Genomic DNA, 56953 nt, shown 5'->3' with positions numbered 1-56953 from the left:
AATGATCGCAAGAGATTGCATTAGCTCTAACGAGGTAGTATTCGAGTACAGCGGTTTTGAAGAACTCATATTAGAAGACTAAAAGTTTTTATGGTGCTAACTTGATTTCAGGTAAAGCGAGCTTTAGCGGATCTGCTTCTTGATCAAAAGGGTTTGCAGCCGCCACAGAAATTCTCGGGTCAGCTTTGCAAAGGCCATGGCGCCACTAGAGCTAGACCTAGTTAGTACCACAGGCTTAGAGGTTTTGAAAGCTCTAGCAACATCAACGTTGTTGGGAATTTCTGTCTCAAATACCCCTTCCGACTCGAACTCATCACCGACTCGCTGAACAACTTCTCTGTAGTATTGCCCTCCGGCACCGCCAGACATAGTGAAGACAATACCCAACAGACGAATCTTGGCAGAAGGGTTGTCTTGGCTCAACTTATCAATTCGCTTTTTGAGTAAACGAATGCCAACCACAGATAGGTGCTCTGGCTTGGCTGGAATCAGATAAAAATTACTGGCGATAATGCTGCTATGAGTCAAAAGATTGTAGGTTGGTGCACAATCAATAAACACGAAATCGTAATCCTGAATCACAGGGGATAAGATATCTCGAATCAGCGTTGCTGCAAAATCGTTCCAAAGCTGCTCAAAGGTTTTGAGACTTGACTTTTCCTCAGAAGAATTGCGTGATGCCTCTAAGGCACGACTGTGCAGCATCTGTGAGACTTCAAATTCATCGTAGAGATGAAAGTCCCCTGGCAGTAAATCCAGCCCCTGCGTTTCACAGACATTACTGACAATCAAGTTTCTGACTGGAACAGTGAAGTCGCTTTCAATTGAAGCAGTTGTCGCTGTACCCCGCTCGATCGACAGCTTTAAGAGGAACCTCAGGGTCTTGTTAACCTCCCTAACCTGAACAAACTCAGAGGGAGGTAACAGACTCAGGGTAGCGTTGACTTGCGGGTCTAAATCAACGATTAGAACCCGCTTATTATGAGCCCTTGCCAGATGTGCTGCTAGGTTAACAGTTAGGGTGGTTTTTCCTACACCATCCTTCATATTGATCGTTGAAATGACCTGTCCCATTATCTAACCTGCATGTCTGACCTGCAGCTTCAGCCTGCCCCAACTGTTTTGTAGTAAAGCACTGTTCTTAGGCTTTTCTTAGGTCAATGATAATTTTGCGTGCCCGTCAAGCATTAGCAGAGAACGCACTTGGATGACCATCTACACTTATGCATTTACTGCATATCGTAGCCGAACAAATTTGGTTTGACCTCGCCCAAATTTAAATCCGCTAAGCCATACTCCGCCCAACGCCGGTCAACCATTGCGGCAACATCTGGATCGGGCTCCAGAGCATCTCCCCATTCATGCTCCGTTTCAGGAGGAATTTTTGTTGTAGCATCAATGCCCATACGCCCACCTAAACCAATTTTTTGACTGGCAAAATCAAGCGTATCAAATGGGGTATCCGGCAGAATAAACACGTCACGACTAGGATCCACTTTGGAGGTAATTGCCCAAACGACTTGCCGAGGATCGCGGATGTTAATGCTCTTATCTACTACGATCACAAACTTGGTGTAAGTAAATTGGGGCAACGCGCTCCAAAAGGCCAGAGCTGCTCGCCGAGCCTGGCCTGGGTAGGCTTTGTCGATGGAAATAATTGCAGCCTTATAACTCAGAGCCTCCATTGGCAAGAAGAAATCAACAATTTCACTCACTTGCTGCCTCAAAATCGGTGTGTAGATTCGATTCAGGGCAATGGCCATCATGGCCTCCTCTTTAGGAGGTCGACCACTAAAGGTTGTGAGATAGATCGGATCTCGACGATGTGTGATGCAGTGAAAGCGGATTAAAGGCGAGTCTTCCACACCACCGTAGTAGCCCATATGATCCCCAAAAGGACCATCGGGCAGAATTTCTCCGGGCGTAATTGTGCCTTCCAAAACAAATTCCGAGTCAGCAGGTACCTCTAAGTCGACAGTTTTACACTTGGCTAAATTCACCCCAGAGCCACCATAAAGCCCGGCAAATAACCACTCTGAGAGATCAACAGGAATAGGCGTCGCTGCTGCCATGATTATGAGTGGATCAACCCCTAAGGCAATCGCAACTTCTAACTTCTGACCGCGCTCAGCTGCCTTGCGCAAATGCCGTGCCCCACCTCGTACGGAAAGCCAGTGAACGGTCATGGTGTTGGACGATTGCAGTTGCAGACGGTAAACGCCTACGTTGGCTGTACCCGTCTCACAGTCTTTGGTAATCACTAGCCCTAGGGTAACGATCCGGCCTGCATCGCCTGCGTAAGGGCGAATCATCGGAATTTGAGTCAGGTCTACCGCCTCATCTCGAATCACCACCTGCTGGCAGGGTGGCAGCAGATCTCGCCCTGGCTTGGCCCGAATCACATCAAATAGAATTTTGCCAAAATCAATTGCCTGGGAAATCTTCTTAGGCGGCTTCGGACTTTGCAGCTTGCCTAATTTGACACCTAAAGCCTCCAATTCTTGCTGCTTCTCCATATTCATGGCCCAGCAGACCCTTTCCACGGTGCCCAATAAGTTGACAGCAACGGGGTAGTCTGAACCCTTTACATTCTCAAACAGCAGCGCTGGACCACCAGCCTGAAGCATGCGGTCGCTGATCTCCGCGATTTCTAGCTCTGGATTGACCAGGGCCTTAATCCGCCGTAACTGTCCTCGCTGCTCAAGCTGTTTGAGGAATCCTCGCAGATCTCTGGCCATGTGATGAAGAAGTATGAAGCATCTTTCCTATTATGAGACGAGACGTCAATCTCTGTTGCCGCTTGAAGCTTCTAGACCGATGCAATTGCCGAGCCTTAAGCCGTCGTCTGACACTTTCTGCTAAATCACCTGGTTGAACCCTTAACTGGTTTTAGCTAGGGAAGTAGATCGGGGCGAAAATGTAGTTACATTGGCAACCAACTCAAGAGATTGGCTTTCTCCTGCTTCAAAGTGTGCTGTTGATTAGGTCGAAGAAGAGCGAGCTAATAGTTCTAGCTCCTGCAACCTTCAGCAAAGCTTATTTCAGTCCTTCGCCTTTTCACCAAAAACTCCCTGGAGGGCCCAGGGAGTTTGGTTGCTTAAGTCCTTCTCCAATTTGAAGAAGGATTCAATTTGACGGAGAGACAGGGATTCGAACCCTGGTTGAGTTGCCCCAAACAGCATTTCCAGTGCTGCGCCTTCAACCACTCGGCCATCTCTCCGGATGGGGAGGCTCGGAACCATCTTGACCCAGAAGTCAAATTGGTCTCTGCCCAAAGCTCCAGCCTTTGTAGCCTTACGACTCTTCAGACATGGAATATCATCATACCAGCACCCGCGCCTTTCGCAACAGAAATAGAGCTAAAGCCGGTCCAAGCCAGAAATCAAGGCTCAGTCCGTTTTCTCTGAATAGGGTCAGGGTCAGCAGAGGCAACAAACTCAACCACTTCTCCCCGGCTACCAAGGGGCTTAGGCGCTTGGTTATTGACGCTAGCAACAACACCAGCACCATTACCAACCCGCAAAACGATTCGCTCCTGGGCAGACCAATCCATCACCTTACCTGCAGGCAAGGTCCCTTCAAACTCTTTCTTGCCATCCGCTACGACCCGTACCCAGGACTTGTCCTTTAGGGTGACACTTAGCTTGACGGGTGCAGAAGTGGCGCCAGTGGCCGCTACCTTAACCTCAGCGTTAGAGGCTAGCTGAGAAGCAACTGGGCTAGGCGGCAAGGCCGTCTGCTTGGTTGCCTGTTTTGAGGACGAAGCTTTAGAACTGAGGGGATCAGACTTAGCTAACTGCTGGAGCGCAGGTTGGGCCAAAGCCAGTAAACCAAGACTGCATAGCCCCAGAGCCAGCCAGGATAGCGGCGGACGCAGCAGTGATTTGACAGGAACAGTTGGTAAATGTAGGCGGAAGGGAGCTACTTGAGAGTCCGGTGCCGGTAGCCTGCTGATGGGTGAAGGCAACTGCTTCTTGCTCTGGGGCGAAGTGACCGTTGCCAGCGAAAGGGATGCGGGGAAAGTAGAAGCAATCTCATTGCCATTCAACGCAACTGCATCCGCAAACCGACGGATGAAGCCTCGAATATAGACCGCCTCTGGCAACAAATCGAGGCGCCCATCCTCAATCGAGCGTAGGTGACGAGGATTAATCAGAGTTTTGCCAGAAATATCTTCAACTGATAATCCCTGGTGTTCACGCTGCTGCCTCAGAAGCGAGCCCAGTTCGGCTAGAATCTCTGCCTGCTGCTGCTGCAGGTCCAGCTCCAAAGGGAACTCGCTGGGCCTGCCCTTTGTAGGGTCTGCCATCGCTTTGTCCTCGCAACTTAGGTCGGCACTACTCACGATCTGCCAGCAGGATATCAGACTTCAAGAGGCGAGACACTATAACCCAGCTAAATTACAGGAACATTTGACATAAATACTTCATTTGGAGGATGCAATAAATATGAGCCAGCTAGCTGTTCAAAGCTTAGGAGTGTATTGCCTAATCTGTCACCACTAGTTTTATTTTTGTAAAGACCGCTTTTAGTAGGAACGCTAGAACAAGGTTTTTACTGTTGTTTACGTCATTAGGTAGAGGAATTTTTAGGTGGGCAATCTATCGGCTGATGGATGGTCAACTTGGAAGCAGCAAGGGACGCTAGACGAAGAGATTTGAGTAAAAGCTAGAGGTTAACAAATCATGCGGACGTCCTCTCGATTTTTTGGTGCCATTGCCCAAGCTGGTTCAGTTTGGCTTCAGCCCGCCAAACTACTACGGACTGCTGTGACTTTGCTGTGCATTGCGGTTCTAACTTTGGGTAGCACCCTGCCAGCAACGGCCTCTGTGAATCTAGCCGCTTTTGGTGCAGGGAAAGAGCGTTCTAGCACAGGGCTGTCTTCTGAGCAGATCAAGGGACTTGGCAATAGCACTCAACCGAGAGACCAGAAAGCACTCAACGAGAATCTACGTGTGTCTCCTGCTTCCGGTCAGTACAGTGGTCTTGAAACTGTCAACGAACAGACCGGTAACAACACTGTTCAACAGCAGAGTGATACCGACATTGTAAAAGCAATTAAGTCTAAGGTGGGTGATGACGTCGTTGTACAGGCAGCGAGCGGTCAAGTTATCCTATCTGGCTCTGTTAAAGATGCAGAAACCGGACGCAAAATTGTAGAACAAGTGCGTGAAGTCCCCGGTGTTCGGCAGATCACTTTTGAATTTGGCTTGACTGATCGTCCCAACGACTACTCGCCAGAAAACGGTTACTAAGTTAATTTAGCAGCCAAGCTGTTTGGTTAAGCGGCTGGGTGTTAAGCGACTAGTGATTGCCAGGCTCCCTAAATCGAGCCAATGAGCAGACTAGTTAATTGAGTAGAGGCAGGCTCTGTGCACAGGGCCTGCTTATTGTTGTAGGTCCATTGCCAGAGACACGAAGGTGCCTCTGGCTAGAGAATTGTGAGTTCTAAGATCCAAAGTAAGATCTCAAATAGTCTCTCTAGCCTCAGCCCCATGTCCGTGACCCCAAAGCCTCAAAGCCTGGATCGCCACTCGATCCTAGAAGTTCTTCGCCCAGTACAGGATCCAGAGCTGCGCAAGAGCTTGGTGGATCTCAATATGATTCGCAATGTAGAGATCAATGGCAGTGATGTCAGCTTTACGCTAGTGCTAACTACGCCTGCCTGCCCCTTGCGCGAATTCATCGTTGATGAGTGCAAAACCGCGATCCGAACCCTCCCTGGAGTAGGCGAGATTCGCGTTGAGGTCACAGCTGAGACTCCTCAACAAAAAGCTTTACCTGATCGAAGTGGTATTGCCGGAGTCAAAAATATTTTGGCGGTTTCCAGTGGTAAGGGCGGAGTTGGCAAGAGCACCGTAGCTGTGAATATTGCGGTTTCGCTAGCCGAGTCAGGAGCCAAAGTAGGTTTGATTGACGCCGATATTTACGGACCTAATGTGCCCAATATGTTGGGCTTAGGGCGCAACTCAATCACTGTCGAGAAAGGCCCGGATGGCCAGGATATTGTTCAGCCTGCTTTTAACCACGGGGTCAAAGTGGTTTCGATGGCTTTTCTGATTGACCAAGACCAGCCGGTAATCTGGCGGGGTCCCATGCTTAATGGCGTGATTCGTCAGTTTCTCTATCAGGTGAATTGGGGCGAGCTTGATTACTTAATCGTTGATATGCCTCCTGGCACAGGAGATGCCCAGCTTACTCTGGCGCAGGCAGTACCAATGGCCGGGGTCGTGATTGTTACTACACCGCAAACGGTAGCGCTACTAGATGCCCGTAAGGGGCTACGCATGTTCCAACAGCTCAATGTCCCCATCCTGGGCATTGTCGAAAACATGAGTTATTTCATTCCCCCCGACCAACCCGAAAAGACGTATGACATCTTTGGCTCTGGTGGCGGCCAACGCACAGCTCAGGAATTAGGCGTCCCTTTGCTGGGCTGTATCCCCCTAGAAATAGAGCTGCGCGAGGGAGGAGATATTGGTCTACCCATTACTTTGTCTAAGCCAGAGTCTATGTCTGCCCAAGCGCTCAAACAAGTTGCTCAAGCCGTGGCTGGCAAAGTCTCAGTCGCAGCTCTGGCTGGACTCTAAACGCCTCCGTTTTCTGTCCTCGCCCTCAGCTGTAGACAATGTAGACTTCGTAGACTTCATGCTCGAATGACTGCGAACCTTGTCGCAGTCCTTAATTTTATCTAAAGCAACCTCTGTCGGCTTTCTGGCCCAGAGCCGGCACATACAGGCAGTTTGAGGGATTGAGCCTGCCTAGAAGTTCTGTTACATTAATCGTTAAGCTTTTAATAAAAAACTTAACACTAATGTCAAATTTTGTAACCGAAGCGTTAGTTGCGCCTGAGCGGCCCTGCTTGCATAGCATTCGAGCTGAGAACGAACGGCTCAGGCAGCAATTGTCCGCCCAGCGACGGGTCTTAACTGCTTTGAGCCAGCGTGCGCAGCGTTCATTGCAAATTTTCGAGACTCAGCTCCACCAACTTGAGAACCAGCCGGTCGAGGCTTGGGTATCACCCTTAGCTACCTTCACAGGCGAGGTTCAGGGGTTAAGCAGCTTGGTGAGCGATACTCTGTTACTGCAGAAATTGGAGGCTGGCCAGATCCCTCTAGACCTACGACCCTTACCAACCCTGCCCCTGATAGAACTGGTAACCTCTGGTTTCGGTGAGCGGTTAGTGCGGGAGTTCGCGTCGCCCTTGCCACCCTTACTGGCAGACTCTGAGCAAACCGAGGCCGTGCTCATGGAGTTGTTAGGACGAGCTCGTCGCCACTCTGAGCCTAATAGTCCTTTAATTGTGGGTGCCGCCGCCGTAGCTCCTAAAGGCGTGCGCCTGTGGGTTGCAGCCCAGCGCTTCGTCGCTGCTGATAGTGCTGAAGATTTTGCCCCTGAGATCGCTCTGTGCTGTAAGCGAGTTGAGATTCAGGGTGGCGGTCTGACTTGCGAGCGTCGGAGTGATGGCTTCAGTGCGGTTGTTTTACAGCTACCTGCAGCCGCAGCCTGAAGCTTGAGTTGTTGTCACTCTCTAGCCAATTAATTGAGACTGCTGGTCTCGACTAGGTGTTGCCCCCCAAGATCAGCAGAGCTAGGAAGGAGCCACTGTTCCAGCAACTGTGCAGCAGCATGGGAGCCATTAAGTTACGTGAGCGCAGGTAGATAAAGCCTAAGACACAGCCCAGGACAGTCAATGGCAGCACGTCAGACAAGTTGAGGTGGGCAATCGCAAAAAGAATACTACTGAAGAGCAGCGCCCAGCCTACTGGCAGATATCGGGTCAGAGAAGGTAGCAGGAAACCTCGGAACAGTAACTCCTCAAACACTGGGGCTGCTATTGCTACTACTGACAGCAAAATCGCCTTAGCAACTGTGTCCTGACTGTCCAGAATCACCGTCAACAGAGGGTTGCCGCCGCCCCGTCCTTGGAGCAGCTTTGCATTCAAGAGGGACACAATGATGACCAGAGGTAAGGCACTCAAATAGCCCCCGATCCCCCAGAGAAAGCCACTGCCATTGAAGTGAAAGCGGAACCAGTCTTGCGGCAAAGGGGCAAATCGCCGCAAGACTGTCACCAAAATTGTGACCCCAGCTAGCACCATGGCTCCGTAGCTCAGCAGCACGTAAATGGCTTGACCGCGAAAGTCTAGAGGATTGGCGAGTAAACCCATTTGTTGCCAGGCGAGCAGGACCAGAGGAACTACTAACTGCCCTAGACCCAAAAAAGCCGCAAACCACAAAACCATGACTTCCCAGACGGTCTCGCCCTGCCAGGGGACAGACCAGGCCATTTGAGCGTCACTGGGTAGAAGGATCGAGCGCTTTGGTGCAACCAAACGTTGGACAAGTAGCCCCACTATCAACCCCAAGCCCAATAGACTGCCCAGAGCAGGCAGTCCACCCACTATCGCCAGGCGCAGCAGAGACTGAGTCGCAGCTACTTGCTGCTTGGTTTGCAACTGGGTAAGGGCGTCCCTTCGCTGTTGCAGTTCGTACAACCGAGCCAAAGCCTGATTAGCGTACCAGCCACTAAGGGTCTGCTGAATGAGCACTTCGCCATCCGGTAGCAACTGCGCTGGCTCACCCCATAAACCCGTCAAAACCTGAGCGGTTATCGCTTGGGCTGAGTCAGGTTGTAGCTTGACTAGCTCAGCCCAGGTTTTTAACGCATCTGTCACTCGTCCGGCGCTAACCTGCAACAGCCCGATTTGAAGGTCTAAAGCAGCTGGACGTTCCGGTGGAGCACTGGTTGGATCATCAGTAGATGTGTTCGCCAGGGTCGTCTTGAGCTCTTGATACTGTTCGAGAGCATTAGCAACAGGATCTTCCCCTAGCAGTCGGGCCACCACCAGCTGAAAGTCCGTTTCCTTGGAGTCGGGCTGCCAACTGGCCGCTTGCAGGATCAAGTCGGTCTGATAAAGATCCAGGCGGGATTGGGGCTGAACCTGCTGCACACTCGTCCATAGAGATCGGCCCACGAGGAGCAAAACCACTGCGGTCAGCAAGCTGAGGAGAAGTCGCTTGAGAGTCATGCTAGTTCCAGGCCAGTTCTAGAAAGACAGAATGCAAAAAATCAGCAATTTCAGACATCCGGCGAGAAAGTGGCCAGACGACGCTGACGAGCCAGACAAACCGAACACATTGACCAGTGCTTGAGTTCACCCACTGGAGTGGGACAAGCACAGCTCGGACACAAAGGCAAATGGCGGCTACGCCCCTGCATAGCAGCAGCCCAAGTCTGAAAAGCAGTCATTGGATTGTTTAGCTCAGGGCTTGGCTCATTGTGTGCTTCGATGCTAGGAGCTTGACCCACTTGCACAGAACCATCAACCCCACTGGTCACCCGACTGGGATGAGCTTCCCACAACTGGCGTTGGACTTGGGCGCTAGCGCTGGGGCGCTCACTAGAACGGGTCAGCGGCGGCTTGCGACCGGCAACTGGCTTAGCGGGTTGAACCCGAGTATGCCAGCGGGCAGCTGAGAAGTGCAAATCGGCTAAGGGCTCGGGAAGCAGTGGGTTGAGCTTGGCTAAAATCCGGGGTCGCTCAAAGGCAAGCGTTTGAGCCCACACTGAGCTGGCAACCGCTACCTGAAGCACTTGCCGTTGTACACTGACTGGTCGTGTTGACGCGGCCACCACCGGGCCCACAATCTCTGCCCAATGGTGAAGAATGCGTGAAAATTGTTGACCGCCCAGCCAATCCTCACGGTTCTGGAGGTTGCTCAGTACCTGGCCTGATGCTTCCCACGCCATGCCAGTCCCCTAGAATTTTAGGCTTGTTGCTCAGCTAGTCTCGCACAGTCTGCGGTCTTCAGCCGCTTCGAAATTCTTCTATCCTGAAGGGAATGCGATCTCAATCCTGGCTATGAATGACCTGCTACAAGAATTTTGGCGAGCCTGCGATGAGGTGGCTGACCGTGTGGTGGCGGCGCTAGATGAGGCTGCCTTCAGCCTGGAGATTGCCCTTGATGAAGCGATGGTGGACCTGCTAGAGCTAGCAGAACCATTAGTGGCATCCTGTGAGGTCGTGGGCGAGTCTGTCACCCAGAGTGTTCAGCCAATAGCCGATGGGCATTCGGCCTGTGTCGGTTGCCGCCATTATCATGGCCAGGTCTATGGCGAAACCATGCTAGTTTGCGCCATGTACCCCTACGGCCCGGAAGCACCTAGCTGCAAGGACTGGGCCTCGACCTGGGAGCATCTCGGTAATCACTTCCGCAGCAGCCAATAATCGCTAGATTGTTTCGTTAGAGCATTTCCAGAAATACAGCAGTGCTGCCTTAGAGAAAGTCGTGGCCGCCGTTGTCGTAGAAGTTCAGGCGACCGTAGCCCAAAAATTGACCATAGCTATTCTCTCCAGCGGGAAAAGCCGTCACGCCAAACAGGTAAACGCCACCAAAATCGGGATTGCGATCCGGTCTTAGGGTAATCGTGACTGTGTTGCCAGGAGGCACGGGGGGATCAAACACTACAGTGACGGCATTGGAAGCAGGCTCCTCAGTGACACTGGCAATGTTGAACGGCTGTCGACCCCGAAAGCCAGTCCCTGCAAAGGCACGGCTCTCATCCAAGTCAAAGGCAACTTCATCAACGTTCTCGCGCTGAGCGATGGTGACTCGCTGTAGCGGTTCCCCAGCATCTTCTGGCACTGCGAGGGTAAAGCGATAAGTGGCCCCCCAAACACGCGCGGCGTTAAAGGTGGTTGCTGCCCCCAGTAGACGGGGAGGGCGGTCAAAGTAAACTTGCCCACTGCTCAGACGAACCGCCAGGGCAGAAGTGGGCAACAAGGTGCCCAGCAATAGAGCACAGGCAGATAAGAAACGGGTATTCATAAATCAACGCCAGGAAACAAAGCACTCTTTTTCTATTCTGTCTAATCGCTGACTGATTGCGTGCTGACTAATTACTTGCCAGTCAGTTATTGGCCGACCAGTTATTGGCTGACTAGTTAACGGGCGGAGCGCTTATTCTGGTGTCAAAGCGGCATGGCAAAGGCAACCAGTATGAGCCACCCAGGGTCTAAATCCCACACTTCGCGAGAGTGGGTTATGGTCTGTGGCTTGGGAAGTCTGGGTAGCCAATGCACCCGCGCCCTCAAGGGCTATGAAATTCTGGTCAGCGCGGTTGATTTGACGGCTCCAGCAACCCCTAACGCTCTGAATTTAGACCTATTGGTCTGTGGCGATTGCCGTCAGGTCAACGTGTTAAGCCAAGCTCGGATCAAAGACTGCCGCGCCATCTTGCTAGTGAGTGACAACGAGCGAGTAAATGTAGAAGCGGCGCTGGCAGCCCGACGCCTAAATCCTGAGGTTCGTTTAGTCGTTCGGGCTTCGCAGCAGAATCTCAGCAAGCTGCTGGGCGACTACCTGGGCAACTTTGTTGCCTTTGAGCCCAGCCGTCTAGCAGCCCCCGCCTTCGCACTGGCCGCACTGAATGCCGATGTGCTGGGCTACTTCGAACTGAAAAGCCAACGGCAGGCGAAGGATGCTCTATCCAGCACTTCAAAAGAGGAGAGGGGCCAACTGCTCCAGGTCATCCAGCGCACAATTACTGCGGATGACTCCTGGTTGGGGCAGAAACTCGATCAAGTCAACACTGGTAGTTATCAGGTGCTGCAGCACCTCTCACCTCAAGCAGCTAAAGGCCCAGGTGCGTTAGCTCAGGCTCAGACAGCTCCACCCCTATTTCATTTATGGCAACCGGAGCAGCGCCTGCAAGTAGGGGATCGGTTGGTACTGCTGACGAGCAAGAACCCAACTGACCAGACTCATCTGCGCTCACTGCTCCAGCAGGACAAGCAGTCACCCTCGATTCAAACTTGGCCAACCTTCGCTGCTGCCTATCGCCAATTGCAGCAAGGATGGAGCAAGTTAGGGCGTACCAGCCGCGTTACCCTGTTCGCTCTGACGTTTTTGCTGGGCTTGATCCTGACTGCTATTTTTGTTTTTCCCCGCAATCCCCAGAATCCAGCCTGGACAGAGACTTTATTTGCGGCTCTAGTCATGGTGATTGGTGGTACTTATGCAGACCTGCCGCCACCCTTCAGTAGCATGGCTCTTGGTTTGCGCCTGTTTAGTGTATTGCTGACCGTTACCGGCACTGTACTGGTGGGGCTGCTCTATGCACAGCTAACCAACTGGTTGCTGACAGCCCGACTAAGGCTGGTGCGGCGACCACCGCTGCCACGCCACGGCCATATTGTGCTGGTGGGATTAGGGCGACTGGGACGGCAGATTGCGGCTTTGCTAGTCGAGCAGCAGCAACCCCTGGTGGGGCTAGAGGTCAAAATGCCCGAAGACCAACTTCTGCCACAATTACCAGTTGTCTATGACAGTGGCACCACTGCTGCAGGGCTACAGCAGGTGGCGATCGAACGAGCCCACAGCTTGCTAGCTGCAACTAGCGACGATTTGATCAATCTGGAGATCTCTCTGCTGGCCCGTTCTCTCAATCCAGGCTGTCGTTTGGTCATTCGCACCTCCGATGCCCGTTTCAGTGAAGACGTTGCTGGTCTACTGCCGTTTGCCCGCATTCTTTGTGTTCCTGTGCTGGCAGCTAAAGCCTTTGCTGCCGCGAGCCTAGGTGAAAATGTACTGGCACTATTTCAACTGGAAGAGCGAACCGTTCTGGTTACCGAATACGAGGTAACAGTTGGCGATAACCTGCATGATCGACTCTTGGCTGAGGTAGCTTACGGTTACTCAGTCGTGCCCGTACTGCACCAGAGCCCAGGTGGCAGCGCGACGCTTTGCCCACGCTATGACAAGGGGCTGCGCTTGCAGGCGGGTGACCGCCTAGTCGTTTTAGCAACCTCTAGTAGCTTGCAAAGTATTGAGCAGGGAACCATGCTGCCGCGCCAATGGCATCTCACCTTGGAGCAGATGCGGCCTAATGTTGACGCTTTGGATGTCGTGCAGGTTCTGACTCGGCATCTCGATTGCAATCTCAACCACGCTCAAGCACTGCTGACTCGCCTACCGCGGGTCCTGCCTCAACCGCTTTATGCTCTTCAAGCTTACCGACTCCATACAGCCCTAGAGCGTTGTGGGGTGCGCACTAGTATCCGTGACTGGAAGCTTTGAATCCTAACCTCTAGAACCTCTAGTGAATGTAAGCCTGAAAGCGTTGGGGTAACTCCAGATCCATTGGCAGTTCAGCATCGTAGCCAAACTTACTGATTAATGTATCGAGGTCGGTCAAGGGCAGATTCTGGCTTCGATGCGTGGGGGAGCGACACTGGAGCCAAAGACTGTAGCCCCGAGGGGTATGAACCAGAACTGCCAGCTCTTCTCGCTCTAACACTTCCCGACAGGCGCGCACGGCAGCGCTCATTTGGTTACTTGGAAAACAGCCAGCATAGCGGTAGAGCTGGCTTCGGTAACATAAGCCTAGTTGCTCAGCCTTGCCTGTATGAATGCGGCAAGGCTCTACAGCAGAACGTTCCAGAATCAACACAGAGAACACCTACGACAGGTTGACCCAACAAAGGGGGTTGTTATTTTGGGTTTACGCTTCTGAACTCGCCTCTGAAGAAGCAGTCCTTGAAGCTTTAAGCCGGTCTAGACACCCTTGCCTAAACAGGTTGACCCCTTCCACTAACCAGTGCTGGTCACCCAAACGGCATTAATCGAGCGCAGACCCACTTACATGGGTCCTGAAAGTAAATGGGCTCTGAAAGTGCGTCGAGGCCAGTACCCAAGAGGGCTAGCAGCGACTGACACTATCACTAATCCAGCTCATACTCTCGCCAGCAAGAGCTAAATTTACCTCCCCTTAGAGGGATTTAAAGACCATTGCCGTGAGCACGAGGGCTAGTTTGGTCCACTTTCACCCGACTAACTTCTGGACTGCCCGAGGTAGGAGATTGGAAGGTTGAGGTTTGCCCAGCTGGCCGTTGGACCTCAGGCAATTGGGGTTGAGCCATTGCAAGGGCCTGTAGGTTGCGCTCCATGACCAAGCGGGGTTGTTCCCCGATAGCAGAGGCCAGCTCTTGATTGGCAGCGTCTAGAAAGACGAAATGAGGAATGCCATCAACCTGATAACGGCTAACTTCAGGTAACCACTTGGAGTTGTCAACATTGAGCATCACAAAATTGATCTGCTCTGCGTAGCGCTGTCGCAAATCCGCCATCATTGGGGCCATTGCCTGACAACTGGTACACCAATCTGCGTAGAACTCCACCAGGGTGGGCAGTGGATTGGTTTGTGCGACCTCAATGGGTACACCGGTTTCCGCCATCGTGTTGAGTGAGGTGCGACTGCCCTGCAACCGGACTCCCCAGAACAGGCTGGCACTTAGCACCACAACAGCTAGAGCAACCAGAAAGTTTCGTAGCCAACGGCCAGTCGTTGCTGAGTCTGTCGAGACAGTTGGGTCAGAGGAAGGGCCGGACATAGGGGGCAATTAGCAGGCACTCTGCTCCAGAGACGTCAGTTTCTAAGTGTAGCGAGGCCCTTGTTAAATTTTTCTGACTTTCTAAATAGAACCTTGGTCTGACGCATATGATTCGGATGCTTATCGTAGCCTTCGCTACAAAACCCTCAAGGCTTTATCTACAGGAGGACTCAGCCATCTGTAGTAGGGTTTTTAGCTTTGAGGGTGATAAGCTAAGCAGGTAAGCATAGCCCAGATAAAACAATGAGAAAGCTCATAGCGAACAAAATTTCACCTCAAGCCCAAGCGCAAGCCCAGGCTAGTCACCGTGTCAGCATGATGGCCTCTCTAGAGCGCCGGATGGAAGTTGCCCGCAGCAAAGGCGATACTCAACTGCTGAACCTGCTGGAAGCTGAGAAGCGTCAGCTCAGCTAAATTGGCCGGTCCAATTCCTGTACTTGTGCGTCAGCAATTGCCAATCAAAAATTTATTGAACACTCCCATTACGCTTGCATAAAAAGCCCCAGAATCTCTCTGGGGCTTTTTATGCAAGTTGGGCTTTTAAGTACTAAACCAGTCCAGGAAGGTATCTAGGTCTGTAAAGCTAGCGGCATAGGCTAAGGTAGGGTTCTCATAGCCCTTGAGCCGAACTTCGTGCTGTTTGAAAGGGGCGGCGCTGCCAGCGATCCCAGGCTTCAAACGCCCATAAGCAGTCTCACCCAAGGCAATATCAAGACCGATTTGTTTAGTGGCTGTTTCCAGGCGAAAGGCTGCATTGACCGTGTCGCCGAGCGCGGTGTAATCAGGTCGATCTCCGCTGCCCGTATTGCCAACCATGGCATAGCCGGTATTCACCCCCGCGCCTACGCGTAGAGCAAAGGGCAGAGGGTACTGATGGTTGAGTTCTAGAGTCATGTGGTGGAGCGCCGAGAGCGCCCGAAACACCGGTAGCAACTCATCAGTGCCAACGTCATGGCTACCGTGGATCCAGACCGCCATCACTGCATCGCCGATGTACTTGTCGACCCAACTTCCGTATTCACGGATGATCTCGCCAGCATGGCGGAACCAGGTGCCAATGACCTCCGAGAGCAGTTGCTCATCAAGCTGTCGTGTAAGGCCGGTGTAATCGCGGATGTCGACAACCAGCACAGAAATCAGGCGACGGACGTGCAGTGTCGCTGTCGCTGTGAAATCGTCGGAGTTATCTAGCCCGATCGAAGAGTCTGGGCCATGACTGATATCAGGACAGTAGAACTCCAGCTCTGTCTGTCCGAAGGTCAGCCGGTCGCCGCTGTTTAGGGTGACGGGAATACTAACCCGCCGTCCGTTCACAAACGAGCCATTACGACTGCCCAAATCAATCAGGTAGTACTCGCCGCTTTCCATGCTCTGGAGCATGGCATGGTTACGTGAGATCCAGCGGTCAGACAGGACAAGTGTATTGTCTTCACTGCGACCAATCGTCCAGCAGTTGCTGCCCACTAGGGGAACCTGCCGTTCGCCGGACTCATTACGCAGCAGCAGGTGAGGAGTGGGTTGCGAAATCACCACAGGGTCGAAAAACGAAAGTCAGCCTTCTCTACCTATGATGCATCCTGTCCGAGCGAGGTTGTCTCCGTACAAGCATCTCTAATTCCAAGTTGGACTCAGAAATGGGATGCATGTCTGGCTCTTTCGCCCTGGATCTGTAATGCTATGCGACCTGGTACTGAGACCGATTTAAGCCCAGCAGGCAGCCAGCCAAAACAAACCATCTACTAAAATCGTACTCAAAACTGCACCGCCAAAGGCAGCCCAATGCAACGAGCGTTGTCTTAAAGCAATGACACCAATGCTCAGCAACAGCGTGGCCAAGACCGCAGCCCAAGCTACACCCCAGGGTGTTTGTACCTGCACTAGAGCGCTCCTAAAGATTCCAGCGGCTAGCTCTGGCTCAGAGCGCATCAGTTGCCGCCAATGGGGAATGACCTGCACTAGGTAAAAATAGGCGTCGGTAACAACCGTGCCGACCAATGAGCCTAAGTAGAAGTAATTGCCGACTCGTAGTAGAGGATGGCGAAGTTTCCACAGCGCAAAGGGAACGCCTAGCGCCTCTAGCGGCAGGTGCAGTAGGGGTTCCGAGCGTAACCAGCCCCAGTAAAGTCCTCCCGTCAACCAGGTCAAGGCAAAGCCCAGTAACAAGCTTCCCCAGAGCTGACGGCGGGGTGTCTGACCCTCACCCATTAACTGAATGCTGAGCGCAACCCAAAGTCCACCCACCAGCAGCCCAACCCAGGGCCAAGCCCGTACCAAAGGCGCTTGTACAAAGACCGGTACAGAGACCAGAAAGGCTGCGGCACTGGCCATCGTCCAGACGGGCATGACCTCAGAGGTAGCCGCCTTGAGCAGGGCTCCAGATGTCCCCCAACCTGAATCAGTTGGAAGAGTGGTTGGTCTTCCTGAAGAAGCCAGTTTGGCGGCAGCGATGTCGGAAAGCGAGGTTGCAGAAGCCACGAATGGTGAGACCCGGATTAGAAAACGACAAAAAACTAAGAATTGTAAAAATTATTATTTCTATTAGTTTACAATAACACAGCTTTAGCTATCCCCCCCCAGGGCATATTATTTGACTTTATCATGCCAGTCTTGTGCCAATTAAGTGCCAAAAACTGATCCTGCCGGAGGAGGAGGCAGGCTGGAGTAAGTTGGTAAAGCAAAATTATGGAAAATCTGGATGGTCGCGCTAACCAGTTGCGGATTCTTGCCCTCACTGCTCGTCACTGCATCAGGCTCAGAGTCCATTAATTTTTGGCAAGCGTTGGTCATGGGGTTCGTGCAGGGGCTGACAGAGTTCTTGCCCATCAGCAGCTCGGCCCATCTACGGGTTATTCCAGCAATTCTTGGTTGGCCAGACTTTGGCGCTAGCTTTACGGCGGTCATTCAGCTTGGCAGTTTAGTCGCTGTTTTGATTTACTTCCGCGAGGATCTACGGCGAGTGCTGACCGGCACTGTGGCAGCTCTCCAGAAACAAGAGTTTGAGTCTGAGGAGTTCAAGATTTTTCTGGGCGTGACCATCGGTACCCTGCCCATCCTGTTTGCAGGAGCCGTGATCAAGAAGCTGTTCGGGGAGCCTACCCGCAACCTGATTGTGATTGCCTTAACCTCAATTGGCCTAGCCTTGCTTCTGGGGTTGGCTGAGCGCTATGGCAGGCGTAACCGCACGCTCAAAGACATTCGAGTGCTGGATGGCATTCTGGTGGGCATTGGCCAAGCCGTCGCACTAATCCCAGGCGTTTCACGCTCAGGTTCGACGATTACTACTGCTCTGTTTTTAGGATTAGAGCGGCAGGTTGCTGCTCGCTTCTCATTTTTGCTCGGCATCCCAGCGCTATTTCTGGCTGGCGTTGTCGAGGCTGTAACCGAAGTTAAAGGCTTTTCCAGCCTGCCACCCTTGCTGGTCGGTACCGTTAGTGCTTTTGTTTTCTCCTATCTGTCGATTGATTGGCTACTGAAGTTTTTGCAACGTAGCAGCACGCTGGTATTCATCATTTATCGAATTCTGTTTGGTCTATTTCTGCTGACCTGTATTCAGTTTGGCTGGCTGAGTCCCCTTTAAATAGGACACTTAGCAGGACACTGCACAAGCAGTAGGACAGTGACGCTGCACGAGTTCGAGCGCGTGTTTGGGCTGCACGTAACGATAGCGGCGATCAACTGGAGCCACTGCCACAACAGGACCGCAGCCGCAGTTTCCCATGCAGCCAGTGGGCACGACGTCGACACAAGCTCGCAAATCTAAGTCTTGCAGTATCCGTTGCAATGCATCGTAAACAGCCGGACTGCCATCGCGACGGCAGGTGCGGTTGTGGCAAACATAGAAGGTCGCTTGCAAGCCAGTTGGAGCAGGGGCCTGGGAATTGGAAGCAGAGGGCATAGAAAACGGTGGCATGGGCTACTGCCATCTTATGCATAGGCACCATTTCTCGGCTTGAGGTTCAATGGGGGCTGGTCCCCTGTGTCGGTGCAACTGCTCGTTATGAGACTGATCATTCTGTCGCGCAGTCGCTCGCTCTACAGCACTCGACGCCTAACCGAAGCCGCACGGAGCCGGGGCTACCAGGTCCAAATCATTGATCCATTAGCTTGTTCATTACTGGTTAACGCGCAGGGGGCCAAAGTACTCCACCGTCAGCAGGTACTGCGTCGGCCAAACGCCCTATTAGCTCGCATTGGTGCCTCAATCACTAGCTATGGGCTAACAGTAGTGCGCCAGTTTGAAAGCCAGGGCGTCATTTGTACCAATGGCTCCCTGGGAATTGCGACCGCACGGGACAAGTTTCGGGCGTTGCAATTGCTGAGCCTACATCACTTGCCTCTGCCCACGACGGCCTTCATTCGCGATACCTTAGATCTCAAGGCAGCAATTGAAACGGTGGGCGGTTTGCCGGTGGTTCTCAAGGTGGTGGAGGGCACCCAAGGCGTCGGCGTGATGCTAGCGGACTCGATGCCTATGGCTGCCTCAATTGTCGACACCTTTCTGCGCCAGGGGCAAAATGTGCTGGTTCAGCAGTACGTAGCGGAGTCTAAAGGGCGAGACGTTCGGGCCTTTGTGGTAGGTAATCAGGTGGTGGCCGCCATGTTGCGCCAGGCCAGTGGCAGTGAGTTTCGCTCAAACCTACATCGGGGTGCTCAAGCTCAACCGATCAAATTAGAGAAAAATTACGCAGACGTTGCCCTCAAAGCGGCCCACATTCTATCCCTAGAGGTAGCGGGTGTGGATTTGCTGCTGAGCCACGAGGGACCCAAGGTGCTGGAGGTTAACGCCTCACCAGGACTGGAGGGCATTGAGAAAGCAAGCGGCGTCGATGTTGCGGGTGCCGTTGCGGACTTCGTTGCTGCGCAGCATCCCTTCAATAACTAACCCCTAAAACTCACCTCACTGTAGGCCAGTGCTGACGACACACTGAAGCCACGTTGACAACATCAGAGTGATAAGTAGGCTCTCTAGGATGCTGGCAACTCTGACTTCTGGGACCCGCTATGCTCACACTAACAACAAGACTGCTTCGAGGGCTCTGGTCTGCCGCTGCACTGGCCATCATACTAGCAAGCTGTAGTCAATCGGGAAACCACTGCTTCTAGTGGCATGACAGCCCTTGCGGGGGGTGGTCCTAAGGTGAGGCACGCTAGTAAAGCGCGAACATCAGGCCAACTTCAACTGGCCAGTCCGCCGATTCAGGACTTTTGAAATCGGTAAGGGGAGTCTGCAAGCTGTTGGAGATCCGCTATCGTTAAGGGCACTTCTGCCCTACTACCGCTATGGTTTCTAATCCTTCGATGCTTCCTGCCTTATCTCCTGGCACTTTGCGACGGGTTCACCATGTAGCCTTTAACGTACGCGACCTGAAGGCTTCCCGACACTTCTATGGCCAAATTTTGGGGTTACATGAGTTGCAAGGGGCAGAAGTGCCGATAACCCTAAAAGATTTAGTGGCTGCGGGCAAGGTTGCTAATTTTGTAACGCCTGACGGCACCGTGATTGATTTGTTCTACGAGCCTGATCTAACTCCTCCCGATCCGGACCCGCGTCGCGCCTTTAGCCGCGCTAATCATCTCGCTTTTGATATTGATCCAGCTGAGTTTAACCAGGCTGTTGAGGTTCTCAGGGCTAACGAAGTTCCCCTGGATCATGGTCCAGTTAGCCGTCCTACGGGCCGCGGCATCTACTGCTACGACCCGGATGGCTTCATCATTGAGATTCGGTGTGATCCACAAGCAGCAGACTAATGAGCTAACCCTTGACTAACCCCAGGCTTCTAGCCTGTGTCTGAGACTGTTCTCTGAGGCTGCAAGATCTAGACCTGCGACTAGCTTCTAGAAGCTAGTGCTACTAGAGTTTCCAGGGGAGTTTCCAGGGCTGCTAGGACTGGTAACAAAATCATTGACAACACTGCTGCCACTCGTGGAAGGGCTGCCTGCTCCACTTCTAGCAGGAAATGCTGTATTGGTAGCTCTGCCTGCGTTGGTTCCCCTGGCTGGCTCAATGATCACAATATTGCCGTCTGTTCCCGGCCGCGGAGCGGTAACTTGCCGACGCTGCCCCGGTGCGGTGATCAAGGTACCAGTAGCACCAGAAGCAGCCCCAGGAGGCAAAGTAGCGGGAGTAATCGGTCTAGGAAAGACGCCCGTGTTGCCAGGGATGGCAGTGCCTGGGTTTGCTCCTGTTCCAGCGGCGCCTGTGTTGTTGGTCCCTGCGCCCGTATTTCCCGTGCTAGTAGTGCCAGTAGTACCCGTGCCTACATTGGTGGTGCCTGTATTACCGGTATTGACCCCAGAGGAACCCGTGTTACCTGAATTAACGCCTGTGGGACCGTTATTACCTGTATTAAGACCTGTGTTGATGTCGGTCGTGCCGCTACCCGTCGTGCCCGTACCCGCCGTGCCCGTAGTTTGGCTGCTAGAAGTCCCCGTATTAGGCGTAGCTGTACTACCACTGTTACCAGCGCCACTAGGAACTGTAATCACGGCGCCACCACTGGGGGGGACAACAATTTGCGTTGCACTGGGCTGAGTTGTATTGGGTGATGTGGTAGAGCCTGTGCCGGTGCTGCCGGTCTGAGCAGACGCAGGTAGAGTCAGGGCTAGAACTCCTACACTCAAGCTCAAAGCACTAACTCCAGCTATTCTGGGCAAGTGAAGATGTTTCATAACTAAGCCTGACTTCCGTGGTAAATTCCTGCAGAGTTAGGTGTTCGCTCATCCAATTCAGGATTTGAGAACTGGTCGGTCTCCTTTAAGGATCACTACGTCGTCATCAAATAAGAATCAACCTAAAGAAGTATACACAAAGGGCTAATGGCTGTCATGACTTGAAGCTAGCCGCTTGATAAACCCCTTCGACTGCGAGCAGCTTTCTCTAAGCAGACTTTTGTCAACGGTCATTAGTACCACTAGTAAGGGTCGTCAGACCTGATTCACCCTTCTGCACTTCGCTGCTAGGTCTCTTGAAATTAACAACGAAGTTTGAAGAGAAAGGTTGTTCATCTCCCGGATACTAAAACTGTAATGGTCAATAACGAAATCTGTAGTCCGTCCAGCGTTAAAGCTTCCCGTCACTCTCTCGACAGAGTGGAAGATAACTCCTGCGGTGGAAACCCCAGAGGTTTTATCAGGTTTATTGTTGAGTTGTTCGTTGGTTGATTTAGGAAACTTTTTAAGTCATGAGTATTCTATCCTGGATTGTAGTTGGTCTAATTGCTGGTGCCATTGCCAAGGCCATTTATCCCGGTCATCAGGGCGGCGGTATCCTGGCAACAATGCTGTTGGGCATCGTGGGTGCATTAGTTGGTGGCTTTGTGGGTAGTGCCCTCTTAGGAGTTGCCTTCACTGGCTTCTCAATCCAAGGTTTGTTGATTGCAATTGCGGGTGCTTGTATCGTTCTCTTCCTCTATGGTTTGGCTACCCGAACTGCCTAAGCTAGCTGAGAGTTAGTTTAGTTGTGAACTAGAGTGAGTGGGGCTGGGTAGTGGATCGCTACCCAGCCCCCTTGTTTAGGTTTCAAATCTGAATTGATTTGAAAATTTTGAAGACCAAGTTTCAAAAATTCAATTTTGTCAGCGGTGTAATTGCTCCTAGCTCCTCAGGATTAAGCTGGGGCGCGAAGCCAATCATAGGAAAGTCAACATAGACAGAGGGATATAAATATGGCTGCTAAGGATCATGTGCTTGACCGAATCACTGAAAAAGAGCAGGGTTCCTCAGAAGATCCGCTTGCCTCAAGTTTTCGGTTTTTTACAGCCTTTGGCCTAACTACGTTAATCATTACTGCCATAATGGCTTTTCAACTCACGCGGGCGCTAACGGGTGTTGTGTTTCCAGCAATGAACTCTGTTCTATTCCCAGGAGATGCCGTGCAAGTACCTGCTAACAGCAACCAATCGCGTTCGCAATAGCCTTTCACAGGATGGAGAACTTGCAGAAGCCCTTGCTAGCTAGCAGGGGCTTCTGTGATGCAGAGTGATAGCAAAATCTCAACAGACCATATTTTATATTGGAGTGCAGACAAACTGAGAAACTGATTCTGTCCAGAGTTAAGGAGGTTTAGTTTGAAGACTGTGTGCGTGTTTTGTGGCTCCAACCTAGGGCTAAATCCTGCCTATCAACTCGCCGCTGAGGCTCTGGGTAAGGCTCTGGCACAGCGAGAACTAGGCTTAATTTACGGAGGTGGCAATGTCGGTTTAATAGGTGTAGTTGCCGATTCAGCCTTAGCCACCGGCGGTCAGGTCATCGGTGTAATTCCAGAGTTTCTGGTTGCCAAGGAAATCGCCCACAAAGGACTCACTAAACTGCATGTTGTTGGCTCGATGCATGAACGCAAAGCCTTAATGGCTGATTTAGCCGATGCCTTTATCGCTCTGCCGGGAGGTTACGGCACCCTCGAAGAGTTTTGTGAGATTCTGACCTGGGCTCAGCTAGGGTTGCACCAAAAACCCCAGGGATTACTCAATGTCGAGGGCTATTACGATCCACTGCTCCAACTATTCGACCAGGCAACAACCGAGCAATTTTTGAAACCTGCTCTGCTCACCCTGGTACTCCAGGCAACTGAGCCTGAAATTTTGCTTAACCAACTAGAAAACTACAAACCTCCCAAAGTTGATAAGTGGATTGGTTGTGATGCTAAGCCTTAGCGCACAGACAAGAACTGTCTGGAAAACTTAACAGGGCCTGTCAAGGGCAGACTATCAAGGACTGGCTTCTGTCAAGCCCAACAATCGGTAATCAGGAATGCTATTGAAGAACAGAATTTCCGTCTTACCCCGATCGAGCAAACGGCTGGTGATCGCATTCGAATATTCCAGAGAATAGAGCCGGTTGAGGTCTTTTTCTAAGGTGCCACGGTCAGCTTTACCATTCCGGCTACCCAAGTTGGTAGTGATGATAGTCGGCAAATCTGCAGAGTAACGAAAATTGATCAGCTCATAGACGGCAGCTTTAGCCCAGTCTGTGCGCCCGTGGTACTCCGTACCCAATTCATCAATGACTAACAGTTCAGCATTTGCTGTCAGGGCCATCAGATCAGGTGTTTCCTCCTGAGCGTAGCTGGCTCGCACGCGACCGAAGAAATAGGGCAGATTGATCAAGCCACCCGATCGCCCCGAAGCTAGCCAGGTATTGAGTGCAGCCCGAGCCAAATGAGTCTTACCACAGCCGTTGCTGCCACAGAAAATCAGGGTTCCAAGCGGCTGCTCGATCCAAGCTTGAGTCCGCGATAGGAAATTGCGCTGGGCCGTACAGGCGACCTGAAAGCTCTCAAAGGTCATCGCCGTCAGGTCCTGACTCATCCCCGCATCTTGCAGCATGCGCTCGCTGCGGCGCTTCTTCAACGCTTCTAGAACGCAGGCGCAGCGGTCGTAGGTATTTAGTTCAACACTAACCTTATAAAGCCCTAAACCCTTGCAAGTTGGGCAGTTGGGCTTTGCCAAATCTTCCAGCACAATTGCCCCCTTGGCGTTGTGAGCCCGTCCTTCCTGAGAACTTATCACAAAAAAATAGCCCCCACTGAGGGTGGGGGCTAGGGGAGGGGAATTGGGGAAAGTAGTGCCCCCAACCCTGTTTAGGTGATGTCTAGGCCATCAGACTAGGCAATTGCTGCGATGTGAACATCGTTGTTGTTCAACACTTCCTGCAGCTCTTCAGCATCCACCGTTTCCTTTTCCACTAGCATCTCAGCCAGCTTGTCGAGGATGTGACGGTTCTGCACAAGCACGTCCTTAGCGCGGCGATAAGCCTGATCAACCAAGTTGCGTACTTCATCATCAACAGCAGCCGCAGTCTCTTCAGAGAAGTCACGCTCGGCTGCGATGTCGCGACCCAGGAACATGTTGCCGTTCTGACGACCCAGAGCTACAGGGCCTAAGCGGTCACTCATGCCAAAGCGTGTCACCATTTGTCGGGCCACACGAGCCACCTGTTGCAGGTCATTAGAAGCACCTGTCGTGACTTCTTGTTCGCCGAAGATCACTTCCTCCGCGATGCGACCACCTAGCGCAACGGCCATCTGATTTTGCAAATAGGAGCGGGAGTAAAGCCCGGAATCCATCCGCTCTTCAGAAGGTGTGAACCAGGTCAAACCACCAGCACGGCCACGTGGAATGATGCTGATCTTCTGCACTGGGTCGTAGTCGGGCATCAAGGCACCAACGAGAGCATGACCCGCTTCGTGATAGGCCACAAGCGTCTTGCGTCGTTCGCTCATCACCCGATCTTTCTTCTCAGGACCAGCCAAGACCCGATCGACAGCGTCGTTGATCTCATCCATTGAGATCTCAGTCAGGTTGCGGCGGGCCGCTAGAATTGCCGCTTCATTGAGCAGGTTAGACAAGTCAGCTCCAGTGAAGCCAGGCGTACGACGAGCGATCTTTTCGAGATCCACGTCGCCAGCCAGCGTCTTACCGCGGGCATGGACCTTGAGGATCTCTAGACGACCTGCGTAGTCAGGGCGATCCACAACGACTTGCCGGTCAAAGCGGCCTGGGCGCAGCAGCGCTGCATCCAGCACGTCAGGACGGTTAGTCGCAGCGATGATGATGATCCCCGTGTTGCCCTCAAAGCCATCCATCTCGGTCAAGAGTTGGTTGAGGGTCTGCTCCCGTTCATCGTTGCCACCGCCGAGACCAGCACCGCGTTGACGGCCGACTGCGTCGATTTCATCGATGAACACAATGCAAGGTGCGTTGGACTTGGCTTGCTCAAACAAGTCACGAACGCGGGAGGCACCGACGCCCACAAACATCTCTACAAACTCGGAGCCAGAGATGCTGAAGAAGGGGACACCCGCTTCACCCGCAACGGCACGAGCCAGCAAGGTCTTACCAGTACCTGGAGGGCCCACCAGCAGCACACCCTTAGGGATTTTGGCGCCAACGGCTGTAAAGCGGTCAGCATTTTTGAGGAAGTCAACGACTTCGTTGAGTTCCAGCTTGGCCTGCTCAATGCCTGCCACGTCACCAAATGTGACTTGGGTCTGCGGCTCCATCTGAACGCGAGCTTTGGACTTACCAAAGTTCATGGCCTGGTTGCCTGGGCCTGCCTGGGCACGCCGCAGCAAGAAGAACAAGCCCACCAGCAACAGTACTGGTACTAGCAGCCCACTCAGCGCTCGCAGGACCGTAAAGCCCTCGTCGTTCTGAGGTGCAACCGCAATGTCGACATTGTGCTCATTTAGGAAGCTGAGCAGATTGGGGTCGCTGGGCAGGTACACTTGGACTTTGCTGCCATCTTGGGTGGTCACCTCGGCAACACTCTTGTCCTGGTTCAGGCGCACCCGCTCTACGTTGTTGCGCCGAACTTCTTCAATCAATTTGCTATAGCGCCACTGAGGGACTTGCTGGGGCTGACTATCAAAAAACGCAGTTGCCAGCGCGACCACGACGATCGCTAGCAACGCGTAGAGCCCTGCATTTCTCCACCGCTTGTTCACCGGGTTCCACCCTCCGTTCGAGAATCAGGCTTTTGATCCATCTTAGCTGTGTTAACTAATATTAACGCAAACCGAGTTTCCTTTAAGGAAACGAAGAAATCGTCGTGCCAGTGCCCCTGACCGGGCCAGAAATCAGCTTTGAGCTAGACTCAGAAAGAGGAGACGCCTCGCACAGGCACTGGTAACCCTTATGGACTCACCGCATAGCGGCATTCGATCAGCTTACTCTGCCTACTCCGAGGGCGGTTACCGGAGTCCCCCACCGGACCTACCCTCACTCCTGCTGAAGGAGCGCATTGTTTACCTGGGGATGCCCCTGTTCCCCGATGTTACTCGGCTAATCATCGCTCAACTGCTTTATCTGCAATACGACGATCCTGAGGCCCCGATCAACATCTACATCAATTCCACGGGCATGTCGTATTACGATGGCCGCCTGGTTGGTTTTGAAACAGAGGCGTTCGCAATTGCGGACACCATGCGCTATATCAAGCCTCAGATCAACACCATCTGTATAGGTACGGCGATGGGCATGTCAGCAATGTTGCTGTCTTGCGGTACTAAGGGGCATCGCGCTAGCCTGCCCAACGCCAGCATTGTTCTGCACCAACCGCGCAGCTATGCCCAAGGTCAAGCCACGGATATCCAGATCCGAGCAAAAGAGGTTCTGGAGAACAAAATAGCCATGGTTGAGATTCTGGCGAACACCACGGGGCAGTCGCCGGACAAGATCACTCGCGATATCGACCGGCTCTTTTATATGAACGCCGAAGAAGCCAAGGAATATGGATTGGTGGATCGGGTGCTATCGAGCCGCAAGGATCTGCCCGTTGCTTTACCTGCCACTGCTATTTGAGTTTAAGAGCCACCCCTGAGGAGCAGCCATGCCGATTGGAGTACCGAAGGTCCCGTACAAAATGCCAGGGGACCAGTTTACGCAGTGGATTGACATTTACAACCGGCTCTACCGGGAACGCATCATCTTCTTAGGGCAGGAAATCGACGATGAAATTGCTAATCAGGTGGTTGCGGTGATGCTTTATCTGGATTCTGAAGATCCAGGCAAGGATATCTCGCTTTACATCAACAGCCCAGGTGGTTCTGTCACGGCAGGCATGGCAATTTATGACACCATGCAACTGATTAAGTCAGATGTGACCACCATCTGTGTGGGCTTAGCTGCCTCGATGGGCTCATTCCTGTTGGCTGCTGGGACCAAGGGCAAACGCCTAGCCCTGCCCCACTCTCGCATCATGATTCACCAGCCTTCCGGTGGCACTCGTGGCCAGGCCACTGATATTGAGATCGAGGCTCGGGAAATCATTCGCATTCGTCACCAGCTCAACCAAATCTACGCTGACAAGACCAATAAACCCCTCGAGAAAATCGAGCGCGACATGGACCGCGACTACTTCATGTCGGCCGAGGAAGCGAAGGAATACGGTCTGGTAGACCGGGTCATTGAGGAGCGACCCCAGTAGTGCCCCTAATGGGTTTACGGTGGTAGGCAGTGATCCGCAGGATTACTGCCTACTTTTTTGCTGCGTTTAGAGAGCGTGACCTTGAGCTATGGACCCGTCCTTTGACCTCAGCGAGTTCTACCAGATTCTGGAAGTGGCCCCGACAGCTACAGAGCAGGAGATCAAGCTAGCCTATCGGCAGTTAGCGCGACGCTATCACCCTGACGTCAATCCGGGCGACCCAGGTGCTGAGGCCCACTTCAAACGGGTGGCTCTAGCCTACCGAACCTTGCTGACTGTACTCAAGCCTCTGCCTCCAGTCGTCACGTCAGCTTCTTATTCCCCAACTTCTAGTTCTCCAGATCCTAGTCCGCAACCTCCAACTCCCTCCACGACTGCGCCACCCACTAGTCACGTCCACTTTCAGGAGCAGGCTCCTCAAGATAGCAAACCCTCTTCAGCGCCTCCAGCCACTCTTTCGCCTGAGGATAGCCGCCTTAAGCTACGCATGCTCAACCAGCTCTATAGCTTGATGAAGCAAAACAAGTGGTTGCAGGCAATTGGCTTAGCAGAGGGCTTAGCGGAGCGTTTTCCTAACGATTCTGATATTTACCAGTGGCAAGCGCTGGCCTATCACCGTTGGGCGAGAAGTCTGCTGGATCGTAAGCAGTACGGGCAAGCTCGTGCCTATCTCAAAAAAGCTCTCCGAACAGATCCCCACAATCGCAAGCTCTGGGGAGAGATCGAGCAAGATTTCAAGCGCATGGAGCGTCAGCTAAAGCTGTGAAAGTTACTTTGAAGCTGTTTGCTGCCTATCAAGAAGCACTGGGCAAACCGGAGCAGCTGCTGGAATTGCAGGAAGGAACCTCGGTAGCGGCAGTTTGCGACCAGCTAATTGCCCAGTATCCGGAGCTTGCCCAGTGGCGTCAGTTAACCCGTTTTGGCGTGAATCTTCAGTTTGTTGAGCCAGAAACAGTCCTCCAAGATGGTGACGAGCTGGTATTAATTCCACCGGTAAGCGGCGGTTAGAGAAGGCCCATCTGAGGGTTCGGGTCCCTTCACTAAACCACTGCTCATTCCGCTCCAAATCGTTAAGTCCTAGTTCAGATAAAACTCAACTAGGACTTAACTAGAGCTCAACTAGAAGCTTAACCAGGGCTAGGTTAACGCACTTGTAGGCTAACTTCGGATACTCTCTCTACCAGGTCTACCCTGTCAGTTTTCTCGACTGAGGCAGTAGCATAACGCTCCCGCTCTGAAACCAGAGCCGAGCGTGAGCGAGACCAGACCGTACGGGCTTCAGCGAAGTACAGTTCCAGATCGTCGATCACTTTGTGCCACAGGAAGCGGTTGCGGACTTCCGTACGACCGGCATCAGCGACTTCTGCGGCCAAGTCCGGGTTCTCAATAGCCCAAAGGATTTTGTCCCGCATGGTCTCAACATCGCCAGGTTCGAACTCCAGGCAAGTGAACGGCGCAGTGCCGAGATATTGCAAACCTTCAACCTTGGTCCGCAAGACTAACGCTCCACAGGAGCGAGCTTCGTTGACCACCAGTCCTTGAGGCTCTCGGTCACTAGGAATCACAACAATGTTGGCTGCGTTGATGCAGTACATCAGCTCAACCGGGTTGAGGAAGCCCAGGAAATGAACGCGATCCTGTAGCCCTAACTCTTCGATCCGAGCCCAAACTTCGGCGATGTGAGGACGTAGAGTTACGCCATCTTCCTCGGTGTACAGCCCACCAACCACAAGGTGAGCGTTTTCGGGCAGGTCTGCTAACGCTTCTGGCAGGTGGCGCAGACCTTTGCGGGGATCGTTAATTCTGCCCCAGCTGAAGACGACATAGTGTTCCAAGTCGGCCCCAAAAGCAGGAGCCAGCTTTGGAAACGCTTGCACTAACTTCTGCCGGGAACGAGTGCGATCGCGACGGCAGAAACTTTGAGGATGCACACCCCAGATCACGCAGCGAGTGTGAGCCGAAGGCTGCGAACGCCCGTAAACTCGCTTGACAACTTCGCGCTCCATTGGGCTCAAGCAGATGACTACGTCAGCAGCATTCAGACCAGCTTTCTCAATTGAAAGCCGACGCTGATAGGTTTCTGATGAGAGTTCCTTGCCTGTTTTGCCCTTGAAATAGCCTAGAGAGTGGGTGATCTGTACAGTTGGCACCAGCTGCTCTGCATGAGCCCGGTAGACCATGTACGCGCCACCGACATAATTTCCAATTAGGGTGAACACGCCAGCCAACCGCTCCGATGCCAATTGGGCTCGGATCAGCCCCACCTTAATTAGATAGGAGCGCAAATTTTCCCATAACCGTTCAAAGCCATCAAACAGCTCATCACGGGGGATATATTGCTTGGGTAAACCATCGTCAACTAGGAGCAGCAACAAGTTAGGGTCAGACTTATGTCGAACAGCAACCACTGGCGCTCCCATCGGTTGCTCTTGTCGTTGCACCCCAATGCAAAGCACTCCCGTTAACGAGTACTGCGATAGCAATTCCATCACGTCTATGGTGACGGTTACCTGGCCACCTGCTGCAGGCCCGGTGGGTAAGCCCTCCCAGTTAAAACAAGACGCACCTAACAAGGGGCAGTGAGAATCTGCGAATAGATAGATTTGTGCACCATCTGTAACTGCACTCTCTACCAGAGCACACACTTCTTGCTCAGCAATCTGACCTGAGTGAATTATGGAACTCATCTCTTCTATGCACCTCAATATGTGATTAAGTCATGCGACTAGCTCAACAAAGACCATCAACCTGAAACACAAGCTAATCGTGAAAACCTAACCTATTGAAAGCAAGTAGGCGATCACAAAAATAGGGTTCAATTCCGCTTCACTCGTTTTCACTATGGTGGTTCCAGCCAACTAATCAGGGTTTGACTGGTGAATCGAGGGAAACCGAACAATTGTTTGAAGGCTAGCATGCCTTCTGCAATTAGTCAAAGTCCGTTGAGCACTCCATTAAAAGCGTTTTGATAACAGGCTCATTTAATCCCGAACTTTGACTAGCTGGGGAGTATCTTAAGGAACAGTTCTTTCTGTCCCTGAAACGACTTATGGTGTAACTCATAAGAGCTATTCCATAAGTCTAGTAAGCTATAAAAGTATTAGAAATTTGCCTAGGTCCGAAGCAGTTCAGTGATAACACTGAAAGCTAGATATTTTAGGTCTTCGAGCATCAGCCCCTAAACTAGGGCCTTAAGCAGAAAAGAAGGAATAAAGACTTCATTCTGGTTACTAATAATACAATTTTGGGCTACTGACCGGCTACGGCACAAACCTTGGGATCGGCATCCTCTTTGCGGTGGAGGCTCTACCTTGAGATGCAAGATTCAGCCTGGCCCAAATTTCGTACTGAATTCAGTAGACGTTCCCAAGAGCAAGAAGTTCCCGAGCAATATCTGGACAAAGCTCAGGTTGGGCTTAGCTGGAGCAGCTCCCGACCTGACTGCTGTCTACCCACTTGGTCTCAATTCAAGGGTTGAACTGCTGCATGGACTTGTCAATCACCTCAGAGCCCAAGAACGTGACGCTTACAGACACTCCTTGCTTCGTGGCTGACGCGGACTGAGGCGTTTGCCATAGTAGGGTCATTTGCTGCAAACCTTGAGCATTGGGTGAAGCTGTACTGACCACTAGGCCCTCGCCCCCTAGTATTTGCTTGACCCGCCCGTAACGCATGCCTCGTTGAATTGCCAAATAATTGCGTACAGAAACACCAGCAGATTCTGGCCGGACGCCTTCAATAAAATCACTACTGCCTTGAATCCGATAATTCTTCAGCGGATCGCGCAGCAGAGTGCCAGCCTGCTGAAGTAGCAACACAGCTAGCACTAAGCCTAGAAGCACAGCGGCATCTTCCAAACCCGCCGCAACTGGATTGGCTAGATGACGCGCCTTCTGAATACGACCTTGCTTTTCGAGCCAAAGTCGAAACTTGCCTTTAGAAGGGGTGCTAGCTGGTTGACGGGAAGATTGCGCAGGGGCGGCCTTGGTTGTAGCGATGTTAGGCGCGGCAGTATTTTGCAGCTTGTAGCCAAAGGAATGCTCCCAAGCAAGCTCGCCATTGCGCAGAAACTGAAGGCAGACCTGGGACACTCCCAGCAAATTTAGTCGATGCAGCTGTTGTTCGAGCGTGAGGGCTAAGCTTTGCAGCCGGGCTTGTTTCTCCGGTATGGACGGGTCAGTGAGGGACAGTTTAATTTGCAACTGTTCTTGGCGCTGCTTCACGACTAGACTGCGGGGCTGCACCAGATCTAGAGAGTTCATCAGACTGGCAGTCAGGATCTGTTGCAAGCGGCTTTGGCCTTGAGGGGCCTTGGGATCCAGAGCGAGCGATGCCATAGCGGGTTTTTTGCGCAAAGAAGCAGATGCTGGGTACTGATTGTCACTGATTGTCCGGGCCAATCTGCCTCAGTATGCACACATGCGCCTGCAAGCTATCCTCAATTTCTGTCTGGATTGAGGCTTAGATGGCCTGAGGTTGGCTGGCCTAAGCTGGGCTGAACTGGCCAAATTGAACCGGTGAACCGAGCAGACTGTCTCTGAAGGCAGTAGGCTAGAACTAGCAACAAAAAGTTACACTCTTGGCCTTAGAGCCTATGCAGTACACTTTTCGAACGATTGAGCGGGCCGAGCGAGCGGCCCGATGTCTACCTTTTCGGTTGGACCTCTTTGAAGCCATGCGTCAGCAAGGCGTTCCCCTAAAAGCTGTGGTTGGCGAACAGGGAGTGAGAAAGCGCTACACCAAAACCCCACTGGCAGAACTAGCGGCTGAGGATGATTTGAGCTGGTTGATTCGCGTAGGGGTATTGCGCCGGGAAGTAGACGGGCAAGGAATTACCGATGCCTTTCGTCTGACTCCTTTGGGCCATCGCTTAGTCGAGAAATGGCAGTGTACAGGCAAAATCGAAGCTCCTACGCTGCCACAGCGTCTGTTAGATCTGCTAAACCGATGGCTGAGCTGAGGCTAGCGTTGAGTCCCAATGGCACTAACTTTGGTATTTAACCTTTGATGTTTAAGCCTGGAACTCAGAAGTCATAGCAGAATTAAGCCCTGGCGAGCGCCGAGGGTAACTGCCTCAGTTCGACTGGAGGCATTGAGCTTGTTGAAGATGGAACTGACATGGAATTTGACTGTGTGTTCTGAGATGCTCATACGCCGTGCAATGGTTTTGTTGCCCAAACCTTCGGCTAGCATTTGCAGCACCTCGATCTCGCGAGGCGTTAAGGCCTGCAGGAGAACTGGGTTAGGACGTGGGCTGGGCGGCAGGTCGTTGAGCCACAGCTCAGCCAAGTCCGCTTGCAGGACTACAAGTCCTGCTGCTGCCGCTTCAACCGCTGCCACCAGTTCATTAGCCGTAGTCTCAGGCGCTAACACGGCCCTGACCCCTGAACGGATAGCCTCGGCAGTCCAAGCACCGGAAGGGTCTTCAACCAGGATGACGATGGCCAGAGCACCGCTAGCAGATAGATCCAGGTTGCTTAGAGCAGACAAGGCTTGATCATCCGGAGCCTCTAGCTCCCACACCACAACATCAGGCTGAAGGTTAGCAATGGTTTGGGCCAGAGTGGTTGCACCAGTGGCACTGTCTACAACCGTGACTGGTGTAGAGGTCGAACTCATGCTCAGCACAGCTGCCAACCCTGCTCTCACCACCACCGAATCAGCCGCAACCAGAACGCGGGTCACACCGCTGCCTCCGTGGCCACATGACTTACCGAATGAGCTGGATGAATGGTATGGGTTCGGGTTTGACCAGCGCGAGCCAGTTCAACTCGTAGAGATGTATCTAAGCTCGTTGACCGCAAGATCTTGACTAGATCGTTAGGGCTGCTGAAGCGCCGCCCCTCCACACCGAGCAGTACATCCCCAATTAGCAGATCTGCGGCAGCGGTAGCACTACCAGGACTAATCGCTAAGATCAACAATCCCCAACTGGCTTTGCGGCCCGAACTTACCTGCACAGGCAGTGCCTGGATGCCCAAGGTCAGCCGATTTCCACTGCGTAATTCACTTAAGAACTGCTCTACTACGGTGCTAGGGACAGCTAGAGCTAGGCCGTCAGCAATCATTGTGTTTACACCGATGACTGCCCCTTGGGCATTGGCCAAGGGGCCACCAGAGTTGCCAGGGGCCAGACGGATATCTGCTTGAACCCAGGCAGATCGGCTTAGGTCAGGTTTGGCTTGGACCACTCCTAAGGCGATGGCACCCTTCAGACCCAAGGGATTGCCCACAGCCAGCACCAAATCGCCGACTCGGAGTGCGTCTACCTGGCCAATTGTTGCCACTGGTAAATCTGCCGCTGCGATTTGCAGGGCTGCAAGGTCTAAGTGAGAATCTTGGGCGGTGACTTTAGCGGTAAAGCTTCGCCCATCCCAAAGTTGAACCGTGGTTTGAACACCCCGAATGACATGGGCATTGGTGATGACTAAGCCATCGCTTCGCCAGATGATCCCAGAGCCACCACTGCCTTCGTTCCCCACTCGTACTGTGACTCGACGCAATTGCTCAGCTGCTAGGCCCAATGCTTGGGTTAGGTGAGCCTGAACGGTTGTAAGTTCCAGTTGTGTATGAGTCATGGTTACTTCCGTTGTCGCTCACCGATCGTGATTACCAGGTCTAGGGGTGCACCGCCTCGAATGAGGCGCACACTAACGGTTTTGCCCACTTGATCGGGGCCCAGGAGCGCGATGACTTCGCCGGTATCGCTGAGTCGGCTGCCATCTAGCGTGATCAGAATGTCGCCTAGTAATAGCCCAGCTTGCTCAGCCGGGCTGCCTGCTTCAACTGACACCACAATCACGCCGCCACTGCCCGAGAGCTTCAGCTCACTTTGTAAGCTATTGGGCAAGCGCACAGGCTGCATACCCACCCCCAGATAGCCACGAGCAATGTGTCCGGTTTTGAGCAGTTGGTCAACAACTCGCTCAATCGTGGCTAAGGGAATGGTTAAACCTAATCTACGGGCCAGCCCCAAAGTGTTGAGCCCAACGACTTGGCCTTGGGCATTAACCAGGGGGCCGCCAGAAAAACCAGGATAGAACGCCAAATCTGGACGCACGAACTGATCGATTTGGCCACCACCCCAAGTTCGCCAAGCACCGCCGAGCGAACTAACGACTCCCCAACTGGCACTCAGGCCACTGTCTGCGGATCGCCCCAGAGCCAGAACCATTTGGCCCACTTGCAGCTGAGCCGCATCGCCGAGTTCAGCAGTTGGCGAATCTGCCGAGTCAAACTTCAATAAGGCTAAGTCGGTTGAGGCATCGCGGCCCACCAGAGTGACAGGCACGGTGCGCTGGTCGGGTAGCGTAACGGTAATTTCGTCGTCACGCTTGAGCGTGTGGTCAGCAGTAATGACTAAACCCGGACGCCAGTGAATGCCACTTGAGGACATGCGTTGGCGGCCATTGACAATCAAGACGCTGCGACCGGCTTGCTCAACAGCATTAGCTAAGTGACTGGAAAGGGTCTGTAAAAGACTAGTTCCCTCAGAGGCCGATAGGGTCATTCTGGATCTCCATCCTTGCTGCTTCAATCGTGCCGCTACTCAGGCTTTGACGGTATCGGTTGAATTGCTAGAGTCGGACCTAGACAAATGGCTAGTAGACGCGACTGAGTAACCACGAGCAGCAGCAAAGATAAAGATGTTGATAGACTTCTGCTTAAGCAATCAGATATTAAAGGTCTTACATCAAATTGAAGCTAAGCTAAACACTTTAATACTCTAATCACTAATAAATTACTCCGCTGCTTTAGTGCTTAGAAGAGAGTGCTAAATTTAGAAGTTTTTGGTAACAACTTGGTCAGCAATTGTTGGCCAGCACCGCTGCACACGATGATCTGACGGCGACGGTCAAACAACAGAGAGCCAACCGTGAGAGCGCGTCCAGACTGCTTACGAATGTAGGCTTCGGCTCGCTGATCGACCTGCTCAGCCAGCGCCGCGTAAATCTGCTGCACTGGCTCCGGTCCTACGGCTTCGAGTAGATAGAGTAGGGCAGCATCAGTCGTTTCACTCCTGAACACTTGCTCTACAACTGTGGGCGGTAACCCGGCTAGGGCACAGTAAGCAGTCAAAATTTCTGCCCTGGCATCAGCCAGACTGTGGTGCGTATGGAAGATGCCGGCCGCTAACTTAATCAGCTTGCCGTGATACCCTAGCAACAACAGAGATTTGATTTCAGCTTGGGCGGCTGCAACCAACATTGCCCCTAACCAATTGGCTGTTTTGAGGGTTAGCTCTGGATTAATTCCCAATTGGCTCGCCAGATCCAAGCCGTTCTCACCAATGCAGAAGACTAGTGCGTCCTGTCTGGCATGGCCTGCCAACGCTGCCTGAAAGTCTGCTAACTGCTCGGGAGCGCTTAACGGTTGAGAAATGCCTGTCGTTCCTAACAGAGATAGCCCCTCAACCACACCGAAGGCTGCGTTTGAGGTCCGTTGCGCCAGCTTACGCCCTTCGGGCAAGATAATTTGCACTCGGGCAGAGCGGCCCTGCTGGGCTAGCAGGGGTTCTATGTTGGTCGCGAAAAGTTTGCGGGCGTAAGCGTAAATCGCAGGGCTACCATCAGCCTGGATCCCTAAGCCCTCCCCTCCTTCTAGCTGGAGGCGTGGCGCTTCCCCCTGCACTTGCCGTTGGACCTGCGCCCAGATCGGCGTGTTGCGCGTGAGGTCTAGATTGTCTCCTGGATCGCTGCGAGTGACCGCTAGAGCTGAATCTGGACTTAACCTAGCGACCTGCTCAATCTCGACTTCGACCGTGGTCTCAGGCTCGATCAAGTTGAGTGCTACCCGGTCGGTGGTAGCTCCTTGTAGGTGAAGCAGAGCAGCTTTGGTTGCGGCACAGGCGAAGACTGGCAGTGTATAGCCAGCACGGGCCACTAAAACCTCCAGATGGCGTCGCTCATACGGCACACCTGTACCATTGCCTCGCCATCATGAACGCGCACAATATCGGCACCTCCCATGATGGCGCTGGTGACCGTGGCGGCATTCCCCCAGATGCGCTCTTGAGGGTTGGGCTGATTGAGAATTTTGCCAATAAAACTCTTGCGCGAAGTGCCAATTAGTAAGGGCACCCCTAACGGGCGGAACTCAGTCAGTCGGCGCAGAATCTCCAAATTGTGCTCCAGCGTTTTGCCAAAGCCAATACCTGGATCCACCGCAACCTGAGAGCGGGGAATACCCGCCGCGACAGCCGCCGCCAGCCGCTCCTCCAAAAAGCTATAGATCTCGCCAATGAGATTGGTATAGCTGGGCTGTTGCTGCATAGTGCGTGGGCGGCCCAGCATGTGCATCAACAGAACAGGGGCTTCAAAACGCGCAGCAACCTTCAGAATCTCGGGCTCGAACCGTCCAGCCGAGATGTCATTAATCAGGTCAGCCCCAGCTTCCAGTGCAGCCTGAGCCACAGCAGCCTTGGTAGTGTCCACCGAGATCGGCAGGTCGAGGTGCGTACGCAGGGCCCGAATCACCGGAATCACCCGCTCAAGCTCCTCCGCCTCACTGACCTCAAGCGCCCCTGGACGGGTGGACTCACCGCCAACGTCGAGGATATCTACCCCTGCTACGGCCAAAGCCCGAGCTTGAGCCACCGCTGTCGCAGGCAGATTGAACTGACCACCATCGCTGAAGCTGTCTGGTGTCACGTTGAGGACACCCATGACATAGGTACGACTGCCCCAGTTGAACGTGTGACCTCGCACTTGCCAGGGCACCCGCTCCTTAGACGCGGCGATTATCGCCACGCTGGTGTATCTCCGTATTGCTTGACAGCGCGTGCACCAATATCCCGCCGATAGTACAGCCCGTTGAACTGGATGTGCTCAATCGCTGCATAAGCTTGGCCAATCGCCGCTTCAAGATTGGCTCCAGTTGTGGTGACGCCTAGGACTCGGCCTCCATCATTGAGCAGTTGCCCACGTTGCAGCTTTGTCCCGGCATGAAAGACCACTGCCCCTGCTTCCTCTGCCTTGGCAATCCCACTAACCAGCTGACCGCGTTCGAACTTATCTGGATAGCCATCAGCAGCCAGAACAACGCACACCGCTGCACCAGGGTGCCATTTCAGATCCACCTGATCTAGCCGCTGCTCCACGCAAGCCAGTAATAGCTCGTGTAATGGCGTTTCCAGTAGGGGCAGAATGGCCTGGGTTTCAGGGTCGCCAAAGCGACAATTGAACTCGATCACATAGGGGTCACCGGTTGGTGTGATCATCAGCCCCGCATAAAGTACGCCTCGGTAGTCGATGCCTCGTTTCTGAAGGGCTGCCAACGTCGGTTCGAGGATGGTAGTTTGCACCCGCTCCATCAAGCTATCGGTCAGGATCGGTGCAGGAGCATAGGCTCCCATGCCGCCTGTATTCGGGCCAGTATCCTGCTCACCAAGGCGCTTATAGTCTTGTGCAGGCAAGAGCGGCTTGACTGTGCGCCCATCAGTTAGGGCTAGCACCGACACTTCTTCTCCACTCAGGCATTCTTCAATGACGACCGTTTGTCCAGCGGCGCCAAACTGACCGGCAAAAGCTGCTTCGACAGCAGCATGGGCTTCTTCGATGGTTGCCGCCACCGTCACCCCCTTCCCTGACGCTAGCCCGTCGGCCTTGACCACAATTGGCGATCCCTGCTCTTGGATGTAAGCCTGAGCAGCGGCCGCATCCGTAAAGGTCGCTGCCCGAGCCGTTGGCACTCCGGCCTCTTGCATCAGCGCTTTGGCCCAAGACTTGCTTGCTTCTAGCTGAGCACCTGCACGGGTTGGACCGAAGATCGGCGACCCTTGAGACTGAAACAGATCAACAATGCCAGTTGCCAAGGGAAGTTCAGGCCCTACAACTGTGAGGCCGACCCCTTGCACTTGAGCAATGCGCAGCATGCCCTCAAAGTCATTCAGGTTTAAGGAGAGGTTCTGGCAGCGCGCCGATGACGCCGTGCCGCCGTTGCCAGGCACACAAAACACCTGAGTAACTTGAGGCGATTGCAGCAATTTCCAGGCTAGCGCGTGTTCCCGCCCGCCATTACCAATCAACAGGACTTTCACTAGCGTTTCACAGGGCCTCTAGGCCACGCAGAGATAGCGCTTCATTCTCTCATATCTGCACAATACCAGCGCGCTCAACCTGAGGCTCGAAGGAATGAAGCTTGAGCCAGAACTGAACCCCATCAAGCCAGCACCGCCACATCTGCCGCTGCCCCTACATTCACCAAGGTGACGCCGGGCAGGGTACGCTTCGCCAGACCGGTCAGCACCCGTCCGGGCCCTACTTCAACCAGTTGGGAAACTTCTAGGGCAGGCAGAGCCAGGGTGATTTCCCGCCAACGCACAGGCGAGGTCATCTGCTGGCCCAGGCGCTCCTTGAGTACAGCGCTTGCTTGTGCCGGTTGTGGATCAACGTTCGAGAGCACGGGTAACCGGGCGTCTTGAAAGGCTACATCTGCCAGCACTTGGCGGAAGGTTTGTGCTGCCTCTGCCATCAACGGCGAGTGAAAGGCACCACTGACACTAAGGGGTACAGAACGCTTGGCCTTCAACTGCTCACTGAGACTAGTCACGGCCTCTGGCGTGCCGGAAATAACCACCTGAGCATCGCTGTTGTCGTTGGCGATCACCACACCCTCGGTGGACTCAACCAACGCTTCTAGCTTGCTGCGGTCAAAGCCGATCAGCGCCGCCATGGTGCCCGATTGAGCAGCATCCATTAGCTCAGCTCGACGCTTAACCAAGCGTAAACCTGTGGCAAAGTCGAACACACCCGCCGTGTAGAGGGCGTTGTATTCGCCCAGGCTGTGTCCAGCGACCAAGTCAGGCTGCTGGCCTTGGGCCTGGAGCAAATCTGCCAGAATTGCTGAGATCGCAAACAGGCAGGGCTGAGTGTAGAGGGTACGGGACAACTGCTCTTCTGGTCCCTGGCAAATCTCAGGGACTGACCAGCCCAGAATGTTCTCCGCCTGCTTTAACTTCTCTGCTACCCCGGCCTGGTCTAACAAATCGCTGCCCATGCCGACGCTCTGCGATCCCTGCCCGGGAAACACCCACGCTGTTTTGGTCATTGCTCTGGTTCTGCTTTTTTTCTGCTGATTGAGGGAAGCTCTGATTGAGTAGAGAGCTTCCAATTGGGTTTAGTCGTTGGGCTTGGTAGCTTGTTGGACTTTGAGGTTTGGTTTAGCGAGTAGCTTGCTAGTGGTCTGCTTTCTTGGGGAGGTCAAATGCCCCAGCGGAAGACGACAGCACCCCAAGTGAGACCGGCGCCAAACCCAGAGGCGGCAATCAAATGCCCAGGCTGAATGCGGCCAGCCCGCACCCATTCGTCGAGGGCAAGGGGAATGGAGGCAGCAGAGGTATTGCCGTAACGCTCCAGATTGCTGACCACCTTGGCCGAGGGGATAGCCAAGCGATGGGCCACGGCATCAAGAATTCGCTGGTTTGCCTGATGGAGCAGCAGCCAATCTAGCTCTGCTGAAGCGAGGCCAGATCGGTAGAGTGACTTCTCTACTACCTCGGGCACCGCTTTCACTGCAAAGCGGTAGACCTCTTGACCGTTCATCGTGATCGGGGTCACATTGCCGCGACCGATACTAAGGTCTGGCGTGAGGGCTTGAGGCTCCGCTTGGCAGGCCATATTCAGGTGGTGGTGTCCACTGCCATCACTGCGCAACTCGAATCCCAGCAAGCGATCCTCAGAGTTGGCTTGCAGAACAACAGCCCCCGCGCCATCACCGAACAACACACAGGTCCGACGGTCCGACCAATCGACCCAGTGCGAGAGGCCGTCAGCGCCAATCAGCAAAACGGTTCGATAGGTGCCCGTGCGAATGAACTGTGCGGCTGTAACTAGACCAAAGATAAAGCCAGAGCAGGCCGCCGTCAGGTCAAAGGCAACCGCGCGGGTTGCGCCCAAGGCATGTTGCACTCGACTGGCAGTGCCAAAGCGATCATCGGCAGTTGAGGTCGCCAGCACAATCAGGTCCAGATCGCTAGCTGCTAGCCCTGCTGCTTCTAAAGCCTGGGTCCCCGCCTGAACAGCCAAGGTCGTTAAGCTCTCGCCTGGAGCTAGTAACCGACGCTGACGAATACCGGTTCGACTCGCGATCCACTCGTCAGATGTCTCCATCACCTGAGCCAGATCGTCATTAGTAACAGCCAGTTCTGGTGCTGCTGCGCCTGTACCTATTAGAGCGACCCCAGCCAAAGATCCATTGCTCAAGGCGTATCCACCCCAGTTGGTGCTGCGTCTGTTCGCCGATCCCGCTCCACTTGAGCCTGTCCCGCCAGTTGACTGCGGACCTGGTCTAATACTCGGTTGTCCACTGCCTCACGAGCCAGGCGAACCGCGTTGAAGATACCAGGAGCTTGGGAGCTGCCGTGGCTAATTATACACACGCCTGCAACCCCTAGCAGTAACCCACCCCCATACTCGGAGTGGTCCATGCGCTGCTTGATTCGGCGTAGGTTGGGCTTGAGTAGGCTGACTCCGACTTTGCCATGTAGTCCAACTGGCAGTTCGTCCTTCATCATCTGAAGCGCTACTTGGCCCACACCCTCGGCAAACTTGAGCAGCACGTTGCCCATGAAGCCATCACAAACGACGACATCAAATTGGCCCGAGAGCACATCCCGGCCCTCAGCATTACCTGCAAAGGGAATTTGCGGATTGGCCTGAAGCAGCTGGTGGGTCTGAATTGCCAGATCGTTACCTTTGCAGGCTTCCTCTCCAATATTTAGTAGGCCCACACGCGGTGTCTCTACACCCAGAACGTACTGGCTATAGACTGCTCCCATCAGAGCGAACTGCTCTAGAAAGCGGGGACGACAATCGACGTTAGCGCCAACATCCAGCACTAGAACTGGACGGCTGGCTACCACAGTAGGCAACAAAGCGCCAATCGCAGGCCGCTCGATGCCAGACAGACGGCCTAACCGCAGCAGCGCAGCCGCCATTGCCGCTCCTGTATGGCCTGCTGATACAACTGCATCCGCCTCGCCCTGTTTTACCAGGTTCATCGCCAGGTTAATCGAAGCCTTGGGTTTGCGTCGCAGGGCGCTCAGGGGCTCCTCATGCATGTCCACTTGGCCCTCGGCGGCAACCACATCGATCCCACGCTGAGTCGAATGTTGAGCAAGACAAGCGGCAATGCGATCTGGGTCACCCACTAGAGCAATATCAACGCCCAGCTCTTCCCGTGCCCTAACGGCACCTGTGACGACCTCGTCGGGGGCGTAGTCGCCACCCATTGCATCTATCGCAATCCGCACAGCATCTGTCCCGTTCCTAAACGCCCGAAGACAGAGTTCATATTATCAGAAGACCCTGTCTTGAAGACCTGGCCCTCAACCCCTGGCATCCTGCTTTTCGGTCTTTACAACTGGCTCAGCCAATCCGTTTTGCGAACCAGTCATAAGAATAAAGCTGAGCAATGAGTTGACCAAGTGACTGATCAACTCATTGCTCAGCTCGGGTAACTGATGTGAGAAAATTCAGTGAGAAAGACCAACAGCACCCCAATAGTGACAATCCTGGCAGGGCAACGCAGGGCAGTCTGCGACCAGCTCAGGCTCTCAGGGTCTGACTGGTTATTCAGCTCAGTGATAGGTGCACCGAAGCAAGGAGCTTGCTCAAGCAACTGACCTGACTGACTATTTAAGACCAGCAGCCAATTGCAGAAGCAGGGTTGGGCTACCTTCGCAGTGGTACTTATCTGCCCAGGCTCGCAGCAGCTTATCTAATTCGTTGAGGGCTTCCTCGACTTGATCAGCTGGTACATCTAGGGTTTCTAAGGCCCGGAAGGTGTGAGGTGCACGATCCACCCAGGCATTGAGGAGACGGAAATAGCTGGCTGTGTCCTCAATCATGCTGAAGACACGCTCCTCCCGGCTCTCTGGCGAGTAAGAGGTCTTGAGTAGCACGTACAGGGGTAGACCCCGTGAAATATCGATGCGCTCAACTGTCCGCGAATAGATCAAGCGGTCCCGAATGTGATCGAGTAGGGGTTCACTGAGAGGCTCGCGCTTGGGCAGTGGCAGAGCTTCTTGGGACCGGCTGTGTAGGAACTCGATGAGTTCCATCAGCTGAATCGAGTTGATTAGACGAGCTGGGGGCAACTCATCAGGAAGATCGCGCTCGATTTCTGATTTTTCGCGAGGAGTCAGATGCGTCCCAACAATCCGGGGGGCACCGGCTTGCCAGGGATGCTGCTCTAGCCAGACGTAAGGAAACTGAATTAGATATTCGGGTTCTTGGGAGCCCAACATCTTCAGGAGTTTGCCCTCAGCTAGTGCCTGGTCAATCTCCTTAACGATGACTTTGACACGCTTGGGTTCTAGGTGGTGCAGACGGCCTGTTCGGCGCAGGTTCTGCTCCTCCTCCATGTAAGTGCTGTAGATTGCACACTTAGCCGCTGTTGCAGCCGCGTCAAGAAAAGCACCATGTCGGTGCCCACCGGTTTTTAGGGCACTGAAGGCCAGATACATGAGGATCTGGTCCATTGCGCACGGCTTGAGGCGCTGCATCAGGTCGCGGTCTTCTTTCATACCTAGAGAATACACACGCCAGAGAGAAAAATTGCAGGAATTGAGCCCATTAAACTCCGATTCAGGAGATGTTGGCGGAAGCTAGCGCAAGGCTAGCATTGAAGCGACGTCCACTGCCTCGCTCATCCTCTCGGGAGTTGGTAGAAGTGGAGCGACTGGTAACGAGGTGATAACTAACACCAGGCTGAGACTGCTGAGCCTGGCACGGGTGGCCCTTTGAGCAGGCGTCGGGCAGGGAAAGAACAGTGGTAGGCCACATGAAATAGTGTCTCCGGACATGTTGAGGAGGGGCGGAGCTGGAAAGCGCACCCTTTGTTCACCTTTCAGAGGCTGGCTGGAGAATCAGGACAACAAGTCCCGTTCTCCCAAAACAGCTCTTGCCGGTTTATGAAAATCAACAATGCAGTTAATACTGCAGTCAGCAATTAAGGCTAGCTGTTGAGACCTACTAAGCACTCATCACCGAGCAGATCTAGCGATTTCCGTAGAAAGTTGTCAGGAATGGGTTGAGAGAGTAGCGCTACTCTATCTAGCAGGCGTTGGCTAGCGCTAAAGCGCCCTGTTTAACTAATGCTTTACTCAATTGGTGGGTAGTAAAAAGCTAGCGTTTTACAACCCCTCAAGATAGATACAACCTCTTATTTGGGAGGTTAGAGATATATACGGAAGTGAAACGGTTGCTCAGGACAGCTCGAATCTCCTGCACAGGCTTGAATGACAGGGCTAGCGCCCGCTGCCGCGTGCATCTAGGCTCAGTTGGATGGGGGCTAGACCAAAAACAGTGATAGACAGGGACATAATCATCTCCGACCAAGTGAAGTTAAGTTGCACGGTAAAAGCAACCTTTGACCCACTTTTCGGCAATGACTTAAGCCATCAGGATAGATACAGCTTTAAGCATTAACTTTTCAATTTCTCCTAGTTCTATTAAAGTCAGATAAAGTCGGCCCCTACAAAGCGGATATTTTTCTAGCCATCAGTAAAAGCCACTAAACAGTAACGACTATAACTACGCAATTTGACAGATCGAAAGCTAGAGTGCTTATGTCATCAATAAAAATTTTAGATAAAAGCACTGATTAACTCAACCTTAAGCGAAGCCGCAGTTGTGGAATCTGCGGATATGGGAGAACTGAGCCGATACTAGTAAGATCCGCTAGCTAGGTCTATAAGACGAGCCGTTGCCAACTAAGCTCACCGCTTACAGGTTCAAATTGCCAGTGAAGAAATGTTGCAGGCTGCCCTGATTCAAGTCCAGGCAGACCAATCGCCTGACGGGGGGCTAGCGTCGCTAGGGCAATAGCAGCCTCTGGTGCACAGAGCTGCCAGCGCACCAGGTTTTGCACCCCTTTGAGCAAAGGCAGGGTGGTGCCGGCTAAGGTGCCATCTGGTAGCGAACAAGTGCCCTCTTTGACTTCAATCTGCCGCTCGTCCCAAGGATAAAGACCATCTGGCAGCCCCAGGGGCGCAAGGGCATCACTGACCAGAAACAGACCATCACTGACTCGCAGAAGCAGAGCCAACATGCGTGGGTGAACATGCACACCATCAGCAATGCAGCCACACCAGATGCCCGAGGTGGTTAGGGCGACGCCTAAAAGTCCTGGCTGGCGGTGGTGCAAGCTTGGCATCGCGTTAAAGGCATGGGTGACCATGGTTGCACCCTGGTTGAAAGCTTGTTCTGCCTGGTTGGTATCGGCTTGGGAGTGCCCGAGGCTAACGGTGATCCCCTGACTGCGCAAATAGGCAATTGACTCACCTCTGGGATCTAGCTCTGGGGCTAGGGTCATCAACCGCACTGCCGAGCTGTATTCGGCCAACAGTTGTTGGATCTGGCTGACCTCTAGCGGCAATAGATAGGCTTCTGGATGTGCGCCTCGCTTAGCAGGATTCAGAAAGGGGCCTTCAAGATGAGCGCCTAGTATTTGCGCTCTTGGGGCTCTTTTGGCTATGGATTCTTGAGGTGTGCCTGCCTGGGGTGCCTGAACCAAATTCTGCTCGGCTAGCCACTGAGAGATCACAGCTAGGGCGGAGTGAGTTTGCGTGGGTGAACAGGTCACCAGGGTTGGCAAAAAGGCGTCAACCCCTTGCTGCCACAAAAACTCACAGATTTCTGCCAGTTTGTGCGCGTTCGCTTGGTTCAGGTCTGGAAAGGCTAATCCTAAAGCCCCATTGATTTGCAGATCTACAGCACCTGGAGAAAGCCAGCCTAGGTAGTCTGGGCTGCCCTCAGCAGGGGTGATCGACTGAATGATGCCCTGATCGATCTGAAGCTTTTGTAGTCCTGAGTGGCCAATGAGATGGGCAAGCATTTCAGACAGGCGCGCACTGCAAAATCCAATCCACCGCAGCACTCAAGTTCGAGGCTGTAAAGTCGGGCTCAATGGCATGTTGATAGTGACCGCTTAGCACCTGTTCGCCAAAACCCGTCTGCACTAAAACGCCGCGACACCCTGCATTATGAGCGAGGTCAATATCAGTCGCCTTGTCGCCTACCATAAAGCTGCGTTCCAAGTCGAGATCGTGGTTCCAGGCAGCAGCAACCAGCATGCCAGTATTTGGCTTACGCCAGGTTGACCAGTAAGCAAAGTCGGGTTCTACGCCTCCCTCAGGGGGGCTGAGATAGGGGCAATAGTATTCGGCGTCTAGCCAAGCTCCCGCTTCCTGCTTGAGCAATTGATGCAACCGGCTATGCAAGGCATCAACATGGGAGGCCGGGTAGTAACCTCTGGCTGGACCCGATTGATTAGACACCAGACAGCAGAATAAGCCCTGTTCGTTGAGTCTGCGCACTGCCTGGGCGACTCCGGGCATCAGCCGCAGGTCTTCTAAGTGATACAGGTAGCCGGCTTCTTCATTGAGTACCCCATCCCGATCCAGAAAAACTGCTACCCGTCCCACACACACTCCCAGTTTTCGCCTTAAATCTGCTGCTTTCCCTGTAGAAGCCTGTAGAAGCTTGTCCCCAGCTAACCTACCACGAATGGCAGAAACGTTAGCTCAAAGCTAGCTAGCAACCTCTGAGCGGAGAGTTTTACCATCAGCGCTAAGCTGGCCATTGCCATTGATTAGTATCAGGGCTGCTGCCTGAATATTGGAACTACAACTTGACCCGAATGATTCTGAATACTGGCAGAATGCTCACTTAAACGAATGTCTCAAAAACGCCTAAAAGCAATACCTGAAAACGCTCAGCCTAGAGCAACAAAATCAATCAAAAGAAAGCGAGAAAAGCCTAAATGTAATACATCGGATCGACGTGCTGGCGAGCATCCCGCTGTTCGCAAAGCTCTTTTAGCGTATAGCGCTGTAAAACTTTTCGGGCTGCATGTTGAGCCTCCTGACAGATTTCAGAAACAACAGCACTCTCCAGCGTTGAAGCAGCCAATTGATCTCTACTCTCAACTCCCTCTAGAGAATTTAAAACATCCAAAAGTGTAATTCGCCAGGGCTCACGAGCTAACCAGTAGCCACCTTTGGCACCCCTCTGGCTTTGAATCAGCCCTTGTGTACAAAGCAGAGTTAATAAACTCTCCAGATAACGGCTGGGGATTTGCTGTTGAACCGCGATTTGGCTCAACGACAGAGGCTCCCCCCGGTCGTAACGGCTGGCAATGGCCACAAGAGCTAGCAGGACGTACCTAAACCTGCGAGGTAACTCCATTGGATGTCAGCTTCCTCTCCTGGGTTAACAAGCTCCTTAGTATAGTACGGTTTGTCGAGCGATTTTTAGGGCTTTCCTGAAGGACTGTCCGGTTTACAGTGAGATTGAACAGTGATATTGAGGAGCGACTACCCCGGGAAAGACTAAGACGTAAGGGTTGGACTGGTTCAGAGAGCCTCTGTTGCTATCCGAGTGCTAGCTGAAAGCAACCAGGCCGAGGGCTGATTGTTGACTTAGCACCCGCTGTGTGGTCTGAATAAGCAACCGTTATTTCATCGTCTGGTTTCTACATGCCTGTTGGCTCTCTAGAATCCCTGCGGGTTATTGGCTTAATCAGCGGCACCTCAGTGGACGGCATTGATGCAGCTCTGGTTGAGGTGGCGCCGAACTGGCAGATCAAACTGCTGGCTGGCGAAACTTTTGCTTACCCTCCGGCTCTACGCCAGCAGATCCTGGAGGTCTGTGATGGGGCAGCATTGACGCTAGTGGACCTGGCTGCGCTAGATGACGCCATCGCTGCTGAATTTGCGCGGGCAGCTCGCAGATTAGGACCCGCTGACCTGATTGGCTCACATGGGCAGACGGTCTATCACCGCCCCGCAACAGCGCAGAGCCTAGGCTATAGCTTGCAGTTGGGGCGAGGTGAAGTGATCGCCCGTCAGACTGGCCTACCAACAGTGAGCAACTTTCGAGCAGCGGATATTGCTGCCGGTGGCCAGGGAGCGCCGCTAGTACCCCTGGTGGACTGGCTATTACTCACGCACCCACAGAAGCGGCGCTGTGTGCAAAACCTGGGGGGCATTGGCAATGTGACTTGGCTGGATGCTGGTGCGGCGGCAGCAGACGTGCGCGGCTGGGATACAGGACCCGCTAATGTGCTCCTCGATCTAGCCGTGCAGCAGTTGAGCGGTGGCAAGCTAACCTATGATGCCGATGGGCAATGGGCTGCGCAAGGGACGCCGGATCTAGCACGGGTTCAGGCTTGGCTTGAGGCAGATTATTTTCACATCCCACCGCCGAAATCAACTGGGCGGGAGTTATTTGGGCTGGCCTATGTTGAGCAATGCCAGGATCTTTCTGCTGCTGATACCTTGGCAACACTCACTGAATTCACAGCTCGCTCTATCGTCCATAGTTACCAGTCTTTCCTACCCACCTTGCCGGATGAGGTGCTGCTATGCGGGGGCGGTAGCCGCAATCCTACACTTCGCGCTCGTTTGCAGGCCTTGCTGGCTCCAGTGCCCATCCTGACCACTGACGCGGTTGGCTTGCCCAGTGACTTCAAAGAAGCGATTGCCTTCGCAGTGCTTGCCTGCCGCCACATGCGCGGCGAACCGGGTAACCTGCCGCAAGTAACCGGAGCGAACCGTCCAGTTATTCTGGGACAAGTGCATGGGATTGAGGGCGCAGGAGTTGAGGGTGCAGGAGTTGAGGGAGCCGAGATTGAAGGGGCAGCAGATACCTAGAGCGACACCGAGACGTCCCGGTTGCGTAACGTTTGCTGGTTAGTTTTGACCACCTAACCAGAGCCGTCAAAGCCTAACCAAACCTTAGTCAAAATCGGTGGGCCAATCCATATGCCGATAATGCTCAAACAAACGAGCAATTTGGCCAGGAGTCACTCGGCCAAGGGAAAGCTCTGGCAGCGCTGTCTCTGCAAAGAACTCTGCTCCATCCGTCTCGATACTGCTGCTGGGAGTTCCGCTTAGGAGTTCACAGATGAAGAATACTTTGTAGACGTGGTGAACCAGTGGCGGATGGGGGTGGCGACTGCGGTCATAGAGAGCAGCTAGTTTGAGCACTCGCGTATGGTATCCAGACTCCTCAGCGATCTCGCGAACAACCGAGTTTCCGGGCGACTCTCCCACATCCGCCCATCCACCGGGCAGGGTCCAGCAGCCGTCTTCCCGTTCCTTCACTAACAAGATGGTGTTGTCTCGGAATACGGCCCCGCGCACGTCTACTTTGGGCGTGGCGTAGCCAACCTCGCCAGCAAACAGCTCACGAACATAGGTCGGTTCGACCCCAGTATGTGCTGCCATGATCTCGCTGGCAATCTCGCGGATCTGGGTGTAGCGTTCGAGGTCGAAAGGACTGTCAGCGAAGGTCAGGCCATTCTGAGCAATTGCCTGGAGTTGCTTGGCCCATTCCAGCCACTTCGGTTCCATCAGTTCCTTCTGCTTGCGACCGCAGTAATCGCTTAGTTATCGCTTAGGTATAGCTTGGGTATGGCTTGGACTACAGTTCCGAATCTTCGGAGGTAGCTTCCTTGGGTTTACGCTCAAAGACCTGAATATTGGGCTGCTCTAGAATGAACCCCTTAGGAATGGGCGAGCCCATCTGGCCAGTGATCACAGCGACCCACTGCGGATAGTTAGCCTGGGCGTCTTCGATTTTTTTGAAGACTTTGGGCCTGACTGTGATGCGCACTTCTTTGACGCCAACATCGACCAGAAATTGCTTCCACCCGTTGTCTACGGTCTTAATTTCGTCGGGGAACTGGTTGATCTTGATCGTCACTTCCAGTTTGCCGCTTACCGGTGGACCCGGCTCTTTCAGAGGGGTCTGAGCTTCGGGTTGGGCTGTACCTTCCGGCTGTTTGCTATCCGCACCTTTGCCGGTTCGCTCGCCCTTCGCTTTAGAGGCACGCTGATTAGAGGCGCGTTGAGAGTCCGACGGTAGCCTGTCGGCGGTCTTAGGCGTCACGGGCGGCTCAGCCGCAGCTCTTTGCGCTTTATTAAGAGCCTCAGCCAAAGCTGTTCTGAGGATCGCAAGCCTGCCTTCTAACTGCGAGGACCGAGTTTGCAAAGCAGTCCGCTTGGCAGTAATGTCGGCGCTTTCCGGCCCACTATCGAGAGCATCTAACTGGTGGTGAATGTCAGCTAAAAGTGACTTGCACTGCCAGATGTGGCGGTGGAGCTGAGTTGCTTGGGTGCTGCTGCTAGGAGTTGGAAGCACAGAGGACAACGCTGAACGACGCAGTAGGGTACTAGTGTACTTGTGATTGAGCTTGTGTTTGAGGAAGGCAATGAACGAGAGCAGCTGGTTCGTGCAGGGATTAGTCTGTCTGAACCTGTTGCTGCTGGGGAGCTTGCTAGTGGCTACCAGGGCGAGGGGAGTCGCTTTTGTGGTAGGCAATCAAAGGCAGCGGGTCATTCGCTATCAACGCATCATTGAGCTCAGCCATCAGATTCATCCTCAAATTCCTCAGTGGCCTGGTGACCCGCCGGTTGTGTTTGAGCCGGTTGCTGAGCTGGCAAAAGAGGGTTACTACCTGCGGCGTTTTTCGATTGGGGAACATAGCGCTACGCACATGAACGCACCCAATAGCTTCTACCGCGAAGGAACGGGCATTGACGCCTACTCAGCTGAGTCGTTGGTGGTTCCTGCAATTGTGATCGATATTCGAAACAAAACAACTACAGATTCTGACTATACTCTGACGCAGGCTGATGTGTTGGCCTGGGAAGAACAATACGGTCGCCTTGCCCCAGGTAGCGTGGTGCTGCTACACACAGGCTGGCAGACAAAGTGGGCGGACCCTCATGCTTTTTTTAACCAGGATGCTGAGGGTGGTTCTCACTTTCCGGGCTTCAGTGGTGACACCACTCGCTTCTTGCTAGCACGCGGCATTGCCGGTGTCGGGATTGATACCCACGGGGTTGATTCGGGGCAGGACGAAGCATTCTCGACTAACAAGCAGGTCTTGGCCCAGTCAGGCATTGTCTTGGAGAACCTGACCCAGCTTGACCAGTTGCCGGCGAAAGGAACAACCTTAGTCATAGGCATTCTGCGTTTGCAAGATGGTTCTGGGTCACCAGTTTCAGTGCTGGCTTTTGTGCCCTAAGCCAATAGCAGGAAGGCTGCTGAGCCAAGGTGGTTCAAAATTGGTTATACCAGAAGCAGTTCCCTTTAAATTCTTAGATAGCAATATGAGTCGTCATACAGTTCAGGCTGGCTGGTTGCTTTCCCTTTTGAGTTTGGCAGTCTTGGCTACTCCTCAAGTGGCTGGAGCCTCAATTTTGACGTTGGAGCAAGCAGAAAGGGCGAGTTCGGTTCAGCTTAACAAGCAGTTCCCCTCGGACCAGAGACTCAGACAGATTGAAATTGAAAATCGGCAGCGCTACGAATCTATCCGACAGCAGCAGAACGCCGATCAGCAAAACCTTGGCAATCGCATTCGTCAGCAACAAGACACTAATGACAGGCAGATTCAGGAGCACTTGCAACGGCAGCAAGATCTGCACCGGCGCGAAGACCAAAGACAGTGGCTGCGATACGAACGGGAACGTGTACGTAACCGCCGATGATGGGCTGACGCTCTATGGTCCTTTCTAGCTAATTGACCTAACCCCTGATAGGGACTAGGCTGATTGGCTATTGTTCAGCTGAAGTGGTGCAGTTCAGCTGTCCTGAACTATTGCCAGGAGACTGACTTTAGCTCAGAAGACCTCACCTGATCAGGTGAGGTCTTCTACTCATAAATAATCTAGGCTGAGTGAACTTTGCACTCTGCTTGAAGGTAGCTTCTGAACTCTCGAAATTTCTCTTTAGGCTCCCTCTTTAGCGATGGCTTATTTGAGTTGTTTCTAAGCAGTTTCCCTGAGCCAGACTAACCACAGCAGATGACCGCGTATTGGCGATAATTTAGCTCGGTAAAATTCTTCACCGCTACAAACCCGCTCTATGGTCCGTCAACATATCACTGACCCTTGGCAGCCAAAGCCAAAGCCATTTCTGGCCTCAAATTTTAACCAACACTCAGCTATTTTCCCTGTTCTAGATCTTGGCTCACAATCGCTTAAGAAGACACAAGCTGATAGTGCTAAGCGAGAATCACCGTTCCATTACGACTTCAGCTCAGTTTCCGTCCACACCAATTCTCTTCAGCCCAAGTTGATGTTGGGTTCAGTTAGCGACCAATACGAGCAGGAAGCAGATAGGCTCGCCACGGAGGTCGTGCAGCGAATGCATTCGGCTCCGTCTCAGACTGCTCAGGCTACTCCAATCGAGAAGCAGCCAGAACCTGTTACACCTCTGCAAATGCAGCCGTTAGTACCCCATTCCAGCACCCAGACTACAGCGCTTAGCCCAGCTCTAGAACGCTCTGTTTCCCAGGCTCGTGGTAGTGGACAAACAATACCAGACAGCCTTTGTCAACCCATGGAGCGGGCATTTGGCGCTGACTTTGGCGGAGTGAGAGTCCATCTTGATGCCCAAGCAGATAGGCTCAATCGGTCCTTGCAAGCGCGAGCCTTTACAACTGGTCAAGATATCTTTTTTAGGCAAGGTGAATATAAGCCTGGCACGATTGGGGGTCAGACACTAATTGCGCACGAGCTAACTCACGTGCTCCAACAGAGTAGAACCACAGGTCCTGCCTATCTCCTGCGTAAAACAGCAGGTGAGGTGATGACGGAAAAAGCGAATCAATGGCTCTCGACTGACGCTGATTTGAAGGCTGAAGTCGATGTTTTGAAAGTCGCCCTGCGGGAAATTAAAGCGGGTCAATCAGTCGCCCTGAATCGAGGAGCCGGGCTTACTAGAATTGGCAGAGCGGCAACTCTTTTGAGCTTGAGTGCGGCGGCGAAAACTCAGCTTGAGGCAGATTGGACCTGGTTAGTAGACAACCATGCCACCGCAGCTCAGGCAAGCTACAAGGCGAAAGAGAAAAGCTTCTTCGCCACAATGAAGAGCCCGCTCACGCAGCTAGGCACCTCTTATCCTGCTAGCCATACAAAATACTGGCTAAAAAATACAGCGCCGCAGATTGTTGACATCATCTATAGCGTTGCTGATGTTGAACTACCGGCCGATCAACTATATGCCTACGCGCAAAAGGAAGGTCTAGTCGATTATGTGCGTGATGAGATCGGTTTGGATAGAACAGACACTCCATCAGCAACGCAATTGCAGGGTGTTAGAACCGATCAATCCATTTCTGGTTTCGATTACCTGGGTCTAGATGATTACGAAACCGAACTTAGCAACAAACGGGCCCCTCTAACTACTTTTTTGCCGCCTAGCTTCGACCGTTCTAAAGTGAGGCCTTTAACCGAAATCAACGAAAAAGGCCGCGCAGTTAAATCTGGAGATTTTCCGAATCTGACGATGGCCATTCAAGCTCTAGCCGCGATGATGAAACGTCGGCGCAAGCTATTTCAGGATGATGCCAAAATCAGAGGTTATACGGCCCCAACTCAGGATGAATTAGTCTACTGGACTTATGTTTACTTCAATGTTGGAGAGTTCGGCGCTCAACAACAATTGGAACAGCACAAAGGCAAGCGCACCCTTTCCGATTGGATTACAAAGGGTTCCTATCCCAATGCCATTAAATTGCTACAAAGCTATCAAATGCTGAGAGACATGGCTGTCTTTTAACTTTGACGAGGAGATCCGAAAATAAGCTCAACTTTCAGAATGATAAAACTGACCGATAGAGATTTTGTTGACAAGCTTGCTCCTACTGGTTTAGCTTTTGATTTATGCTGTTATTCACAATATTTATTGTTTTTGTTGCTGACTTTTTAGTGGCTTTCTTAGATAATCGAGCGGAGCTTCTCAAGACATTTTTCTATGTTTTCTAGCCTTTACGTGTTGGTGGTACTGCCTTTTGTCTTTGCGTTCGTGCTTGGCTTTTCGCTCTACACGGTTGGCAAGAACTCTAGCCCAACTGAGACAGCGGCAGAAACTCCGCCCCAAGTTTCAGCTCAATTATTGAAGCAACTTAGGGAGGAAGGTTATCTGGAGTCGAATGGCAAGCTCAGAACTGAGGCACTGGCGAAGGCTCTCGATGGCTCCTTGGCTCCAGCCTCCAACACGTAACAAATAAACATAAACCTAGATAGCCACCGCACAGATGGTTAAGGTGGGCTCATGTTTTGAGGCTGAGCTACATCGTTAGACCCGTCGCTAACTGACTGGTTATTTGGCTGTCACGGATTGTTTATTTAGACTGGCCTGGGCCGCTAGTAGGGGTTGATGAGCTGATTGCTTGTGGGCTATCTTGACCTGCATTTAGCTTTGATGTTTCTAATTGAGCAGGCCAAAGGGGCTTGAGTTCAATGCCCAATTGCTCCTTGATCTGTTTTTTTGACCAGTCTACAGTTACCTTGAACGGCCATAACAGAATATCTGCCGTTTTTTGTAGGAGCAGAGTAGGTGTAGGTTCTTCAGTGTTCAACCAGCTGCGAAAGGCACGGCCACTTTGAAAGCCAACACTCCAGATCCAAACGACCACTACCACTGCCAAGAGAGTCAACAAAAAAATTAGCCGGACTATCTGCCTGAGCAGAACCCAAGTTCTACTGGCAGCGTTTTTATAGGTTAAAGCTGTGCAAGGATCCGATAGAGTAGCCCATAGCTCAGTCGCCTGCTCAAAGATAGGATTAGTTGAGAGGGAAGAAACTTCCCCACTAGAGGCTGCCATCGTTAGGCTTGCAGATTTCATGAGGTCTACTCGCGGCTTTTCCGCTCAATACAGGTGGTCTTAATCCTACGGCTGTTTAGCGCTATCGCCGGTCAGCTGCCCGCAGTTTAACCCAGGAATTTAACTCAGGCGAATTTTAAAGGGTGATGAACGATGATTACAGATTTAGGCAAAATGTTTACAAACTAGACAGTCTTGGTAGCAGAGCGCTATTTTAGCCATAGTGTTGGCTAGTGTTGGCTTCCTCGCCCCCTCTACGTTTACGTAAAGACAAGTATGTAAAGACAATTGTGCAATTTGCAATATGTTCAGCTGTAGAGCTTAAGCTAAGCTGTCTCTGCTCCTTTAAAGGCCGTCACAAAAGCAGTCATCGAAGCAAGGATATCAGCCATGACTACCTTCCCCGGTTCGCCTCGTCTGCTTAAAGGGACCCTTGTTGCCGTCGATCCTGACTCTAGCCTAGTACTCAGTACCATTCCTTTTCAGTACAACCCAGAGAGCCTCAGCCGCACTCTCCAGGTGCAGGCCACTGAGAATGAAGGCGCCCGCAGTGAGGCGTTACGCCTTCAGGGGGCTCCAATTGAAACCTTCAAGCTAGATATAGAGCTAGATGCGACAGACCAGCTTGAAAAGGCAGAGGGAATTGCAACTCGTCTGGGAATTTATCCGCAACTTTCGGCACTAGAGATCCTGATCTATCCAGATAGCAGCCGACTGACCACAGCGATGTCTCAAGCAGCTCGGGGGGCATTAGAAATTATGCCGATGGAGGCTCCTTTAACTCTTTTGGTGTGGGGCGAAAAGCGAGTTTTACCTGTACGTCTGACAGACTTTAATATCACGGAAGAAGCATACGATGTTAAACTTTGTCCCATTCGTGCGAAGGTCGCTCTAAGCCTGAGAGTTCTTAGCTATAACGATTTGCCTTGGAACCAACGAGGGGCTAAGCTGTTCCTTGCTCATCAGCGAGGCAAAGAACGGATGGCGAGGCAAGGAACTACAGGTAACCCTGCTTCCCTCATTGGGGTTAATGTTCGACAGCGCTTGTAAATTAATTCTTGAGTTGTAATGTTTAATTAACTGCACAGTAGCGTCAAGCATTACTCTCGAATGTTGACCCTGACTGATGACTCAAGCAATAAATACATAGCGGAGTAGTTAAGCGCTCTGTTACAACTAAGGCAAAACAGTTGTCTAGATAAATCTTTCAATTCTCACTAGCTAATTCTCGACGATTAATTTGCCAATATTTATTGACGTTTATCAATATCAATGTTATTGCTGACGCTAACCTGGGTGCGCGATGTTTGAGCATACTAGCCGCTATTACAACTTAGAAACTGCGCGCTTAACTACAGTAGATGGTCGCGTGATCGCTTACAAGCGTCGTCGATTCTTGCCGCAGGGTACAAGCTTACCTCTGTTTACCGAAGTCACTGTGACCGAAGGCGACCGCCTGGACTTGATCGCTGGGCAGGTCTTAGGCGACCCAGAACAGTTCTGGCAATTGTGTGATGCCAACAATGCCATGGATCCGGCGGAATTGACCAGTGAAATCGGTCGAAGTTTGCGCATCGCGCCACCCCAAGCTTAAGGAAACCTAAATGGCCCCTGGCATTCAACTGACTTTATTAATTGGGCCTACTGTACCGAGGCCAGCACCAGCCGCACTTGTGGAGGCACTGCAAAGTGTCGAGGTAACTCACAGTGATGCAGGGCGTTCTGGCTTCCAACTTGTCTTGAAGCTAGGGCGCTCTGGCTCTACAGATCTACAGGATTACAAGCTACTTAAAGATCCCTTGCTTCAGCCTTTCAACCGACTGGTGCTAACGGTCACGCTTAATGCCAGAGTCCAGGTGCTGATGGATGGCATTATTACTAACCAGCAATTTTCGCCCAATGTCACCCCGGGCGGCTCGACGCTCACAATCACTGGCGAAGACGTCAGTCTGATGCTGGACCTGGAAGAGAAATCGGTCGGGCACCCGGCACAAGACGAAACAATTATTGCTACCCAGATCTTGTCCCAGTACAGCCGTTACGGTCTGCTTCCGGAGATCGTTAAACCACCCGTGGTTGACCGACCCTCAATCACTGAGCGGCTGCCTGTACAACTCGTCACGGATTTGCAATATCTGCAAGCGCTGGCCCAACGCTATGCTTACGTGTTCTACGTTACGCCTGGCCCTAAAGTTGGCACCAACACAGCTTATTGGGGACCGCCCAAACGCAAGACCCAACCGCAAAGAGCCCTCTCGGTCAACTTGGGACCGCAGACCAATGTAGAATCGCTCAACTTCGAAAACAACGCCCTGTCTGCCACCACGATTGAGGGCAGAGTGCAGGACCGCAAAACCAATCGGCAGTTGCCTGTGCAGGACTTGACCAGCGACCGGATCCCTCTGGTCAAGCAACCTGCCCTACAAAGCCAGTCTCGCGTGCGGCGCATCCAGTTTCGTGAGACGGGCCGCGACAACCTACAAGCCTCTGCCTATGCCCAGGCGATGATCGATCGTTCTGTAGATGAGGTGGTCAGTGTCAGCGGCGAACTCGATACGCTGCGCTACGGCGACCTGCTGCAACCACGCGGCGTGGTTGGCTTACGCGGTGTGGGTTATAGCTACGACGGGCGCTACTACGTCAAAAAAGTTACCCATCGTTTGCGTCATGGGGAATACAAACAGAGTTTCACGATTACGCGAGAGGGCCTGGGTACAACCGACTTGAGGGTGAGAGTATGAGGCGATTTTTCGGTAAGTACCGCGGCAAGATTACCGCCAACAAAGACCCTTTCTACTTAGGCCGGGTTCAAGTGAGTGTACCTTCCATTTTTGGCGAGGGCCGCCAGAGTTGGGCGATGCCCTGCACCCCTTATGCGGGCAAGGATATCGGTTGGTTTGCTATTCCACCTGTGGACACCAACATCTGGGTGGAATTCGAAGGCGGCGATCCTGACTATCCCATTTGGACTGGCTGCTTTTGGGGTCAGAACGAGCTGCCTCAAAATGCCA

The 56953-nt window shown here is 52.8% G+C and carries 59 protein-coding genes and 1 tRNA gene (2 of these 60 only partly in view); 26 read left to right on the top strand and 34 right to left on the bottom strand.

The features are described 5' to 3' along the window. From H6F94_RS03340 to H6F94_RS03320, 5 genes are all read right to left on the bottom strand, one after another. Window positions 1-21: the beginning of a hypothetical protein gene (locus tag H6F94_RS03340; RefSeq protein WP_190800823.1), read on the bottom strand. It extends 426 nt beyond the left edge of the window; 21 of the gene's 447 nt are visible here — the first part of the coding sequence; it begins with the start codon at window positions 19-21; the stop codon falls past the left edge of the window. 102 nt (window positions 22-123) lie between these two features. Further along, window positions 124-1074 (bottom strand): ParA family protein, encoded by a 951-nt coding sequence (locus H6F94_RS03335; RefSeq protein ID WP_190800822.1) that lies wholly within the window; start codon window positions 1072-1074, stop codon window positions 124-126. 155 nt (window positions 1075-1229) lie between these two features. Beyond that, window positions 1230-2738, bottom strand: coding sequence for a UbiD family decarboxylase (locus H6F94_RS03330; RefSeq protein WP_190800821.1), 1509 nt, complete (start codon window positions 2736-2738; stop codon window positions 1230-1232). 397 nt (window positions 2739-3135) lie between these two features. Next, window positions 3136-3220 (bottom strand) — tRNA-Ser (locus tag H6F94_RS03325). A gap of 162 nt (window positions 3221-3382) precedes the next feature. After that, a complete protein-coding gene (locus H6F94_RS03320) occupies window positions 3383-4309 on the bottom strand; it encodes a helix-turn-helix domain-containing protein (RefSeq protein ID WP_190800820.1) in 927 nt (308 codons plus the stop codon). A 376-nt stretch (window positions 4310-4685) separates the two neighbouring features. On the opposite strand from H6F94_RS03320, the gene H6F94_RS03315 reads away from it, so the two are divergent. From H6F94_RS03315 to H6F94_RS03305, 3 genes are all read left to right on the top strand, one after another. After that, a complete protein-coding gene (locus H6F94_RS03315; protein ID WP_190800819.1) occupies window positions 4686-5255 on the top strand; it encodes a BON domain-containing protein in 570 nt (189 codons plus the stop codon). Between the two features lie 240 nt (window positions 5256-5495). Further along, window positions 5496-6590 (top strand): Mrp/NBP35 family ATP-binding protein, encoded by a 1095-nt coding sequence (locus H6F94_RS03310; protein WP_190800818.1) that lies wholly within the window; start codon window positions 5496-5498, stop codon window positions 6588-6590. Between the two features lie 224 nt (window positions 6591-6814). Continuing rightward, window positions 6815-7510, top strand: a complete 696-nt coding sequence (locus tag H6F94_RS03305) for an ATP-binding protein (RefSeq protein WP_190800817.1) — start codon at window positions 6815-6817, stop codon at window positions 7508-7510. Between the two features lie 52 nt (window positions 7511-7562). On the opposite strand, the gene H6F94_RS03300 is transcribed toward H6F94_RS03305, so the two are convergent. Then, window positions 7563-9032 (bottom strand): CPBP family glutamic-type intramembrane protease, encoded by a 1470-nt coding sequence (locus tag H6F94_RS03300; RefSeq protein WP_190800816.1) that lies wholly within the window; start codon window positions 9030-9032, stop codon window positions 7563-7565. Between the two features lie 50 nt (window positions 9033-9082). Beyond that, window positions 9083-9754, bottom strand: a complete 672-nt coding sequence (locus H6F94_RS03295) for a DciA family protein (RefSeq protein ID WP_190800815.1) — start codon at window positions 9752-9754, stop codon at window positions 9083-9085. Between the two features lie 112 nt (window positions 9755-9866). On the opposite strand from H6F94_RS03295, the gene H6F94_RS03290 reads away from it, so the two are divergent. Next, window positions 9867-10232 (top strand): hypothetical protein, encoded by a 366-nt coding sequence (locus H6F94_RS03290; RefSeq protein ID WP_190800814.1) that lies wholly within the window; start codon window positions 9867-9869, stop codon window positions 10230-10232. A 49-nt stretch (window positions 10233-10281) separates the two neighbouring features. On the opposite strand, the gene H6F94_RS03285 is transcribed toward H6F94_RS03290, so the two are convergent. Then, window positions 10282-10833, bottom strand: coding sequence for a DUF2808 domain-containing protein (locus H6F94_RS03285; RefSeq protein ID WP_190800813.1), 552 nt, complete (start codon window positions 10831-10833; stop codon window positions 10282-10284). A 171-nt stretch (window positions 10834-11004) separates the two neighbouring features. Between H6F94_RS03285 and H6F94_RS03280 the strand changes: the two genes are divergently transcribed. Next, window positions 11005-13083 carry an NAD-binding protein gene (locus H6F94_RS03280; protein WP_190800812.1) on the top strand — a complete coding sequence of 693 codons (2079 nt, stop codon included), beginning with the start codon at window positions 11005-11007 and terminating at the stop codon, window positions 13081-13083. 19 nt (window positions 13084-13102) lie between these two features. Here H6F94_RS03280 and H6F94_RS03275 read toward each other — a convergent pair whose 3' ends face one another. Together H6F94_RS03275 and H6F94_RS03270 are read right to left on the bottom strand one after the other, a co-directional pair. Further along, window positions 13103-13456, bottom strand: a complete 354-nt coding sequence (locus H6F94_RS03275; RefSeq protein WP_190800811.1) for a hypothetical protein — start codon at window positions 13454-13456, stop codon at window positions 13103-13105. A gap of 328 nt (window positions 13457-13784) precedes the next feature. Beyond that, window positions 13785-14396 (bottom strand): thioredoxin domain-containing protein, encoded by a 612-nt coding sequence (locus H6F94_RS03270; RefSeq protein ID WP_190800810.1) that lies wholly within the window; start codon window positions 14394-14396, stop codon window positions 13785-13787. Window positions 14397-14639: 243 nt separating this feature from the next. Between H6F94_RS03270 and pirA the strand changes: the two genes are divergently transcribed. Next, entirely contained in the window at window positions 14640-14810 is a 171-nt protein-coding gene (pirA, locus tag H6F94_RS03265) for an arginine synthesis PII-interacting regulator PirA (RefSeq protein WP_190800809.1), read from the top strand. 126 nt (window positions 14811-14936) lie between these two features. Here the strand turns inward: pirA and H6F94_RS03260 are convergent, their stop codons facing one another. Together H6F94_RS03260 and H6F94_RS03255 are read right to left on the bottom strand one after the other, a co-directional pair. Further along, window positions 14937-15929 carry an adenylate/guanylate cyclase domain-containing protein gene (locus H6F94_RS03260; protein WP_190800808.1) on the bottom strand — a complete coding sequence of 331 codons (993 nt, stop codon included), beginning with the start codon at window positions 15927-15929 and terminating at the stop codon, window positions 14937-14939. A 168-nt stretch (window positions 15930-16097) separates the two neighbouring features. Continuing rightward, window positions 16098-16871, bottom strand: a complete 774-nt coding sequence (locus H6F94_RS03255) for a DUF3120 domain-containing protein (protein ID WP_199320169.1) — start codon at window positions 16869-16871, stop codon at window positions 16098-16100. A 220-nt stretch (window positions 16872-17091) separates the two neighbouring features. Between H6F94_RS03255 and H6F94_RS03250 the strand changes: the two genes are divergently transcribed. Then, window positions 17092-17973 carry an undecaprenyl-diphosphate phosphatase gene (locus tag H6F94_RS03250; protein ID WP_190800807.1) on the top strand — a complete coding sequence of 294 codons (882 nt, stop codon included), beginning with the start codon at window positions 17092-17094 and terminating at the stop codon, window positions 17971-17973. A 9-nt stretch (window positions 17974-17982) separates the two neighbouring features. Here H6F94_RS03250 and H6F94_RS03245 read toward each other — a convergent pair whose 3' ends face one another. Next, entirely contained in the window at window positions 17983-18291 is a 309-nt protein-coding gene (locus H6F94_RS03245) for a (2Fe-2S) ferredoxin domain-containing protein (protein WP_190800806.1), read from the bottom strand. A 102-nt stretch (window positions 18292-18393) separates the two neighbouring features. Between H6F94_RS03245 and H6F94_RS03240 the strand changes: the two genes are divergently transcribed. Together H6F94_RS03240 and H6F94_RS03235 are read left to right on the top strand one after the other, a co-directional pair. Beyond that, window positions 18394-19278 carry a RimK family alpha-L-glutamate ligase gene (locus H6F94_RS03240; protein WP_190800805.1) on the top strand — a complete coding sequence of 295 codons (885 nt, stop codon included), beginning with the start codon at window positions 18394-18396 and terminating at the stop codon, window positions 19276-19278. Between the two features lie 398 nt (window positions 19279-19676). After that, window positions 19677-20144, top strand: coding sequence for a VOC family protein (locus tag H6F94_RS03235; RefSeq protein WP_190800804.1), 468 nt, complete (start codon window positions 19677-19679; stop codon window positions 20142-20144). Window positions 20145-20231: 87 nt separating this feature from the next. On the opposite strand, the gene H6F94_RS03230 is transcribed toward H6F94_RS03235, so the two are convergent. Then, entirely contained in the window at window positions 20232-21065 is an 834-nt protein-coding gene (locus H6F94_RS03230) for a hypothetical protein (protein ID WP_190800803.1), read from the bottom strand. 512 nt (window positions 21066-21577) lie between these two features. Between H6F94_RS03230 and H6F94_RS03225 the strand changes: the two genes are divergently transcribed. The 3 genes from H6F94_RS03225 (at window position 21578) to H6F94_RS03215 (ending at window position 23047) form a co-directional block, all read left to right on the top strand. Next, complete coding sequence (locus H6F94_RS03225; RefSeq protein WP_190800802.1) at window positions 21578-21832, top strand: GlsB/YeaQ/YmgE family stress response membrane protein; 255 nt, start codon at window positions 21578-21580, stop codon at window positions 21830-21832. A 228-nt stretch (window positions 21833-22060) separates the two neighbouring features. Continuing rightward, a complete protein-coding gene (locus tag H6F94_RS03220; protein ID WP_190800801.1) occupies window positions 22061-22309 on the top strand; it encodes a hypothetical protein in 249 nt (82 codons plus the stop codon). 162 nt (window positions 22310-22471) lie between these two features. Further along, complete coding sequence (locus H6F94_RS03215; RefSeq protein ID WP_313949215.1) at window positions 22472-23047, top strand: LOG family protein; 576 nt, start codon at window positions 22472-22474, stop codon at window positions 23045-23047. 54 nt (window positions 23048-23101) lie between these two features. Here the strand turns inward: H6F94_RS03215 and H6F94_RS03210 are convergent, their stop codons facing one another. Continuing rightward, on the bottom strand, window positions 23102-23902 hold the full coding sequence (locus H6F94_RS03210; RefSeq protein ID WP_190800799.1) for an ATP-binding protein: 801 nt from the start codon (window positions 23900-23902) through the stop codon (window positions 23102-23104). Window positions 23903-23997: 95 nt separating this feature from the next. Beyond that, the gene (gene ftsH3, locus H6F94_RS03205) at window positions 23998-25839 is read right to left on the bottom strand and encodes an ATP-dependent zinc metalloprotease FtsH3 (protein WP_190800798.1); all 1842 of its coding nucleotides are present in this window, start codon (window positions 25837-25839) and stop codon (window positions 23998-24000) included. A 190-nt stretch (window positions 25840-26029) separates the two neighbouring features. Between ftsH3 and H6F94_RS03200 the strand changes: the two genes are divergently transcribed. From H6F94_RS03200 to H6F94_RS03185, 4 genes are all read left to right on the top strand, one after another. Beyond that, window positions 26030-26695 (top strand): ATP-dependent Clp protease proteolytic subunit, encoded by a 666-nt coding sequence (locus H6F94_RS03200; RefSeq protein WP_190800797.1) that lies wholly within the window; start codon window positions 26030-26032, stop codon window positions 26693-26695. A 28-nt stretch (window positions 26696-26723) separates the two neighbouring features. Continuing rightward, window positions 26724-27320, top strand: coding sequence for an ATP-dependent Clp protease proteolytic subunit (locus H6F94_RS03195; RefSeq protein ID WP_190800796.1), 597 nt, complete (start codon window positions 26724-26726; stop codon window positions 27318-27320). Between the two features lie 88 nt (window positions 27321-27408). After that, window positions 27409-28086, top strand: coding sequence for a J domain-containing protein (locus H6F94_RS03190; protein WP_190800795.1), 678 nt, complete (start codon window positions 27409-27411; stop codon window positions 28084-28086). Further along, window positions 28083-28328 (top strand): MoaD/ThiS family protein, encoded by a 246-nt coding sequence (locus H6F94_RS03185; protein ID WP_313949210.1) that lies wholly within the window; start codon window positions 28083-28085, stop codon window positions 28326-28328. The genes H6F94_RS03190 and H6F94_RS03185 overlap by 4 nt, the downstream gene beginning before the upstream one ends. 134 nt (window positions 28329-28462) lie before the next feature. On the opposite strand, the gene H6F94_RS03180 is transcribed toward H6F94_RS03185, so the two are convergent. Together H6F94_RS03180 and H6F94_RS03175 are read right to left on the bottom strand one after the other, a co-directional pair. Then, the gene (locus tag H6F94_RS03180; protein WP_190800794.1) at window positions 28463-30007 is read right to left on the bottom strand and encodes a glycosyltransferase family 4 protein; all 1545 of its coding nucleotides are present in this window, start codon (window positions 30005-30007) and stop codon (window positions 28463-28465) included. Between the two features lie 780 nt (window positions 30008-30787). Then, entirely contained in the window at window positions 30788-31657 is an 870-nt protein-coding gene (locus H6F94_RS03175) for a hypothetical protein (RefSeq protein WP_190800793.1), read from the bottom strand. Window positions 31658-31914: 257 nt separating this feature from the next. Here H6F94_RS03175 and H6F94_RS03170 point away from each other — a divergent pair, with 257 nt between their 5' ends. Then, on the top strand, window positions 31915-32280 hold the full coding sequence (locus tag H6F94_RS03170) for an Npun_F0494 family protein (RefSeq protein ID WP_190800792.1): 366 nt from the start codon (window positions 31915-31917) through the stop codon (window positions 32278-32280). 71 nt (window positions 32281-32351) lie between these two features. Here H6F94_RS03170 and H6F94_RS32800 read toward each other — a convergent pair whose 3' ends face one another. The 13 genes from H6F94_RS32800 to H6F94_RS03105 all read right to left on the bottom strand — a co-directional run bounded on the left by H6F94_RS32800 (window position 32352) and on the right by H6F94_RS03105 (window position 46510). Continuing rightward, a complete protein-coding gene (locus H6F94_RS32800; protein ID WP_199320168.1) occupies window positions 32352-33005 on the bottom strand; it encodes a response regulator transcription factor in 654 nt (217 codons plus the stop codon). Next, window positions 33002-33898: a S1C family serine protease gene (locus tag H6F94_RS03160; protein ID WP_190800791.1), complete on the bottom strand. Its 897-nt coding sequence runs from the start codon at window positions 33896-33898 to the stop codon at window positions 33002-33004. Before H6F94_RS03160 ends, H6F94_RS32800 begins: the two co-directional genes overlap by 4 nt. Window positions 33899-33900: 2 nt before the next feature. Then, window positions 33901-34830, bottom strand: a complete 930-nt coding sequence (locus tag H6F94_RS03155; RefSeq protein ID WP_190800790.1) for a S1C family serine protease — start codon at window positions 34828-34830, stop codon at window positions 33901-33903. Window positions 34831-35081: 251 nt separating this feature from the next. After that, entirely contained in the window at window positions 35082-36236 is a 1155-nt protein-coding gene (gene cbiD, locus H6F94_RS03150) for a cobalt-precorrin-5B (C(1))-methyltransferase CbiD (protein WP_313949209.1), read from the bottom strand. Then, complete coding sequence (gene folP, locus H6F94_RS03145; RefSeq protein ID WP_313949208.1) at window positions 36203-37069, bottom strand: dihydropteroate synthase; 867 nt, start codon at window positions 37067-37069, stop codon at window positions 36203-36205. Before folP ends, cbiD begins: the two co-directional genes overlap by 34 nt. Continuing rightward, on the bottom strand, window positions 37060-38358 hold the full coding sequence (purD, locus tag H6F94_RS03140) for a phosphoribosylamine--glycine ligase (protein ID WP_190800789.1): 1299 nt from the start codon (window positions 38356-38358) through the stop codon (window positions 37060-37062). The genes folP and purD overlap by 10 nt, the downstream gene beginning before the upstream one ends. A 122-nt stretch (window positions 38359-38480) precedes the next feature. Further along, entirely contained in the window at window positions 38481-39368 is an 888-nt protein-coding gene (gene fabD / locus H6F94_RS03135) for an ACP S-malonyltransferase (protein WP_190800788.1), read from the bottom strand. A 152-nt stretch (window positions 39369-39520) separates the two neighbouring features. Continuing rightward, window positions 39521-40522 carry a beta-ketoacyl-ACP synthase III gene (locus H6F94_RS03130; protein ID WP_242040960.1) on the bottom strand — a complete coding sequence of 334 codons (1002 nt, stop codon included), beginning with the start codon at window positions 40520-40522 and terminating at the stop codon, window positions 39521-39523. Next, window positions 40519-41571 carry a phosphate acyltransferase PlsX gene (gene plsX / locus H6F94_RS03125; protein WP_313949207.1) on the bottom strand — a complete coding sequence of 351 codons (1053 nt, stop codon included), beginning with the start codon at window positions 41569-41571 and terminating at the stop codon, window positions 40519-40521. Before plsX ends, H6F94_RS03130 begins: the two co-directional genes overlap by 4 nt. Window positions 41572-41952: 381 nt before the next feature. Next, window positions 41953-42846, bottom strand: a complete 894-nt coding sequence (gene hetR, locus H6F94_RS03120; protein WP_190800787.1) for a heterocyst differentiation control protein — start codon at window positions 42844-42846, stop codon at window positions 41953-41955. Between the two features lie 1166 nt (window positions 42847-44012). Then, complete coding sequence (gene nagA, locus H6F94_RS03115) at window positions 44013-45158, bottom strand: N-acetylglucosamine-6-phosphate deacetylase (protein ID WP_190800786.1); 1146 nt, start codon at window positions 45156-45158, stop codon at window positions 44013-44015. A gap of 1 nt (window position 45159) precedes the next feature. Then, window positions 45160-45747, bottom strand: a complete 588-nt coding sequence (locus H6F94_RS03110; protein ID WP_190800785.1) for a D-glycero-alpha-D-manno-heptose-1,7-bisphosphate 7-phosphatase — start codon at window positions 45745-45747, stop codon at window positions 45160-45162. Window positions 45748-46081: 334 nt separating this feature from the next. Continuing rightward, window positions 46082-46510, bottom strand: a complete 429-nt coding sequence (locus H6F94_RS03105; protein WP_190800784.1) for an RrF2 family transcriptional regulator — start codon at window positions 46508-46510, stop codon at window positions 46082-46084. A gap of 290 nt (window positions 46511-46800) precedes the next feature. Here H6F94_RS03105 and H6F94_RS03100 point away from each other — a divergent pair, with 290 nt between their 5' ends. Then, complete coding sequence (locus H6F94_RS03100; RefSeq protein ID WP_190800783.1) at window positions 46801-47976, top strand: anhydro-N-acetylmuramic acid kinase; 1176 nt, start codon at window positions 46801-46803, stop codon at window positions 47974-47976. Window positions 47977-48060: 84 nt separating this feature from the next. Here H6F94_RS03100 and H6F94_RS03095 read toward each other — a convergent pair whose 3' ends face one another. Next, entirely contained in the window at window positions 48061-48678 is a 618-nt protein-coding gene (locus tag H6F94_RS03095; protein ID WP_190800782.1) for an NUDIX hydrolase, read from the bottom strand. A gap of 70 nt (window positions 48679-48748) precedes the next feature. After that, window positions 48749-49468 (bottom strand): hypothetical protein, encoded by a 720-nt coding sequence (locus tag H6F94_RS32030; RefSeq protein ID WP_242040959.1) that lies wholly within the window; start codon window positions 49466-49468, stop codon window positions 48749-48751. Window positions 49469-49538: 70 nt separating this feature from the next. Between H6F94_RS32030 and H6F94_RS03085 the strand changes: the two genes are divergently transcribed. The 4 genes from H6F94_RS03085 (at window position 49539) to H6F94_RS03070 (ending at window position 53338) form a co-directional block, all read left to right on the top strand. Next, complete coding sequence (locus tag H6F94_RS03085) at window positions 49539-50357, top strand: cyclase family protein (RefSeq protein WP_190800781.1); 819 nt, start codon at window positions 49539-49541, stop codon at window positions 50355-50357. A gap of 85 nt (window positions 50358-50442) precedes the next feature. After that, window positions 50443-50820, top strand: coding sequence for a hypothetical protein (locus H6F94_RS03080; RefSeq protein WP_190800780.1), 378 nt, complete (start codon window positions 50443-50445; stop codon window positions 50818-50820). Between the two features lie 589 nt (window positions 50821-51409). Next, the gene (locus H6F94_RS03075) at window positions 51410-52894 is read left to right on the top strand and encodes an eCIS core domain-containing protein (protein WP_242040958.1); all 1485 of its coding nucleotides are present in this window, start codon (window positions 51410-51412) and stop codon (window positions 52892-52894) included. Window positions 52895-53089: 195 nt separating this feature from the next. After that, window positions 53090-53338 carry a hypothetical protein gene (locus H6F94_RS03070; RefSeq protein WP_190800778.1) on the top strand — a complete coding sequence of 83 codons (249 nt, stop codon included), beginning with the start codon at window positions 53090-53092 and terminating at the stop codon, window positions 53336-53338. 121 nt (window positions 53339-53459) lie between these two features. Here H6F94_RS03070 and H6F94_RS03065 read toward each other — a convergent pair whose 3' ends face one another. Next, window positions 53460-53963, bottom strand: coding sequence for a hypothetical protein (locus H6F94_RS03065; protein ID WP_190800777.1), 504 nt, complete (start codon window positions 53961-53963; stop codon window positions 53460-53462). A gap of 369 nt (window positions 53964-54332) precedes the next feature. Here H6F94_RS03065 and H6F94_RS03060 point away from each other — a divergent pair, with 369 nt between their 5' ends. From H6F94_RS03060 to H6F94_RS03045, 4 genes are all read left to right on the top strand, one after another. Then, complete coding sequence (locus H6F94_RS03060; RefSeq protein WP_190800776.1) at window positions 54333-54992, top strand: CIS tube protein; 660 nt, start codon at window positions 54333-54335, stop codon at window positions 54990-54992. Between the two features lie 253 nt (window positions 54993-55245). Further along, window positions 55246-55536, top strand: coding sequence for a LysM peptidoglycan-binding domain-containing protein (locus H6F94_RS03055; RefSeq protein WP_190800775.1), 291 nt, complete (start codon window positions 55246-55248; stop codon window positions 55534-55536). Window positions 55537-55546: 10 nt separating this feature from the next. Further along, window positions 55547-56683 carry a phage late control D family protein gene (locus H6F94_RS03050; RefSeq protein WP_190800774.1) on the top strand — a complete coding sequence of 379 codons (1137 nt, stop codon included), beginning with the start codon at window positions 55547-55549 and terminating at the stop codon, window positions 56681-56683. Next, a protein-coding gene (locus tag H6F94_RS03045) for a phage baseplate assembly protein V (RefSeq protein WP_190800773.1) crosses the window boundary here: on the top strand, window positions 56680-56953 show its start. The gene runs 530 nt beyond the window's last position; the window shows 274 of its 804 coding nt (coding positions 1-274); it begins with the start codon at window positions 56680-56682; its stop codon lies off the right edge, out of view. Before H6F94_RS03050 ends, H6F94_RS03045 begins: the two co-directional genes overlap by 4 nt.

It is taken from the genome of Leptolyngbya sp. FACHB-261 (genome assembly GCF_014696065.1).
GTDB lineage: Bacteria > Cyanobacteriota > Cyanobacteriia > FACHB-261 > FACHB-261 > FACHB-261.
This window is presented reverse-complemented; position numbering and strand designations above follow the sequence as displayed.

Coding starts and splice junctions, on each gene's coding strand:
- H6F94_RS03285 (WP_190800813.1), bottom strand. CDS start 10,833: ATGAATACCCGTTTCTTATCTGCCTGTGCTCTATTGCTGGGCACCTTG.
- H6F94_RS03320 (WP_190800820.1), bottom strand. CDS start 4,309: ATGGCAGACCCTACAAAGGGCAGGCCCAGCGAGTTCCCTTTGGAGCTG.
- H6F94_RS03085 (WP_190800781.1), top strand. CDS start 49,539: ATGAACGAGAGCAGCTGGTTCGTGCAGGGATTAGTCTGTCTGAACCTG.
- H6F94_RS03095 (WP_190800782.1), bottom strand. CDS start 48,678: ATGGAACCGAAGTGGCTGGAATGGGCCAAGCAACTCCAGGCAATTGCT.
- H6F94_RS03065 (WP_190800777.1), bottom strand. CDS start 53,963: ATGAAATCTGCAAGCCTAACGATGGCAGCCTCTAGTGGGGAAGTTTCT.
- H6F94_RS03220 (WP_190800801.1), top strand. CDS start 22,061: ATGGCTGCTAAGGATCATGTGCTTGACCGAATCACTGAAAAAGAGCAG.
- H6F94_RS03230 (WP_190800803.1), bottom strand. CDS start 21,065: ATGAAACATCTTCACTTGCCCAGAATAGCTGGAGTTAGTGCTTTGAGC.
- H6F94_RS03240 (WP_190800805.1), top strand. CDS start 18,394: ATGAGACTGATCATTCTGTCGCGCAGTCGCTCGCTCTACAGCACTCGA.
- H6F94_RS03295 (WP_190800815.1), bottom strand. CDS start 9,754: ATGGCGTGGGAAGCATCAGGCCAGGTACTGAGCAACCTCCAGAACCGT.
- H6F94_RS03290 (WP_190800814.1), top strand. CDS start 9,867: ATGAATGACCTGCTACAAGAATTTTGGCGAGCCTGCGATGAGGTGGCT.
- H6F94_RS03335 (WP_190800822.1), bottom strand. CDS start 1,074: ATGGGACAGGTCATTTCAACGATCAATATGAAGGATGGTGTAGGAAAA.
- H6F94_RS03235 (WP_190800804.1), top strand. CDS start 19,677: ATGGTTTCTAATCCTTCGATGCTTCCTGCCTTATCTCCTGGCACTTTG.
- H6F94_RS03225 (WP_190800802.1), top strand. CDS start 21,578: ATGAGTATTCTATCCTGGATTGTAGTTGGTCTAATTGCTGGTGCCATT.
- pirA (WP_190800809.1), top strand. CDS start 14,640: ATGAGAAAGCTCATAGCGAACAAAATTTCACCTCAAGCCCAAGCGCAA.
- H6F94_RS03170 (WP_190800792.1), top strand. CDS start 31,915: ATGCAGTACACTTTTCGAACGATTGAGCGGGCCGAGCGAGCGGCCCGA.
- H6F94_RS03190 (WP_190800795.1), top strand. CDS start 27,409: ATGGACCCGTCCTTTGACCTCAGCGAGTTCTACCAGATTCTGGAAGTG.
- H6F94_RS03175 (WP_190800793.1), bottom strand. CDS start 31,657: ATGGCATCGCTCGCTCTGGATCCCAAGGCCCCTCAAGGCCAAAGCCGC.
- H6F94_RS03080 (WP_190800780.1), top strand. CDS start 50,443: ATGAGTCGTCATACAGTTCAGGCTGGCTGGTTGCTTTCCCTTTTGAGT.
- H6F94_RS03105 (WP_190800784.1), bottom strand. CDS start 46,510: ATGGAGTTACCTCGCAGGTTTAGGTACGTCCTGCTAGCTCTTGTGGCC.
- H6F94_RS03305 (WP_190800817.1), top strand. CDS start 6,815: ATGTCAAATTTTGTAACCGAAGCGTTAGTTGCGCCTGAGCGGCCCTGC.
- H6F94_RS03160 (WP_190800791.1), bottom strand. CDS start 33,898: ATGACTCATACACAACTGGAACTTACAACCGTTCAGGCTCACCTAACC.
- H6F94_RS03315 (WP_190800819.1), top strand. CDS start 4,686: ATGCGGACGTCCTCTCGATTTTTTGGTGCCATTGCCCAAGCTGGTTCA.
- H6F94_RS03070 (WP_190800778.1), top strand. CDS start 53,090: ATGTTTTCTAGCCTTTACGTGTTGGTGGTACTGCCTTTTGTCTTTGCG.
- H6F94_RS03280 (WP_190800812.1), top strand. CDS start 11,005: ATGAGCCACCCAGGGTCTAAATCCCACACTTCGCGAGAGTGGGTTATG.
- H6F94_RS03060 (WP_190800776.1), top strand. CDS start 54,333: ATGACTACCTTCCCCGGTTCGCCTCGTCTGCTTAAAGGGACCCTTGTT.
- H6F94_RS03310 (WP_190800818.1), top strand. CDS start 5,496: ATGTCCGTGACCCCAAAGCCTCAAAGCCTGGATCGCCACTCGATCCTA.
- H6F94_RS03155 (WP_190800790.1), bottom strand. CDS start 34,830: ATGACCCTATCGGCCTCTGAGGGAACTAGTCTTTTACAGACCCTTTCC.
- H6F94_RS03330 (WP_190800821.1), bottom strand. CDS start 2,738: ATGGCCAGAGATCTGCGAGGATTCCTCAAACAGCTTGAGCAGCGAGGA.
- nagA (WP_190800786.1), bottom strand. CDS start 45,158: ATGCTTGCCCATCTCATTGGCCACTCAGGACTACAAAAGCTTCAGATC.
- H6F94_RS03200 (WP_190800797.1), top strand. CDS start 26,030: ATGGACTCACCGCATAGCGGCATTCGATCAGCTTACTCTGCCTACTCC.
- H6F94_RS03075 (WP_242040958.1), top strand. CDS start 51,410: ATGTTGGGTTCAGTTAGCGACCAATACGAGCAGGAAGCAGATAGGCTC.
- H6F94_RS03050 (WP_190800774.1), top strand. CDS start 55,547: ATGGCCCCTGGCATTCAACTGACTTTATTAATTGGGCCTACTGTACCG.
- H6F94_RS03245 (WP_190800806.1), bottom strand. CDS start 18,291: ATGCCCTCTGCTTCCAATTCCCAGGCCCCTGCTCCAACTGGCTTGCAA.
- H6F94_RS03300 (WP_190800816.1), bottom strand. CDS start 9,032: ATGACTCTCAAGCGACTTCTCCTCAGCTTGCTGACCGCAGTGGTTTTG.
- H6F94_RS03100 (WP_190800783.1), top strand. CDS start 46,801: ATGCCTGTTGGCTCTCTAGAATCCCTGCGGGTTATTGGCTTAATCAGC.
- fabD (WP_190800788.1), bottom strand. CDS start 39,368: ATGACCAAAACAGCGTGGGTGTTTCCCGGGCAGGGATCGCAGAGCGTC.
- H6F94_RS03180 (WP_190800794.1), bottom strand. CDS start 30,007: ATGAGTTCCATAATTCACTCAGGTCAGATTGCTGAGCAAGAAGTGTGT.
- H6F94_RS03195 (WP_190800796.1), top strand. CDS start 26,724: ATGCCGATTGGAGTACCGAAGGTCCCGTACAAAATGCCAGGGGACCAG.
- H6F94_RS03055 (WP_190800775.1), top strand. CDS start 55,246: ATGTTTGAGCATACTAGCCGCTATTACAACTTAGAAACTGCGCGCTTA.
- hetR (WP_190800787.1), bottom strand. CDS start 42,846: ATGAAAGAAGACCGCGACCTGATGCAGCGCCTCAAGCCGTGCGCAATG.
- H6F94_RS03250 (WP_190800807.1), top strand. CDS start 17,092: ATGGTCGCGCTAACCAGTTGCGGATTCTTGCCCTCACTGCTCGTCACT.
- H6F94_RS03270 (WP_190800810.1), bottom strand. CDS start 14,396: ATGTCCGGCCCTTCCTCTGACCCAACTGTCTCGACAGACTCAGCAACG.